Genomic DNA, 57,671 nt, shown 5'->3' on the forward strand with positions numbered 1-57,671 from the left:
GCATGGTTCGAGCAATCAGATGTCACCGACAGAATATGAAAAGCAGTATTATCAACGGCTCGGAAGTGTCTAGATTATCCGTGGCGATTCACATCATCATTTGGACCTTGGAGTCACTATGTCCAATTCATTCAACGATCAACACCTCTGGAAGAGTACAATTAGTCAAAGTATACTTTTACTTCCTTTTAACAGCATAAAGTAAGAAAAATGAGCAAAATCACTTATACATGCAGCAAGTGCAAGGCCCCTGGAGAAGTCGATTCAAATGATTACGAAACCGAAGAAGAAAAATTTGAAGAAGGAATGGGTACGAAAACCGAATATTGGACAGAAATCGAAACTCAATGTGATAATGGTGAATGTGGCAATTCGATTACGATAATGCTCAATGAAACTGAATATCCTGAAGATAATTTTGAAGGAATAACAGTGAACTCATCATCTGGGGCAGATAATATTTTCATTCACTGACTAACGTTTTTCAATTAAAGCCGCAAATGCGGCTTTTAGTGATGTGTTATTGAATTCCCTTTCTGTTAAATACAAAACCTGTTTTTTTCATTGTTGGTATCACTAAATCAGCAGCTTCGGTGCCAAATGGGTTATTGCTTGAACAACCAAGCATCGAAGTACCAATAGAATCGCAGAAAAGCTGTCAAAGCTGCCCGATTACGTCATTTCCGCGTCAGACAGGGCATGCGACATTCTTAATTGGCTTACCTCTCTCCCCTACAGCTTTACGGGTGAACTACTGATGCGAAACCAACAATGCGAAGTATCTCACTAGTTACTCTGTGCGAAAAGTAGAAGTCAGTTCTTGAAAAATGGCTACGAGAGCCGCGGTTAAGATCAATGAACGTAGCGTGCTTTCACCACCAGTGATTCATCAACTAGCCATTTTTCAATCAGCCACGGGCTCTACAAATTCTGTAAAAGACCTCGAGCCTCACATGCATCAAGGAAAGGTTTTCTAAGAAAATTGCAATCGGCGTATGGTCGACTCCGAGTCTGCCGGGCCAAAGTTGCCAGAAAATCATAAGGATTTCGCCCATCCTCTCTCCATTCGTCGAGTACTTGTGTCAGCCAATACTTGCCAGCACTTTCATCGCAAAATTTAGCTTTGTAACGTTCCTCAATGCCATAAACATCCTTCCATGTATCAATTTCTTCGGTAACAGCAGCAGGTCCGAATTGCAGGGTGATATCAGCAGGTGTCAGGTTGGCTATATCTGAAGATTGCAATGTTACTTGTAGCTCAATTGAATGAGCCTCAAGTTTGTAAGGATAGAAAGCAGCACGACGATGAACGGCTCTTACAGGGTCTTTTGGTGTGTAAGCGGGGTCATTAGTTGTCTTATAGCTGCTATTGCAATAATGACAGGCTGGCACAAGATTACGAAAGTTTATTGAATTAAAAGGATATAGTGCCTTAGGCAAGTAGTGGTCGTAAGCTTCGCGTTTAGTATGGTATTCACCAAGTAAGTCGCTGATACCACAAAACGGGCATTTTCCAGTTTTATTTATTTGCACAAAGTTCTTGTAGTGATCGTTAATGTCACCAATCTTGGCGCGTAGAGCAGCAAGATCCAGCAATGACTGCGTATATAATCCTTTGAAAAACGTACCAAGTTGTTCTGACAGTTTTTTATGGTTCACCGCGATATCAGCGTAACGAGCTAGGCGTGTATTCGGCACATTGGCACATATTTTCTCTAGATTATTATTGCCTTGGTACCACCGCTTAAACTGAGCTATTTGATCTCGCGAGAGCTGGGCGAAACTTTGATAAATAGCTTGAACTTGACTTGAAAAACGATCTCCTGCCTGAGTGTCGCCATAGGCAAAAGATGTCATTATCTCTTTGAGAGGCTGATTAGCATCAAAAAGAGTCAAGTCATATGGACCTAATTTCCTCGCTCTACACCACACTTGATAGAAAATGAAATTGATAAACCGCTGCATTCTCTCCATTTGATGTGGTACATAAGTGTAAGTAAACAACATTAGCTATGCCCCTCCTCACTGTCTTGTGCATTCTGTCCAAGAATCGCATTGATCAACAACAGTTTTTCCACCGAGTCGCCTAATTGCTGGTGAATTTCGGTAATCAGAGCTTCCCTATCTTCCCCACCTATCTCAAAGCGTCGTCGTAAATCTTCTAGAAGGGACTGTGCATAACCACCAATAGTTTCATGCTTCCCAAAGGTGTTCATAGTGATTTTGTTGATAGAGGCGCCAAGCGTGTTGTAGTCTGGATGGCTAATGCTGACAACTCCACTTGTTTCGTCTTTGCTGAATACTAAAACTTTGTCCGGTTTACTATCTGAAATCAGAAACGGAGTATGAGTGGTGATCAACATTTCTTGCCCCACATCCCTTTTATCTGGTAAGCACTGACGCAGACGGGTGATAAAACTGGCTCGCCAATTTGGGTTAAGGTGGGTTTCAGGCTCATCGAGCAGAAGCAGGCAGTTAGTGTCACGGAATAGCATACACAAACCAAGGCTATGCAATAACTGGTGTTCGCCATCCGATAGCTCTTTGAGAAGCATCGGCTTCTCGACCCCTATTTTCCTGAAATAGAAGTGTTTAAAGCGCATGATTCGCTCATCAGATGCTAGCGTCGGTACTGTTTCACTAACATAGTGACTGGTTGAAGTGTATAAATCCGACTTAAGCGTATCACTTACAACATAAAGGTTAAGAGCTAACAACACCTGAAATGCCTGGAATAGAGCCAATGGTGAACCGTCGAAGTTTTCACGGAAGGCTTGCTTAGTTGCCTCATTAACCCGGTAATCTAAGATTAGCGTATCAGTGCCATCATCGACGTAACTCAAGGTAGCGCATCGCTGTAAGGCATTAATCATTAATGAGGATCTTTCGTCGCCTTCCAATAAATGGAGAATATTTAGACGATAATGGAGTCCCCCCTGTTCATCGATATGGAACTGTAGAGCGGGATTACTATTGACTATGTCTTCAGGTAATTGGTATTGATTTTCATCTTCACTAGCAAAAGCAGCAAGTTGTTCTGGTCGCAATTCAACACTACGACGAACGATAATGCGGAATTCCTGCAGCCCTTCAATTCCAACATCCTCGCGGAAAGGTCGCAAATTATCCTCATCGATAAACAGCAGGTTGCACAGCAAGATAGCCTGGCTGAATCCGTTATCAAGATATGCAAGTCTGGTTTCTGGGTGACCGGGATATGGAAGTTGCTGGGTAAGTGCGTTGTAGTACTCGTCAAATTGTACAAAACGCATCTTAAAAAAAGGAAGACTAAGGATTTCGTTCTCGCCTGAAGAGTAACCAAGCACGTACTGGGGTAACAGCATGTCTATATGGCTACTAGTGAATGCTTCATTTATATCCGTACCAAAGTCACTTTGGTTTTCCCAAAGAAAGCGCACCGATTCACCAGCATTTTTCCGTACAAGCACTTTTGCCCATTCGGAACTGCTAGAGCTACGGTATTCAGGAAGGACTCGAATCAAATAATCTAGCTCAAAGGAAATGGGTGAAAGATCCAGAGTCTCATCTTGCAATGCTTCAGGAAGAAAACTCCGGCGCACACGCAGAATTTCCAGCTGAAAGAAGATTGCAGCCAGAACTTCAAGCAAGTTGGATTTGCCGCTGCCATTCGGTCCGGCGCAAACGAAGGGGGCAAAGTGGTCAGCTTTTGCGAGTTCATCCTGCAAGTTCCATTCGGTGCGAAAATGGTGCTCAAAACCGCAGGGCAAGCTGCGGAAGCCTGCAGGGTCGGTGATCTTCAGGCGTAGAAGTTTCATGCTGGACTTTGCTCAATAGCGGCTTGGAGCTTGATGCAATTACCAGCATCATCAAACACCTGTGTCAATGTGCCAGCAGCCAGGGCCTCGAACATCCATGTCTTGATATATTCGTAGTCACTAGCACCCATCACTAAGTCGTTGTCCGGGTGGAGCTCTGCCAGTCGGTTTTGTGCCAGTTCCATAAATTGTTGTAACGAAAATGGTGTTTCAGCAAGTTGTGCACGATAGGCTTCCAGCCATTCTGTAATGAATGTCTTGCGAGCCTCAGCATTTTCCAGGGCAGCCAGCGAATCGTCGGTTTCAGGCAGTTGAATGGCTGGTAAAGTTTGCAAAACTAGTTCAGGCACAGCGGATTTATCTCCTTGGGAAACGGAGGCGGCATATTGAGCAGGTGAGTCAGGCATGCAAACCCGAGAGAGGTCTAGGTTGCCTTTAAAAGCCTGTTGGCTTAGGACACCATAAAGGCTTTCCAAGTCGGCAAGACTTTGCTGGTAGTGGGATTTGAGGACTTCGATCTTTTCGGCGATTGCTGCGAATTCATTTTGAGTTTCAACAGGCGGTTTGATCATCGTGATCTTCTCAAAATCACTCTTTGTTAGAATCTTCTTCATCCCCTTAGCTGCGTGACTCTGTATGTAGGCCTGAGACAACTTAAACAATGCATACAAATACAGCGGGTTCACATCCTTCCCGGGTTGGATAGCATTGATCTGCTGATTGAATGACACTTTCCTATTTGTTAGTGCTGCACGCCCGATTGACTCTATGCTGCCCGCTATACAAGCAACAAGCAAGGCTCCGCTCGTTACCGTTCTTGCTTTTCTCGCACCAACTTCAGAAAGATACTCGGTGGCCGACGTGACGAAAACAGCATCTCTCGTGATGTTGTCCGTTTTGATCCACTCAATGAAATCGCCATCGTAATTGGCAGGATCATTTCTGGGTGGCGTATTGCCCGTAGAAATTTTCCCAAATGTTTTCAGTTCAGGTTTATCCCAACCCATCTCATTCCGTACTGGATCGCCGAAAATTTCCAGAAATACGCTTTTGAGCAGATTGTCGAGTTGGCGCAGGTGCTGTCTGCGCAGGACGATCAGTTCTTCCACTTTGCCGAGCAGATGGGCAATGCGTATTTGGTCATCAAGCGGAGGAATAGGAACCTCTATTTTCTTTAGTGTGTCCTGTGTAATCGCCTTGAAGGTTGATCCCGTTCCGAGAGCATCAATTTTCTTCTCGTTAGCCTTGAGCCAATAATAGAGAAATTTTCCATCAAGTTCAGATAAAGGACGGATTGCCGCAAGACCGCGGCCGATTATTGATTTCTGATTGCAGATATTGACTGCGCCAACGGGCGCACGAACCGAAATGAGGATATCGCCGGATTCGGCCTCTTTTCGCTTCTCACTTGTACACCACATACGAACTGTAGGGTGCATGTCTTGAAAATCAGCCTTACCTTGAAAAAATGGCAATCCCTCACCAGTAGAGTTGTAGGTGGATGACTCCGGTGATTGACCTGCAACTATTTTTGCTATTGAGGCCAGTGGCTTAAATATCATCCCACCATCCCCTTTAACGTTAGCAACTCGCGCACAATACCGTTTTGCACTTTGGCCAGTTCCGCCTCATCCACATCACCTACTTCCGCCTGAATTAGCCGACCTAAAATCACACTTGGCGCATCGTAGTTCACCTCTTCAAATATCTCTTCCTTGTAGCGCGAAATAGAGAGATCGAAGTTGTTTTTCTCACCCACAATCTCGCTGCGCGGTACCATGAAGTACCTGCCGGTTCGGTCTGTGTCGGTCCCCACATTGCGAGTGTGGAACTTAGTGATAATGTCTTGCAGGTCGCCATAATCTTCCTGCTTAGTTCGCTTATCGTCCAACGAATAACCATCAGCGGCCATTTCGTAAAACCAGACGTTTTCGGTAGCTGGTTTCGTAATCTTGTCTTTTGTTCCCCAGACCTTGGTGAACAGTAAAATGGCGGTGCTGACTCCAGCGTAGGGTTTGAACACGCCGCTAGGCAGGGTAATAACGGCTTTGAGATCGCAACGCTCCACTAAGGTTTGACGCAAATCCCTGAAGGCTTTGCCGGAGCCGAACAACACTCCCTGCGGCACGATCACACAGGCAGTACCGCCTTTTTTTAGCAAGCGATAGATGTTTTCGACAAATAGCAACTCAGTCTTAGTAGTGCCCAGTTGTAAGGCTTCGTTGATGTCTCCTTTGTCGATGCTGCCGGTAAAAGGCGGGTTGGCTAACACGATGTCGTAGGCGGATTCTTCGTTGTAGCTTTTGCTCAGAGTGTCCTGATAGTCGATATTGGGCTCATCGATACCGTGCATCATCAGGTTCATCAATCCCAAGCGCACCATAGTTGCGTCAATATCGTAGCCGTACAGACTTTGTTGCAGGACGAATTGGCGCTTTTCATCAAATGTTGCAGCAACTGAGGTGCGGATAAAACCATCTTCATCGGGTACAAGGTTCCTGGTACCGGCGTTGATAGCCAGTTGGGTAACGATGTACTGATAGGCCCCCAGCAGAAATCCGCCAGTACCGCAGGCCGGGTCAGCAATACGGTGGCCCAGTTGTGGCTGCACCAGCTCGGCCATCAGCTTGATGATGTGACGAGGGGTGCGAAACTGACCGTTCTTACCTGCGGTAGCGATTTCCGAAAGCAGCATTTCATAAACATCGCCCTGGATGTCCTGGAAGGCCTGCCCATGTTCTTGCGAGTCCTTTTCCATCACCGCAAAGATGTCGTCGATGGTTTTCACTGCCTCTACCAACAGCGCCGGTTTAGGTATGATGAACACGGCGTTTTTCATGTGGTGAGTGAAATTGGACTCCGCACCGTTCAGATCTTTCAGGAAGGGAAATACCTTGCCCTGTACGTGCTGCAGCATCTCCTCTGCCTGCATACGCTTGAATTCGCTCCAACGCAGCGTACGCTTGTCAATGGGACGCTGTTCCGCCACAGGCCAGTTGCGCTCCTCAGGCGGAATCCAGGTACCTTCAAACCTGGAGGTGTATTCTTCATTTGTCCATTCAGCATCGGCCTGGCGCTTTTGATCCAACTCATCAAGCCGTTTCATAAACAGCAGGTAGGTAATTTGCTCTATGGCAGTAAGCGGATTGCTGATGCCACCGCTCCAGAATTTGTTCCAAAGCAGGTCGATTTTAGATTTTAGTTCGGGGTTGTTCTGTAACATGGTATGGCCTGTTTTTAGGCAACCAACCGTTCGGTCAGTTGCAGAATCTCGTTAATTTCAGATGGGCTGAACACGCCACGAATACCTTGAGGGTGGATTACCGTGAAGGGGGCGTTAATCAAGTCTTTCTTCTCCATCCTTTCGTGCTCGACAATGAAATTCCTCAACAGATTAAGGAATTCCATTTGCCGACTGCTGAGCGTCGTGTGGGAGCGGATGAACTGGTCAAAGGCTGCACTGACCTCATCAGGAAAGCTTTTAAGCACTTCGATGCCGAGGATATGGCGGATGAACTGAACGAAACGTGCCTTACGGTTCTTATAAACTTGACGCAGCAGGTCTTCGGTAATGTGCGGATGCTCTTCATGCAGCAGCTCGGCCAGTTCATTGGCTTCCTGGCTACTCACCGCGTCACCGTTCTTGATTTTCTGTAGCACCGAATTGTGCTCGGTCAGCTCGGCAATCAAGTTTTCGACCATTTCACGGTAACGGGTAATGCTGACGGCTTCGTGCTGCGGCCCGAATTCCACCCATTCTTTCTTATAGATCTCATCGACCAAATCAAGTTGAGTTTGCTCCTCGCCTCTGGATTTTTCACGGAACTTCATCAAAGGGCCGAGCTTGGTGACTATAACATCGAATGCATCCTCATCGGCTTTGACCCAATAGTGGTTAGTTTGTGCCGTGCGGATCAGCGCTTCTTCTTGTTGCACAAAGCTGACGGACAGCGGTAATTCACTGATCTGCTCGACGATGCCTTCTTTGAGTATTTCGGCTTGTTCCTTGTTTTCATCGAGCACAGCCAGAGAATATTCAAGTAGGTCGCGCTCAAAGCGTATGGCCTTGAAATCGACCTCAGAAACAGTACGAAACAGAGGTTTGATTTCAGCACGTAAGAATTCCAGTCGGTCGTGGCTGAGATTAATCCAGAAGTTGTCATCCTCCAGCCGCACCAGAGCTACGACAGCCTCCTTGATTACGACCGACTCTTTGGGCAACGCTGCAATCTGCACGCGAAGCTTGGCAATTTCACGACTGGCAATATCGGCATGACCACGGTCATAAGCCTTCTCGATCTTGTCAAGCCGCAGGCCGACCAAACGCACAGGCAATGGCAATTGCGGTTTGAGTTCTTTGCCTTTTGGGTTGAGCTTGAAGTATTCGAAGTTGTCCCAGCAGTCGAGGATCAGGAACATCTCCTTTTCAAGGCACCAAGGCTTGGGTTTGCTGGTTTCCAGCAGGCGCGTGCCGCGCCCGACCATCTGCCAAAACTTGGTGTAAGAATAGACTGGCTTAGCGAACACAAGGTTGACGATTTCACGCACATCAATACCAGTGTCGAGCATATCCACGCTGATGGCAATGCGCGGCATGTCATTGTTAGTGAACTGGTCGAGAAGGCCCCCCTTCCCATAGACTCGTGGGTCTTCCGATACCAGCACCTTAGCCAGTTCTCCGTGATATTGCGGATAGAGTTTATCGAAGATTTCTTCCATACGCCGGGCATGGGCCTTGGTGGCGCAAAAAAAGATAGTCTTACCGGGCAGTACTCCGTTGGCATCTTTTATTGCCTCTTCCATGAACTCGCGGACGATCAGAGTATTGGTACCCTTGTTGATCACCTGCTTTTCAAGCTGGGTCCCCTCAAAGTTGATGTCTTCGACATCCTTGCCTTGCAGGATTAGCTTTTTCTGGTCTTCCAACGAAATAGTGCGTTTGCTGATGCCTTCCATTTGGAATTTGGTCTGAATCTTCATAACCTGAAAATTACAGAGATAAGGCGGCACGTTGTTTACAGCCTCTTCATAGGTATAAGCGAACGTGGGAATACCGTCTTCGCAGTGAAATAGTTGGAAGGTATTGTGGTCGATAATATCAGTTGGAGTGGCAGTAAGCCCTAATGTGATGGCTTTGAAATAATTGAGTACTTCGCCAAAGGTGTTATAGATCGAGCGATGACTCTCATCAACGACGATAAAATCGAAGAAGTGCGGAGACAGGTGCTGCACATCATCCCGGATGATATTGAGCATTGTCGGGTAGGTCGCGACGTATATGCGGCGGTCCGTAGCAATCAGCTTTTCACCCACATTTGGCCAGCGCGGTTCATTCGGCAAGTGCTCTTTGAAAGCTGCCAATGCTTGCTCACGCAAAGCGATGCGATCCACGAGAAATAGTACCCTTTCAGCATGTCCGCCACGCATTAAAGCATCAACCATGGCAATGCAAGTGCGCGTTTTTCCTGTGCCAGTGGCCATAACCAGAAGAAAGTCACGCCTTTTTTGTTCAATACCTTCAAGCACCGAACGAATAGCACGAATCTGGTAGTCACGACCAGCAATTGAGGTGTTAATGAATTCCTGCGTCAACGGCTTCCGATTGCGACGGATGTATGCAAAGCGTTCCAAATCGTCTCGCGTGGGGAAACCTAAGACCTGACGTGGCGGTGCGTTTTCTAGATCCCAGAAATAAAGTTCGTGCCCATTGGTGTAAAAGCAGAAGGGTAGCTCACCACCCAATTGCTTCTGGATGTTGTAGCAATACTGCTTCGCTTGCTCACGGCCCAGAGCTGCATCTTTACTAGTGCGCTTAGCTTCGACTACAGCAAGTGGTTTGCCATCTTTCCCTAAGAGCACATAGTCACTGTACTGGTGCCCACCATACTCCTGATGAGGTTCAGCTACACCTTCTGATTGATTAGTGAGGATATCGAATTCTTGCACAACCTTGGTTGGATCTTGTACATCCCACCCAGCAATGCACAATTGGCTATCGATAAAAGCAATCCGAGTTTCTTTCTCAGAACTTTGCATATCTCTCACATCTCCATGACAAGCTCATCCAAGCAGCATTGGGGTCGAACACTTTTTAAACACTAATTTTCGGCTGACTAAGCAACTTAAAATAAACTTTTAATTCAATCAATTACGACATAGCAACGAGATGTTCAAAATTCAACCTGCAAGATGATATACCGCTTTAATTGAGTAGTGCCCATCTTAACATTATGCCGTGCTGAAGAACGACATCTGATACAGAAAAGCTTAACAAACTCAAGATAGAATCTAGTACTTACAATTTTTTCATCAGAGCTGCTGCGACTTGCATCCTTCGGTTGGACTAACAACACAGCGGCCAGAATTGGGGTAGGCTGGTCCTCTCTGAGAAAGGAGCGAAAATCACAGTCGTTGTCACAACAGATAAAGGTGCAACTTAAATTGTGGTGCGTTACTAAATGGTGAGCAAGTCAATTCTGTTTGTCAGTGCGACGACTCAACTTGATATCACCACGCACAGTCCAGAACTCGTCTTCTTTTTCTCATTAAATGGAGTAAAAACTTTTAGGCACCTGTATAGGCACCAAAGAAAAGTTGAACTAGACATTACCAAATTTAATTCAAAGAATTACACAACCAATTCAGACTCCGCCAGCCCACCAAATAATGATCCGGTTATTACCAGATAAGTCCGGAGAAGTCCTGAAAGCCCGCATCCCTTCTAGGTTTGCGGGCTTTTTTGTGTCTATAGAAGTCCGAGAAGATCCGCCTGAAACCGGCGTCTATTGGTATACGAATTGGTATACGCTAAGATATATACCAATAAACGTATACCAATTAGGGAAGATCCTTGCGTGACGGTGACGGACTCTTTCTCCTGGTCAAAACCAACGGCAAGAAAATTTGGCGTTTCCTCTATCAGGTTCCTAACACATCAAAACGCACCATTGATCTGCCTTGGCGCTTATTCTGCACGTTCACTGGCTGATGCCCGAGAAGTGCACAAAAGGTTTCGGTTATTACCAGATACGCAAAGAAAGCCGCACCCCGCAAGGGTTTGCGGCTTTTTTATTGCAACATCTCCGTTGAGTCATCGCAGTCTATCCTTTTGTTTTTCATCTATAACACGACATTTATCTCATCCATTTATGCGGATAGTCGTTTTCCATAGCGGCCGGGTATCTTATTGCGGCCATCTTCGACTAGTGCCCGTTTTGCGCAGATGTTTGGCGCTTGACCCTGACTTATTGAATCGTCATATTCGAAATATGAAAGCATCACTTTTACCCTCGCCTTTAGCTGCGGGGGTTTGTTTTTTTGGCACCATCAGGAGATTACTTGTGAAGAAAAACATACTGCTGTCCCTTCTGGCGCTGGCGGCTACCAGCGGTTTTGCACAGGCTGAAACAACATTGCGTTTCGGCGTAGATCCGTCGTTTCCCCCTTTTGAATCCAAATCACCGGACGGTAAGCTGATCGGTTTTGATATCGATCTGGGCAACGCTATCTGTCAGCAGGCTAAGGTTAAATGTGAGTGGGTTGAAACCGCGTATGACGGAATAATTCCTGCCCTAAATGCTAAAAAATTTGATGCCGTACTTTCCGCCATGTCTATGACGCCAAAACGCAAAACACAGGTCACTTTCTCCGACATGCTTTATCACGTTCCCAGTGTGCTGATTGCGAAAAAAGGTAGTGGCCTGCAACCGACGGCGGAATCGCTGCAAGGCAAAATCGTCGGTGTCGCTCAGGGAACTACGCAGGAAGCGTATGCGCAAGGCGAATGGCAGAAGAAAGGCGTGAACGTCGTATCCTATCAGAATCAGGATTTCGTGAATCAGGACCTGGCCTCTGGCCGTATCGACGTGACGTTGACTAACGCGGCGGCAGCCGAAACCGGCTTTCTGAAAACGCCTGAAGGCAAAGATTATGCCTTTGCTGGCGAACCGTTAAACGACACCCGTTATCTGGGCGAAGGAACGGCTATCGGGCTGCGTAAAGATGATCAGGCGCACCTGACACTTATCAATAATGCGCTGGCAGAAATCCATAAAAACGGGACTTACCAGACGTTGGAAAAGAAATACTTCACGTTTGAGGTCTATACCAAAAAGCCGTAATTCCTTTCATCAGGCCGCATGTGGCTAACCATGCGGCTCAATAATTGCGGGATGGATTCCAATACCACCTGCCAGAAACTGCAATGCAGAAGATTGTTTTCGTGAACCTCCGCAATCCCCAAACCTTCCCGTTTCACTGATCCGGCTATCAGCCTAAAGTCAGCCTCAGCGATAAACGTTATCCGAAAAGGTTACACCAACATGAGATCCGCCGACGTCTGCCTAAGTGCCAGCAAAGCTTCATCACGGATATCCGTGTCCGTAATGATTGTGTCGATTTTTTCCATCGGCAACACCAGGTTATATCCGCGACGGCCAAACTTAGTCGAATCAGTGACAACGACAACCCGCTGAGCAGCGGCAGCCATAATGCCGCTGATGCTGTAGCCCTCATTAAATGTGGTGATGCCTGTTGCGGCATCCAGACCGTCCGCGCCCACAAACATCAGATTGGCGACAATTCCCTGCAAGGCATATTCCGTAATGTTTCCATGCAAAGAGCGTGTTTTATGCCGCAACGTTCCACCACAGACCACCAGCGTGATATCGGGGTTTTCAGATAAAACAAACGCAGCTGGCAGATTGTTCGTGATAACGGTGATGTCGCCTGATTTTACCAGCTCTTCCGCCAGCAACATGGTTGTGCTGCCACTGTCGAGAATGACGGTATCTCCGGGTTTTACCAATCCTGCCGCAGCCTGAGCTATACGTTTTTTAGGATCACTGGCCTGCAAATAACGTTCTTCAAGCACCATTTCATCTTGCGGCAATCCCGTCAGATCGGCCATCGAAGCGTCGCGTTTCGCCGCGCCGCCATGAAAACGCGTCAGAGCGCCCTTTTGTTCCAGTAGACCCAAGTCAGAACGGATTGTTACTTCAGAAACGTCGAAAGAACTCGAAAGCTCGGCGACCATGACGGTGCCGTTTTGATTCACTAAATCAATGATTTTGTTACGTCTATCATAAGTATTCATGATTAAGGATCCGAAAGACTGTATTGCGGACAGTGTAAACAAAAGGCGTCATTAAGAGGAGAAAAAAATACCGACATTGTGAAACGTGATATCACCTTGCCCGCCAGGCTTTGATTGCTTTCATATTACGGCACGCTCCGGAAGACGAAAGAAAACGAATGCAGCAATCTTACGAAATATTTCGATCGCTGTCACGAATTCTGTAAAACGCTATTGTTTGTCTTTCGAAATGATATGAGTATCTTCGAAAACAAACGGAGGCCAAAATGAAAGATATTATCGAAAAACATAAGCAAGGCGAAAGTACCGGGATTTGTTCTGTCTGCTCTGCACATCCATTGGTGATCGAGGCCGCCTTGCGGGAAGATCTCCGCACCGATCGTAAAGTGTTGATCGAAGCCACCTCTAATCAGGTGAACCAGTTTGGTGGCTATACAGGAATGCTGCCGATCGATTTTCGCGATTTCGTTCTCGCGATTGCGGAAAAAGTCGGATTCCCGGTGCAGCGACTCATTCTGGGAGGGGACCACCTGGGGCCAAACTGCTGGCAAAATGAGGATGCTGAAAGTGCAATGTCTAAGGCAGAGGTGCTGATAGCGCAATATGTTGAAGCAGGTTTCAGCAAGATCCATCTGGACGCCTCAATGTCATGCAAAGACGATCCGGTTCCGCTTGATCCTTTCGTTGTCGCTCAGCGTGCAGCGCGTTTATGTCAGGTGGCCGAACGTGTTGCAACCCCCCTGCAAAAATGCTCGTTGACCTACGTCATTGGCACCGAAGTTCCGGTCCCTGGCGGAGAAGCTTCTGCTATTCAGCACGTTCATGTGACCGAGTCGAAAGACGCGCAAGCTACGCTCGAAATGCATCATCAGGCTTTCAGGGAAATGGGGCTTGAGGCGGCAATTGAGCGGATCATCGCCGTTGTTGTGCAGCCAGGTGTAGAGTTTGATCATAGCCGTGTGATCCACTATCAGCCGAAACTCGCTGAAGGATTATCGGCTTATATAACAACGACTCCGCTGGTTTATGAAGCACATTCAACCGATTACCAAACCCGAGAATCCTATCGTCATCTGGTTAAGGATCACTTTGCCATTCTTAAAGTCGGGCCTGCGTTAACCTTTGCCCTTCGTGAAGCCGTTTTTGCTCTGGCGAATATCGAACAGGTGCTGATCGCCCCCGAATCCCGCAGCCAGATACTGACCGTGATCGACGGTGTCATGCTGGACGAACCGGTTTACTGGAAAAAATACTACAACCCGACATTCAGCCTTTCGCTGATCGACCTGCATTTCAGCCTTTCAGATCGCATTCGTTATTACTGGCCCAATGCCCGCATCAACCGGGCTATGGAAGCGCTGGTCGCCAATTTAAAATCAGTAGAAATCCCGCTGGGCCTGTTGAGCCAATATCTTCCTGCGCAATTTGAACGGGTGATGGCGAATAAACTGACCAGCGATCCTCACGAACTGATTATCGATAAAATTCAGGACGTTCTGCGCGCCTACCATTACGGCTGTTCCCTCCAGCCCGTCAGCGCGGAGGCCTGCTGCAATGCTTAACTGCGAAATCTTCGTCAAAACAAATATTGCCTTTACAGATCATCGCGAAGCGCTGGCCCACATCGGAGAAAGCATGGTCAAAGCCGGTGTGGTTGAAAGCACCTACCCGCAGGCGCTTCTGAATCGCGAGGCTGAATTCCCGACGGGCATTCAGCTTGAAGAGCATGCAGTCGCTATTCCGCACTGCGAAGCCAGCCATGCCCGGAGCCCGGCTATCTACCTGATTCGCCCGAATGCTCCCGTTGAATTCTTTCAGGCTGATGATGAAGGCACCGTTTCTGCGTCTCTGATAGTGGCGCTTATCGTCACACATCCGTCAGAACAGCTGAGCTTGTTACGTCAACTTTTCAGTCAACTACAGAAGCCGGAATTTTTAGAAAAACTGCTTACTGCGCCAGAAAATCAGCTGGCATCCCTCTTTGAGCAACAGGTTTTCTTACCGGCTGAAGAGAAAATTTCTCCCGTTTATATCTGAAGCCGTTACCAACAGAAGCATCTCCTCTACACCTTACTTAAAAACATTAAAACAAAGCATCAAGGAGCCTTACTGTGAAGCGAAAAATCATTGTCGCCTGTGGCGGAGCCGTTGCCACTTCCACTCTGGCAGCAGAGGAAATCAAAGAGTTATGCGCAGCACACAATATTGAAGTGGATCTCGTCCAGTGCCGCGTCACTGAGATCGAAACCTACATGGACGGTGCGCATCTGATTTGCACCACGGCCAGAGTTGACCGCAAGTTCGGCGCAATTCCGCTGGTACATGGGATGCCGTTCATTTCTGGCGTCGGCATGGATGCGTTGCGTGAGCAAATACTGACCCTGTTGCAGGAGTAAGCCATGTTTACCGAAATAATGCGCTACATCCTCGACCTCGGGCCGACAGTCATGTTGCCCGGCGTCATCATCATTTTCTCCCTGATATTGGGCATGAAACTGGGGGACTCATTTAAATCAGCCATTCACATTGGCATCGGCTTCGTCGGGATCGGTCTGGTCATTGGCCTTATGCTCGATTCCATCGGGCCTGCGGCAAAAGCGATGGCCGAGCATTTTGAAATCAACCTGCAAGTGGTGGATATTGGCTGGCCGGGTTCATCACCGATGACCTGGGCTTCCCAGATTGCGCTGGTCGCCATTCCGATTGCTATCGGGGTGAATATCGTGATGCTGCTGACCCGCATGACACGCGTCGTCAACGTCGATATCTGGAACATCTGGCACATGACATTCACCGGCGCCATGCTGCATCTGGCAACCGGATCATACTGGCTGGGGATCATGGGCGTCGTGGTTCACGCGGCGTTCATCTACAAACTGGGCGACTGGTTTGCGAAAGATACCCGCGATTTCTTCAACCTTGAAGGCATCGCAATCCCGCACGGCTCCTCGGCTTATCTTGGCCCGATTGCCGTGCTGGTCGATACCCTTATTGAGAAAATCCCGGGTCTGAACAAAATCCACTTCAGCGCCGACGATGTTCAGAAACGCTTTGGCCCGTTCGGAGAACCCGTCACCGTGGGTTTTGTCATGGGTCTGATTATTGGTTATCTCGCCGGATATGACATCAAAGGCGTATTGCAGCTGGCCGTCAAAACGGCTGCCGTCATGCTGCTGATGCCGCGGGTGATTAAACCGATCATGGATGGGTTAACACCTATTGCCCGCCATGCCCGTACACGACTGCAAGCCCGTTTCGGTGGACAGGAATTCCTGATTGGTCTGGATCCTGCGCTTCTGCTCGGCCATACCGCCGTCGTATCCGCCAGCCTGATCTTTATTCCATTAACGATTTTGATTGCGGTGCTGGTACCGGGAAATCAGGTTCTGCCGTTTGGGGATCTGGCAACTATCGGTTTCTTTGTGGCGATTGCGGTTGCCGTGCATCAGGGGAACCTGTTCCGCACGCTGATTTCGGGCTGCATCATCATGAGCATCACCCTCTGGATTGCGACGCAGACCATCGACTTGCACACTCAGCTCGCGGCAAATGCCGGTGCTCTCACGGCCGGTGGCCGGGTGGCATCCATGGATCAGGGCGGTTCTCCGATTACCTATCTTCTGATCCAACTTTGTACGCTGAAAAACATCACGGGGCTCAGCATCATCGGCATCATTTACGCCGTGGGTGTATTCCTCACATGGCGACGCGCCCGTAATTTTACCCGGGCTGAAAAACTGGCAGCGGCTGCACTGACCAGCGCTTAACCCTCATCCAGGCGGAGGGTTACCTCCGCCTTAAGGAAACAATGATGCAATCTGTAGTTGTACATCAGGGCGGAACAATTACCGTCGAGGAAAAAGCAAATCCTGTATTAAGCGCGCCCGATGATGTGTTAGTTCGCGTTGCGTATTCCGGCCTGTGCGGCTCTGATATTCCGCGTATTTTCGCCAACTCTTCGCATTATTATCCGATCACGCTCGGCCATGAATTCAGTGGTTACGTGGTCAGTACAGGTGGCGAAGTTCATGATTTACAGGAAGGTGATGCTGTGGCGTGCGTTCCTCTTCTCCCCTGCTTCCAGTGTGAAGAATGCAAGAAAGAAGCCTACTCACAATGTAAGCACTACCAGTTTATCGGCTCCCGCCGCGATGGCGGCCATGCGGAATATGTGGTCGCGCCGAGAAAAAATCTCTTCCGGCTGCCGGAAAACGCTTCTCTGTTGCAGGGCGCATTTCTGGAACCGATCACCGTAGGTTTACACGCACTGAAACTGGCCGGTGGTTGTGAAGGCAAAGAAGTCGTCGTGATTGGTGCGGGGACGATCGGTCAGTTGATCATTCAGGCCGCAAGCGCCCTGGGTGCGCGTTCCGTGACCGCCATAGACATCAACCCTCAGCGGCTGGCGCTTGCTCTGGAAACCGGTGCAAGCCATAGCTTCAACAGCGCCATGCTGAACGCTGACGAAATCCGCCAGCAAAGTCAGGAGCGTCGTTTTAATCAGCTGATTATCGAAACCGCTGGTACGCCGCAAACCGTCGCGCTGGCTCTCGACATTGCGGGCCCGAAAGCGCAGGTCGCGCTGGTCGGTACGCTGCATAAAGATCTGACCCTGAATGTGGCAACCTTCAGCCATATCTTGCGTAAAGAGCTGACGTTACTCGGCAGCTGGATGAATTATTCCGCGCCCTGGCCCGGCAGTGAATGGCAGCTGGCAACGCAGCTTTTCGCGGAACAGAAAATAAATCTGACACCACTCATTGGCTGTCTTGGTGACCCGGAGGAATTTGCCAAGGAAGTTACCGCCCTGAAAGGAAAACCTATGGCGGGCAAAATCCTGCTGGATTTAACAAGGAGCTAAATTCATGTATCTGATCTCAAACAGAGAAATGCTGCTGGCGGCGCAGCGCGAAGGTTATGCGGTTCCGGCATTCAATATCCACAATATGGAAACGGTACAGGTTGTGGCCGAAACGGCGGCCGCGATGAGCTCTCCGGTGATACTCGCCGGAACGCCCGGCACATTCAGTTATGCGGGAACCCGGTACCTGATTTCGATATGTCAGGAAGCGGCACGGAAAAACCGTATTCCGCTGGCACTGCATCTTGATCATCATGAGGAACTGGAAGACATCGGGACGAAAGTCCGCTCGGGGATCCGATCCGTCATGATCGACGCCTCACATTTTCCGCTGGCAGAAAACATTGAAAAGGTGCGCGATGCGGTGCGTTTATGCCATGCCTTTGACGCGAGCGTAGAGGCCGAACTCGGGCGGCTTGGCGGGCAGGAGGACGATCTGGTCGTTGAGGAAGGCGACAGCTTCTTTACTGATCCGGTTGTCGCCAGGCACTTTGTGGAATCCACCCGTATCGATTCGCTGGCGGTCGCCATTGGTTCAGCACACGGCTTATATCTGGGCACGCCCAAACTGGATTTCCGCCGTCTGGAGCAAATTCGTCAACGGGTCGATATTCCCCTGGTGTTACATGGCGCGTCCGGGATCCCGGATGACATGATCCATGAGGCGATTGCGCTGGGGATCTGCAAAGTCAATGTGGCGACAGAGTTGAAAATTGCCTTTGCCGATGCAGTGAAAGACTATTTTACAGCGCATCCTGACGCGAACGATCCGCGCAAATATATCGTTCCCGGAAAGCTGGCTATGCAAAAAGTAGTGGAGGAAAAGATAAAAGTCTGTGGCAGCGCTGGCCGTTTATAACGGGGAATAGGTTTATAACCAGCATGAGGTTTACCGCCTTAATGGATTTTAAGCGGAGGTTTTTTCTCCGCTTTTCAACTCTTTGGCATCTCACCGGTTGCAGCCCAATCACCATTCTGATTTTATGGAAAGCTCTCTGATAGTGAAATGGAAAAGATGATGACAACCCTCAACCACTTTGGCCAGCCCGTGGGCGACGCCCTTCCCGACTGGCAGCCTCGTGAACGTCCGTCACGCGTTCAGCTTAACGGCACCTGGTGTCGCCTTGAGCCACTGAGTTGCGAACTCCACAGTCAGGATCTGTTTAACGCCTGGCACAGCATTGATAACGGCAGTGACTGGACCTATCTTTCTGTTGACCGTCCGGCAACGCAGGCTGAATGCGATCTGTTTATTTCGCAGCAGGTCAAAAGTGAAGATCCGTTGTTTTTCGCCGTTGTGGATAACGCTACAGGCCGCGCCGTTGGCAGCGTATCGCTGATGCGTATCGACCCGGTGAACGGTGTTGCGGAAATTGGTTGGGTAAACTGGTCACCGCTGATGAAACGCACGCGTTTCGGCACGGAAGCGATTTATCTGCTGCAACGTTATCTGTTCGATACGCTGAAATACCGCCGCTGCGAATGGAAATGCCACAGCCTGAATGAACCGTCTAAACAGGCAGCATTACGCTTTGGTTTTCAGTACGAAGGTACATTCCGTCAGGCTATCGTCCTGCGAAGCCACAACCGTGATACCTGCTGGTATTCAGTCATCGACAGCGAATGGCCAGAATCTAAAACGGCATTTGACCGCTGGCTGAGCGCCGATAACTTCTCTGCTGAAGGTCAGCAGAAGCAGCGTCTGGAAGAACTGCGTAAATAAAAACATAGCCCGCGGAATTCACTGACGCGGGCACTTTCTTTGCTTAGCGAATTTACACGGCAGACAGCAACGTAATGTCTGGCCACGCATAAATGATATTTCGCGAACGCCAGATCGGCCCGGAGTCGGTATACCGCCCCGCTTCGCGGCCACCCAGCGCACTGTAAAAACGGATTGCCGGTTCGTTGCCTTCCACTACGCCCAGCCCGACGCTGCGATATCCCGCGGTAATAAGATGCTGAGCCGCTTTACTGATTAACCGTTTACCGAGGCCCTGACGTTTAAAATCGCCGGAAACATACAGGAATTTGATTTCGGCCATCTCGCCAAAATCAGGGTTAGATGACGCCGAGGCAAGGCAAAAACCGGCCAGTTTTCCGTTTACTTCTGCCAGAAAAATACCCTGCCCCACAGCGGGATGATCAAACTTATCCTGCCAGAAAGCTTTACGACGTTGCACATCCAGCGCAGCGAATGCCTCCGCCGGGGCCAGTTTGCAGTAGGTTTCACGCCAGATAGCGACGTGCAATCTGGCGAGTTCATCAATATCTTCTGGCGCAGCTTCGCGCAAAGAAAAAGCAGGCACGGCGTCCCTCGTCATCAAAAAATCCGGTGGCAGAAAAGTCAGCTGAGTATAGTCAGGCTTTTTCTTCCCGAGCTAACAATGAACGCTTTCTTTCCACGCCCCAGCGGTAGCCGGAAATATTCCCGTCTGTTTTCACGACGCGATGGCAGGGAATGGCAACGGCCAGCAGGTTCGCCGCACAGGCACCGGCAACGGCGCGAACGGATTTTGGCGAGCCAATTTTGCGGGCGATATCAGCGTAGCTGGCAGTCGTTCCGGCTGGAATATCGCGCAATGCCTGCCAGACGCGCTGCTGAAAAGCCGTACCGCGAATATCCAGTGGCAAATCCAACCCGATTTGCGGCTGTTCGACAAAGCCGACGATCACGGCAATACGCTGCTCAAAATCAGGATCGCCTCCCACTAGTTCAGCCTGCGGAAAACTGTTTTGCAATTCAGCGATCAACTTTTCCGGATCATCGCCCAGCAAAATGGCGCAAATTCCACGCTGGCTTTCAGCCACTAGAATCTCGCCCAGCGAAGAATGCCCGATGGCAAACCACACGCGAACATCACGGCCACCGGTACGGAATGACTGCGGCGTCATGCCCAGCACTGTGTCCGACGTTTCATAAAACCGGCCATCGGATGAATACCCGGCGGAGTGAACCGCTTCGGTCACTGTCGCCGCATCGGCCAGCTTTTCACGAACGCGGCGCGTGCGCTGCGCCTGCTGATATTCTTTTGGCGTCACACCGGTTTGGGCTTTGAAAATACGATGAAAATGGTAAGCGCTGATGCCGACTTCTGCCGACAGCTGGTTCAGCGTGAGCATTTCGGTTGACTGTTCAAGCAGCCGGCATGCCTGTGCCACGCGCTGAGCGTGAAACTGCGCCAGTGAAATAAGCCCCTGACGGCAGCGTTTGCACGGGCGGAAACCGGCCTGTTCGGCAGCTTCGGCATTGTCGTAGAATTCAATATTTTGCGGATTTGGCTGGCGTGATGGACAGGAAGGCGCGCAGTAAATACCGGTGGTTTTTACCGCATACACAAACTGGCCGTCGGCCTTCGCATCGCAACTGACAACCGCCTGCCAGCGCGGATCCTGCGCCTGATGACTTTCCGCACTTCCCGATAACGCTTCGTGACGAACTTGCGCTTTAGCTGACATGGTCTGCCTCACATTTCCCGACTGGATGATTCACAGCTTATGCTCTGAAATCACCGTGCGCCCTCCGGCGCTTGCTTTCTCATTCAACCCGCCGTTTTCAGCCTCCAAAGGGCGCTGAAGGCGTATCAAGGATCAACTGATAAAAGGCCAGATCCAGCCAGCGGTCAAATTTCCAGGCAGCCTGTTTAATCGTTCCGGTGTGGGTAAATCCGTTCTTCTCATGCAACGCAATGCTGCCACCGTTTGCCGCGTCGATCGCACCAATCAGTGTATGGACATCGCGCTCGCGTGCCGCGTCAATGAGTGCATTGAGCAACACTTTTCCCAGCCCTTTTCCACGATGACTTTTGTGAATATAAATAGAGTGTTCGACAGAATATTTATACGCTGGCCACGCGCGAAACGTGCCGTAACTGGCGAATCCCAGCAACGTCCCTTCTTCATCCTCGAGGCCGATAACCGGGAAATTATTGATCAGTTTAGTGGCAAACCATGGGGTCATACTGTCGATATGGCGCGGTTTATAATCATATAAAGCCGTTGAAGTGATAATGGCATCATTAAAAATATCCAAAATCGGCACCGCGTGCTGATGTTCATTACAGGCAATCAGTTTCATCAGATGTTCCCCTTCGCTTCCGTTATGGTTTAATTTCCACTATAGTGGATTAAATTCCACAAAAGTAAACAACGGAACGCCTGATATGTCAATCGACCAGTTGATCGCTACACGTCTGCAATCATTACGAAAAACTCAGGGGCTGAGCCTCGAACAGTTGGCAAACAATTCCGGGGTCAGTAAAGCGATGATTTCGAAAATTGAACGGCGGGACAGCAGCCCGAGCGCCAGCCTTCTGGGGCGTCTGGCGGCCAGCCTCGGCGTGTCGCTGGCACAGTTGCTCTCAGAAGAAAACCCGCAGCCCGCCCCGCTGCGCCCGCAGGCGAATCAGGAAGTCTGGCAGGATCCGGATATTGGTTATCTGCGCCGTCAGGTGACCGCGCATGAAAAAAATGGTGCGCCCGAACTGGTGGAAATTACCCTTCCAGCCGGAGCGCGCGTCAGCTATCCCGGCTGGCATCAGCAGGCTTACAAGCAGCGCCTGTGGATGGTAGAAGGCACGCTGGATATCCGTTACGGGGATGAAAACTACGCGATGGCCCCCGGTGATGCCCTGACGTTTGGCGTCGATTTGCCTATCATATTCACTAATCCGGGTTCGCAGCCTTGTCGCTATCTGCTCGTTATGAGCGACAAATAGCGTCTGCGTTTTCAATCAGCGCCAGTGCGCGATCCCGCTGGCGCCAGAAGCGCGTGGTCATCATCAGCCACATCTCGGGCGACGTATTTTCGCGGGCTGACGCCAGCTCCTGAAAGCCGGGAAACGCGCCGCCGCGATAACTCAGATCATAGTGAAAATCATCAACCGAGCTGTAACGCAGGCGATGTAAATCCGCGATGACACGCTTTAACTGCGCCTGCCAGACGAGCGGATCCGCCATCCAGCGTGTCGTCAGTTTCTCCAGTTCAGGTTGCAATTCCCTGAGTTTTTCAGCCACCGGCGCGAGGTCGAATTCCGGTGAAATAACCGCGATCAGCTCCGTGAGGGAGTGCTGCAAACTGTCAAGATACGCCAGCGGATCCAGCGGCAGCACGGGCTGCGTCAGTAAAACTTCCAGCCAGTGCGCGTGAATTTGCGTATCGCGCCAGAGAATATTCAGGTCCACCTTATCGTAAGTATCCGCTTCCGTGTGCCACCACCAGCCGCCACCGCTGCCCGGTGACTGCGTCGTTTTTTCCTGAGGCACTTCGCGGAAGGCAAAATGCAGCGGTAAACCGCAGCCCCAGAATGACTGGTCGCCGCCTTTTCCCAGCGCGGTAATGCGCAGCGCCGGTTCGCCGGTCACGGCTTCAACGGCGGCGTTTAAGAACGCATGCGATTCAGAACCGCTGGCATTCAGCACCACATTGACGGCGTCCAGACACCCCGGCGAATCCACGTTGATATGCGCCACACAATGTTGTTTCAGCTGCTGGCGGTAACGGTCGGCGTACCACGTCGAGCCGCCATAACGGGCATTGGAATGCCCGGGCCACCAGATAATCCGCAGCCCGCGCAACAACGTCTCGCGCTGCTGATAAAAATGGATCGCCATCGCCAGACACAACGCATTGCCGGTCGCGTTATCTGTCACGCCCTCATGCCAGGAATCGTAGTGGGAAGACAGCAATACAAACTCCGGGCTGCTGCCGGGAATATCCACCACCGGCATGCTGCATTCGGCGACGTGATAATTCAGCTGTGTGGCCATTTTCACGGTCATCCGCGGGTTATTCTGAAGCTCTGCCAGCAGCCGCTGGCCGCCCTGCTGATTGACTGAAATCACCGGCAGGCGCGGATAACGCAAAAAATCATCCGGCTCCGGCGTGCCCCAAACCGGCCCGACAGTTTCTTCATGCAGTGCGGATTCCGCAGAACCCCAGATATGGATCAGCCCGAGCGCACCGGCGGCACACAGCCGTTGCACGTAATCTTCAAAGCCCTGACCGGCGATCACGATTTTGCCTTTTACGTTCTGCGCCCACGCTTTCCACTGTAGATCGCTACGCGGCGCGCAGGCTTCTGCGTCATAAAAAGCCAGCCCTTCCACGCCCTGCGGGCAATGCGCAGAAAATGAACGGGTTTTCGCTTCACAGCGCCAGCCGGGTTTGTCGGACAATTCCAGGTTGCCGGCCAGCGGATCGCTGAGATACAACGGGCAATGCATCAGGCGCGCATCCAGCCCCTGTTCCTGCAATAACGACACCATCCGATGCGCCGCCAGTTCAGCATCATCACAACCGGAAAGCCTGTGCAGCGAGGAAAACTCGTGCAACAGGCCGTCCATCAGCGGCAGTAAATGTTCACGAACCGGCGGACGCAGAGGCATTATTGGGCTTTCCCTTGCTGATGAACGGACATGTCCAGCTGGCCGAAATATTTCACCTTGATCTTCTCCCAGGTGCCGTCAGCCTTAATTTTTGCCAGCCCGTCGTTGAGCAACGCTTTGATTTTGGCGTCGTCTTTGCGCACGCCGTAGGAGGAGCCGACGCTAAATATTTTGTCGTCACGCACTTCCGGGCCGGTCAGTTCGAAGTTTTTACCTTCCGGCTTATTGAGGAAACCGAAGGTCACGGCGACCGCCGGGCTGAGCGCGCCGTCTAAACGCCCGGCGACCAAATCCTGATAGATCGTATCCTGATCGGCATAAGCCACCACATCGACGCCTTTCGGCTGCCAGAAGGTATTGGCGTACATTTCCTGAATCGATCCCTGCTGAACCGCAATGCGTTTACCCTGCAACGATTCCGGCGTCGGCATCAGCGGGCTGCCTTTTGCCACCACCAGCCTGGTCGGAATGTGATACACGAAATCACTGAAGTCGATCACTTTACGACGTTTTTCTGTCGCACCCTGTGGCGAAATAAAATCGACTTTTTTGGCAAGCAGGGAAGGAATTTCGGCGTCAAAACTGCTGACCACGAACTCGCATTTCACTTTCATCACGTCGCAGATGGCGTTGGTGATATCAATTTCAAAACCGGTCGGCGTCCCGCTGGCGTCACGGTACTGGAATGGCGGATAGCTCATGTCGGCGGCGACGCGCAGGGTTTCACCGTCAGCGTGAGCCATCGCGCTGCCAAAGGTCAGTGCCAGAACGGCAGCCGCCAGTGTTTTTTTCATCATTATTCTGTCCTCTCTTCCCAAAGTTATTGTTTTGACTGCCAGTTTGAAAATTCTTCTCTGACTGCGCGGAGCTTTGTGTCGTCCTGACATAAATCGAGAGCCGTCATCGCCAGCGCTTTGGCGGCCTGTAACATGCCCTGCAACCCGGCTTCTGAACCGGCGGCAACCGCGAATTCCGGCGTGTGAGGAAGGACATCGCCGATACGGATATACGGGTGGATTGCCGCCGTTATCTGGCTGACGTTGCCGATATCGGAGGAACCGATGCCGCCTTTCAGCGGAGGCGGGACGACCTCAACGCCGATTGCTTCCAGATTTTGCTGGAAGAATCCGGCCAGCGTGAGGTTGTTGTTGCGTTCGGCATAGGTCAGCCCTTCTTCGATTTCCAGCCGCGCGCCGGTCATCAGCGCTGCGCCGCGTGCCGCATCGAAGACTTTTTGCTTCACGGCGGCCAGCCCTTTCACGGTGTCGGCGCGCATCAGGAATTTTGCTTCGCTGTAGGCCGGAACGATATTGGTGGCGCTGCCGCCGTCGGTGATGATGCCGTGAACGCGCACATCGTCGGTGAAAAGCTGACGTAACGCGTTGATCCCGTTGAAAGTGTGGATGACCGCATCCAGCGCGCTGATACCGTTTTGCGGCGCGGACGCCGCATGCGCCGCTTTACCATGAAATTTAAAGACGGCATCGACACACGCCAGCCCGCCGCGCACCACCATGGTTTTATCGCGTGGATGGAACATCATCACCGCATCGGCATCGTCAAAAATGCCTTTGTCGCTGAGGATAATTTTGCCGCCGCCTTCCTCTTCCGCCGGTGTGCCGATCACTTCCAGCCTGCCCGTCAGAAACTGCGAAACCTGTTTCAGCGCCAGCGCTGCCGTCACGGAAGCCGTGCCGATCAGGTTATGTCCGCAGGCATGGCCCAGATTGACCAGCGCGTCATATTCGGCCAGTAACGCAATCACCGGCCCCGGTTTACCACTGTCATAAGTGGCGCGGAATGCCGTCGGCAAGCCGCCCAGTTCTTCTTCAATCTCAAAACCTGCCGCACGCAGGGGCGCAATTAGCGCCGCCGCAGAATTCACTTCTTCAAAACTGAGCTCCGGATTGGCATGAATGTTCATCGCCAGTTCCGTCGCCTGAGCCGCCAGTAAATCGACGGCAGCGATAATCTGGGCCTTTTGTTCTTCTGTAGTGCAAACCGACATGTTTTATTCCCTGCGATGGTGCAAAGCCAAAAATTATTTTCTGACAGCGTGAATTGGCCGTTGCGTTGTTTTGCCTCTATGCCTTCCAGAAATAGGGCTTTTAGGGATTTTGGTCAAATTGAGCCTTTTTATCTGTTGCCCTTTTTACGCAAAAATTATTTTATGGTATTCGACTTTGCGGGCAGTACTCCGGGGAAATCCATGAACGAAAAAGACTGGCTGATTTTGCGCGCCGTATATCAGCATAAAAATATTACCCGCGCGGCGGAGCAGCTTTACACCTCGCAGCCCGCCCTGAGTTATCGCCTGCGTCAGATCGAACGCAAACTGGCTATCCGTTTATTTGAAGAAGGGCAAAAGGGGCTGGTTTTCAGCGCGCAGGGGGAATATCTCGCGCAGCACGCGGTGACCGTACTCAGCGATTTACAACAACTGAAACTCAATCTGCACAGCCTGGATCAGGCGCAACAAGGGGAAATCTCGCTCGGCGTTTCCAGCAATTACGCGGCATATCGTCTGCCGCCTTTGCTGAGCCAGTTTCGCCAGACGCATCCGGGGATCCGCGTCAGCCTGATGAGCGGATTCAGCGAGGACATCATCCAGAAACTGCTGCGCGGCGAGATTGATATGGCGCTGGTGAAAGATGATTTTAACTGGAAGGAAGGTAAGCACCTGATTGAAGAAGATGACTATGTGCTGGTGAACAGTCAGGATTTTGATTTTGCGCTGCTTCCGCACATGCCGCAGATAAAAATCCATCACGGCGCGCACGTCACGCAGCTGATTGAACGCTGGTGGAATGCCAATTTCTCGCACGCGCCGAACGTCACGATGGAAGTCGATAAGCTCGAGGTGTGTATGGCAATGGTGGAGCACGGGCTGGGCTACGCGATTGTCGCCACATATTTACCGCTGCCGGAGCATTTTTACCGGCGGCCCGTCAGCGTCGATGGCACGACGGTGAAGAACCGCACCTGGCTGCTGCACCGCCATAACCTCAATGCCACGCCGTATAGGCAGGCGTTTATTCATCTGTTACAGACGACGCAACAAGGGCTGACGCCGCGCTGATCAGAGATCTAACGTGCCGTCGATCAGCGTGCAGGTATCGCCGCCAATCCACGGTTCGCCGTCCACGAAAGTGACTGTCACACGGCCATCTCGCTGAAGTTTTGTGCCCTGACGGACGCGGTAACTTTCGGCCATATGCGCACCGTCCGGGAATCCCCCGGCTTTCAAAACCCGCGCCAGACAGGCATTCGCGCTGCCCGTGACCGGATCTTCTTTCAGCACGCCGTCTTCGTCGATCAGCGCCCGCACTTCATAATCTGCCGGGCCGTTTTTATCGTGCAAACCGTAAACCGCAATGCCGTTCACGCCGAGACGCGTTTGCAGCTCGCTGATGGCCGCTGCGTCAGCCGTGATATTCAGGCAATCCTGCGCGCTTTCCATGCGCACCACCAGCCAGATAATGCCCATGTCAGCCGCCACCGGCGTGACGTCAGCCTGAATTTTGCCACCGCGCAGCGCGGTCTCCAGCAACGCATTGTGTTCAGCCCCCAGCGGTTTCATTACCGCCGGCGGTGCAGAAAACGCCTGCCCGCCTTCGGACAACTGATTAACCTGAACCAACCCGACGCCGCATTCCTGTATCAGATGCCCCGGATTTTTAGGCTTCAGGCCGCTTTGCAACAGCGCGTACGCCGTGCCCAGCGTCGGATGTCCGGCAAACGGCAACTCTTTGTCGGTGGTAAAAATACGGACGCGGTAATCGGCATCCGGCGATTCCGGTTTAAGCACAAAAGCGGTTTCCGCAAGATTGGTCCAGCGCGCCATGGCGAACATTTCGGCGTCGGTCAGCCCTTCGGCATCGAGGATTACGGCCAGTGCATTGCCTTTCAGCGGTTCAGCGGTAAACACATCAACTTGTTTAAAACGGCGCAGGCGGGTCATAACGGATCCTTTTGTTCATCTTTTGGAAACGGGCGAAGTGTCTGAGTCTATGAAGTTTTGTTTCTATTTTCGAGAAAAATGTCAGCTTGCGGTGGCTGGCCTATGCTTAAAGCACTTCACTGTCTTTTCTAAAACACATAAGGAACAGAAAGATGCCCGCGAAGGATTTGATTGGTATTGGCATCGGCCCGTTTAATCTGAGTCTGGCCGCCATGGCGAGGGATACCGCGAAACTTAACACGGCTTTTTTTGATGCCAACCCGGAATTCAGCTGGCATCCCGGCATGTTATTGCCAACGGCCACCATGCAGACCTACGTTTTGCAGGATCTGGTGACGACGGTAGCACCGCGCAGCGAATTCTCCTTTATCAACTATCTGGTTGAGCAGAAGAAGATTTACCGTTTTCTGGCGACAGAACAACTGATCATCAGCCGCGATGAATTCTCAGATTATCTGCGCTGGGCGTGTGACCGCATTCCCGGTCTGCATTTTTCCGAGCCGATTGAGCGTATTGATTTCGATGATAAAAAGCAGGAATTTGTGGTGCAGAGCGATAAAGGCGAGCACCGCGCGCGCAACATTTGCCTCGGCACCGGCCATGCGCCGTGGATCCCCAAACCGGCACGCGCGGCGCTGGGGGAAAACTGTTTCCACGCGGCTGAAATTGAATTGCGCGAACCAGATTTCACCGGCAAACGCGTCATTGTGGTCGGCGGTGGCCAGAGCGGCGCAGACATTATTCTCAATGCCCTGGGCGGGCACTGGGGTGAATTCGCGGAACTGAGCTGGTTGTCACGACGCCCGAATTTTCAGCCGCTGGATGAGTCGATTTTCACTAATGAATATTTCACGCCCGAGTATGTGAATTACTTCTACACGCTCCCCGAAGACGTGCGTGAGCAGGAGATCAGAACGCAGAAACTGCCTTCCGATGGCATCAGTTATCACACGCTGGAAGACATTTATAAGCAGCTTTATCACCGGTTTGACGTGTTGCATCAGCCGCGCAACGTGCGTTTACTGCCGCACCGCGCGCTGGATCATATCGTTCGCAACGCTTCCGGGGATTTCAGTTTGCAGGCGAAACACGGGCTGGAGAAATCCGAGGAACATTTCAGCGGCGATATCGTCATTCTCGCCACGGGTTATCGCCCCGGTTTGCCGGATTATCTCGCGCCAATGCTCAACAGAATTCCGTACGATCGCGAACAACATTTGCCGTTGCTGCCCAACTTCAACCTGCGCTGGGACGGTCCGGAACAGAACCGGATTTACGCGGTGAATGCCGGTATCCACAGCCATGGCAGCGCCGAAGGCCAGTTGACGCTGACTGCGTGGCGCTCGGCCAAAATCCTGAACCATCTGCTGGGCGAACCGCATTACGATCTGCGCCCGGTGCCGTCGCTGGTGCAGTGGTGGTCAGGCGAATAGCAGGCACAAAAAAGCGGAGCACAAGACTCCGCTTTCATTTTTGTTTGACTCGCCGTTTTATCTACACGTAGAAGTAGATCGCCATAAAGTGGCAGGCGCTGCCGCCCAGCACAAAACCGTGCCAGATGGCGTGACCGAAACGGAAGCGTTTTGATGCATAGAAAATGACGCCCAGCGTGTACACCACGCCGCCCACAGCCAGTAACGCCACACCGCCAGGAGACAATTTGGTCGCCAGCTGATAAATCACAATCAGCGACAGCCAGCCCATGGTCAGGTAGGTGATCAGCGAAAGCACTTCAAAACGGTGCGCAAACGCCAGTTTGAAAATTACGCCAAACAGCGCCAGGCCCCAGATGACCGCCATCAGCCCTTTCGCCAGGGGAGAATTCAGCCCGATCAACAGGAACGGCGTGTAAGTTCCGGCAATCAGCAGATAAATCGCGCAGTGATCGAGTTTTTTCAGCCAGTATTTGGCTTTCTGATGCGGAATGGCGTGATACAACGTGGAGGCCAGATACAGCAAAATCATGCTGCCGCCGTACAAACTATAACTGGTGATCGCCATTGCGCTGGCGTTTACGCTGATCGCCTGCCCCAGTAACAAGACCAGGCCGACAATCCCAAACACCAGCCCGACGCCGTGACTCAGGCTGTTGGCAATTTCTTCAGCCCACGGATATCCCTGTGGTGATGACTTACCCATACGATGAGAACCCTCGAGGCAAAACAATAAAATAACGTTAATCCGGCACTGTTTATAAATTACGTCGACAGGCAGATTAACTGAGAATGATTCCAGTGTACACCTGTAAGCCTAAATTGAGTATTTCCTGATGTAACAGTCTCTTAGCGGGATCATCATTTCAGTCTACCTATTTCTGGAATCCCTTCAATTCATTCACTTTGTTTATAATTCCTCCGTGTGACATTCTGAAGACAGCGCCATTTTCCGCACCCAAAAACATGATTTTTTGTCATCAACCGATTAAGGTGTACCGGAAATCTCTGATAATGCTCTCCATAATGCCGTCAATTTGACTAAGGTTTGACTATGTCCGTAGCAACTTCCCCGCTGAATTTTGGCGCAATGACCGAAGTTTTTCAGTTCCTGATGGAAATCGACAAGCTGAAAAGCGTGCAACGCCGCACAAAAGTGCTGGGCACCGAACGTCAGGAAAACTCTGCGGAACACAGCTGGCATTTCGCCGTGGCAGCCATGTCACTGGCACCTTTCGCACCGGAAGGCGTGGATATCAATAAAGTCATCCGCATCGCGCTAATCCACGACATCGTCGAAATCGACGCCGGTGACGTCATCGTTTATGACCTCGCCGCCCGCGCCGCCGTTCACGATCAGGAAGTGATCGCCGCCAAACGCCTGTTCGGATTACTGCCTGCGCCGCTGAGCACACAATTTCTGGATCTGTGGAACGAGTACGAAGCCGGAGAAACCCCGGAAGCGCGGTTTGCGCTGGTGATTGACCGCGTCATGCCGATGGTCATGAACCTGAACAATCAGGGTCAGAGCTGGGTGGAAAATAACATTCGTCTGGAACAGGTTCTGGCGCGTAATTCCTTTATCGCCGATATCCACCCGGAACTGTGGCTACATATCCGCGGCCATCTTGATAACGCCCATCAGCAGGGCTGGCTGAAGTAATATAGTCCTCCCCTTCACAGGGGAGGACGTTTAAAAAATTTACTTCGGTACCGTCAGCGCCGTTGATTCCACATAAGGTTTCATGATGGTGTCTGCATCTTTCTGTGCCTGCGCCGCCGCCGCTTCCGGTGTCACTTTTTCGTCGTTTACCAACGCTGCCAGCTGGTTTTCCATTGCCTGTCGAACCGCCACGGTTTCATAGGTCGCATACCACGGATAAGCGTATTTCAGCTGCTCCAGTGCAATCGACGCACGCGGGTCTTTTGCCAGATAATCTTTCATTTCAGGCGTGTCATAAGACGCCATACGCGGTGAAAAATAACCGGTAAATCGGCTCCAGGCACCGTTCACTTTCGGACTGACCAGATATTGCATGAACTGGTATGCCGCTTTTTTCTGATCGTCGGAAATCCCTTTAAAGCTCACCAGACTCGCTCCGCCGATGGTCACTGCGTTACGCACTTTGGAAGGCATCATCGCCACCCCCAGCTCGAAATCTTTGGTGTTTTCACGCATAAAGCCCAGCGCGCCGGTGCTCAGCATCGCCATACCCAGTTTGCCAGAGAAGAACGCTGCGCTGATTTGTTTGGAATTCAGCACGCCTGAAGGCATCACTTTGTCGCGATAAACCAGGTTCTGCCAGAAGTGCAATGCGCCCAGCGTGGACGGTTTGTCGTAATACACTTCGCCCGGGTAATCGGCGTTGTAATACTGCCCGCCGTTGGCACGCACCAGCGCGGATAAAATCCAGCCGCCGTAGTCATCGTTAGTCGATGGCAACATGATGCCCCACTGGCCTTTCGCCGAATCTGTCAGCTTTTTCGAATCTGCCAGCAATTCATCCCAGTCTTTCGGTGGCGCGGTAATACCCGCCCGGGCGAACATCGTTTTGTTGTAATACAAAATTGGCGTCGAGTTATGGAACGGAATGGCATACGTCACGCCGTTCACCTGCGCATTCTGGCGCATGGCGGGCCAGAAGTTTTGCGTCAGGAATGGCGTGGCTTTCTGATCGCCGAATTTGAACAGTTCGTCCATCGGCAGAATTTCATTTTTGATCGCCAGATCTGCCGTGAAGTTCGCCGACATAATCACCAGCGCCGGTGGCTGGCCGGATTTGGCCGCTGCTTCCGCTTTCACTTTGGTGGTGTCATAGCTGCCGGTAAAAATGCCGCGCACTTCGACATCATTTTGTGACTGATTGAACTCTTTGATAACGCGGGTCATTTCCATGGTCAGCTTGCCGTCAACCGGCGCAGGGAACATGAAATCGATATTTTCTTTGGCGAAGGCGCTGCCTGTGGCAATTAAGCCAATGGCGAGCGTCAGTGCGTGAACTTTACGCATGATGGTGATTCTCCCGGTGCAGGTTCTGCTGGTTTTGGCCTGAAAAAAGGTGAAGGTCGTGCAAAGAGAAATACAAGGTGATGCGGTCGCCGGGTTGTGGGATCTCCCCGACGTTTTCCCGCAGCTGGTTTTTACGAACGTAACGAATTTTCCCCAGCGCAGTGTCGGCGTGGCAGAGATACTCCGCGCCGAGCAGTTCGCGATAGGTCAGTGTGGCCTGCAATTGCAGGCTTTCGCCATCCACCGGGCGGTCGCTGAGGTGTTCGGGTCTGATGCCCAGATACACTTCAGTAAGCGCCTGCGCGTGACCAGTTTGCGGCAAATGCACCGGCTGATTTTCGACTGTCAGCACGCCTGCGGCGCACGGCAGCAGAAAAAGATTCATCGACGGTGTGCCGATAAATCCGGCGACAAATAAGTTAGCCGGATGCGCGTACAGCGCTTCCGGCGCGCCAATTTGTTGCAGATGGCCCTTATCCAGCACGGCGATCCTGTCCGCCATGGTCATGGCTTCCATCTGGTCGTGCGTAACGTAAACGGTGCTGGTTTTTAGCTGCTGATGCAGCTGCATAATCCCATCGCGGACTTCGGTACGCAGGCGCGCATCGAGGTTCGACAGCGGTTCATCCATCAGGAAAAGCTTCGGATCGCGCACTATCGCGCGGGCCATCGCCACGCGCTGACGCTGTCCGCCGGACAATTTGCCCGGTTTACGTTTGAGCAACGGCTCCAGCTGCAATAATCCGGCCACGCGATCGACACGCGCCTTGTGCTGATCTTTCGGCTCGTTGCGCATCCGCATACCGAACGTGATGTTCTGCTCAACGGTCATGTGCGGGAACAGCGCGTAGTTCTGAAATATCATCGAAAAATTTCGTTCGCGGGGCGGCAAACCGGAGATGTCATTACCGTCGAGCATAATGCGCCCGTCGCTGACCTCTTCCAGACCGGCCAGCAAACGCAGCAGGGTACTTTTGCCACAACCCGACGGCCCGACCAGCACCAGAAATTCGCCGTCGGCAATCTCCAGCGACAGATGATTCACCGCCGTGCTGCCTTCAAACTGTTTGGTAATATTTTCCAGACGAATACCCGACATCATTGCTCATCCACCGGACAACTGATTTGTGCATCGTAAAGATACGGCCCCGGATATTGCGACAGCGGATGCAGATAACTGACCAGCCCGGTGTTATCCACCAGACGGTGCATGACGCAGGCCGCCGGTTCGAGGTTATAGAACGGCGCGGGATTATGATGGTAATACGGCACCTGATGCACAGTACCGGGAATGGTGGTGATGATCGCCTGTTTGTACTGGGTGAAAATCAGGCGGTGCGTATGGCCGCAGAACACGCGAACCAGCGACGGGAAGCGGTCAATCAGAGCCAGCAGCTGGTCGCCGTTTTCGCAGGAAATCGCGTCCATTTGCGCCGAACCGACCTTCACCGGCGGATGGTGCATAAACACTGCCGTCGGTTTCCCGCCGCCCTGCTCCAGCTGACCTTCCAGCCACGCCAGCGTTTCCAGCGTCAGGAACCCTTTTGATTCACCGGCCAGGCTGGAATCCACAAACAGCAGACGCATCGGGAAATCATCGATGGCATAACGCATATTTTGCGGATCGGTGCCTAGCTGCGGACACAGCGGATGCAGCGCTTCCAGGAACTGTGCCTTGTCATCGTGATTGCCCGGAATAATAAACAGCGGATAGCGCAGATTGCCCAGCGTGCGGCGCGCAACTTCATATTCCTGCGGCAGGCCACAGTTGACGATATCGCCGGTGATCACCACCGCATCCGGTTGTTCTTCCAGCGCATTCAGCTGGCTGACCACTTCGGCATTACAGCCGTTCACATCGATAAAGTCATACAATTTGCGACCATGGCTGCGAAAGTGCATGTCAGAAATCTGAGCTAAAAACATGGATGACTCCTTTATTTAATGCCCGAGAAGCCAAAGCTTTTCAGGAACTGTTTCTGAAAAATAATGAATGCCAGCATCAGTGGCAGGCACACCATCAGCGTTCCGGCAGTAATCAATCCCCACTGGCCGCCCGATTCCGCGCCCATCGCAAAGGACACCAGCCCGACGGTCAGCACCTGTTTATCCGGATCGTTCAGCACCATCAGCGGCCATAAATATTCATTCCAGTGATAGGTAATGCTGACGGTCGCAAAGGCGAGAATGGCGGGCCATGACATGGGGATCAGCACGCGGAACACCACCTGCCACCAGCGGCAGCCTTCCATCAGAGCAGCTTCTTCGATTTCACGGGGAATACTGAGAAACGCCTGACGCATCAGGAACACGCCAAACGCTGAGGCAAAGTACGGCATCATTACGCCGGTCAGGGTGTTGAGCAGCCCGAACTGTTTGAGGATCATCATGTTCGGCACCATCATAATGACCGGCATGATCATCAGCTGGATGAGCAGTAAGTAGAACAGCGTCTGTTTGCCGCGAAATTCGTGATACGCGAAGACGTAACCGGCGGTGGTGATGGTCACCAGCTGAACCAGAAACGTGCCGAAGGAGAAGAAGATCGTATTGGCGTAAAGCCTCAGCCAGTCGGCGCTGTCCCATGCCTCACGGAAGTTTTGCAGTGTCAGCGGAAAGCGCGGCAGTAACGAGGCCATATCCGGCGAAAAGCTGCTTTCGCTGAACGCCGACGACAGCATCCACAGGAACGGTGCCATCCATAAAAACGCCGCGCACAGCAGTAAAACCGGCAATGTCGAACGACGCGCACCGCGCAATAACATCGACGGCGAACGCGCACCCGCCTGCGATTTTTTACCGGTCATCACCGGCGCTTCAGATGTTTCAACGCTCATAGTGAGCTCCTTTTTCCAGCACACGCAGATTCAGCATCGAAAAACCAAACAACAGCACCAGCGTGAGGAAAGTCGCCGCCGAGGCCTTGCCTAAATCGTGGGTGTCATTGGCGAGACTCTGGATGTAATACAGCAGCACGGTAGTGGCATTATTCGGCCCGCCCTGCGTCATCACCGCGACGTGGTCGATCTGGGTAATGGAATAAATCAGCGCAATAGTGACCACAAAACTGATGGTCGGGCGCAGCAGCGGCAGCGTGACATAGAAGAAAACCTGCGGGCGCGACGCCCCTTCCATCAGCGCCGCTTCGCGTGCCGAAGCAGGAATCGACTGCAATCCGGCGAGGAAAAACAGCATGTAATACCCGGCAAATTTCCATACACCGATAACGCTCAGGGCAATCAGCGCGCTGTTGCTCATGCCGAGATAGTTGTTATTCATCGGCCCGAACATTTTCGCCAGGGTGTAATCCAGCAGCCCCATGCCGGGCATAAAAATGAACAGCCACAGGGTTGCTGCGCTGACCAGCGGGATAATCATCGGAAAGAAAAACGCGGTACGCAGCCAGCGGTTGAGCGAAGTGTTTTCCCACAGCGCAACGGCCAGCAGCAGCGCCAGCACGATACCGGGCACGACGGTCATCAGGATGTAAGCCAGATTATTGAGCAGCGCACGCCAGAAAACGGGATCCTGCACCAGACGCAGATAGTTTTGCAGACCGACAAACGGCGGTGCGTCCGACGACAGACGGCTGTCAAACAGGCTGTCCATCGCTGACTGAAATAAAGGGTAATAGGTGAACAGAAACAGGAAAATCAGCGTCGGCAGCAAAATAAGATAAGGAAACAACGTGCGGCGCATTACAGGATACCGGTCAGCGAAATAAGGTGCCTATCCTGTCCTGCCTATGTGTCAGTTACATGGCGGAAGTGTGATGGTTATTTGAATGAAAAATGAGCGAATGTTACTGAACAAATAGGATGAAAAGACCGCCGTATTGCCGTCCTTAAAATCGTTACCCCTGAACTCATGACCTCGCCAGCGCGTTCCCGGCTTTTTCCGACAACTCAAACAAAGCAGGCAAAACATGCGCCGTAGCTTTGATGTACGCGCTCACCTGCGCCACACCTTCCGGCGGCAAAAGTTCCCCGCTTTCCAGACCTTCGCTCAGACAGAGCAAACCATGGCAAAGGCCTTCGGCAGATTCAGAGGCGACCGCGCCAAGATCATAAAGCTGGGGTTCGGTGAAGTTGCTGAGATCCATATCGGAAATCAAAGTGCGAAAAGCGGTGATGGAGTTTTCAGGGTATTGGGTTTCGGTTGTTGTCATGATGATCATTCCATTACCAGATTTAAGTTTCATCACGCCTTCAGGTTCCAAATTAAAGGAGTGTCTCAGACAGGTTTGGAACTCCGGATCTAGCGACCGGCCAATCATAAAGATTGCCCTGCCTGAGCCACGAATTGAAGTGTGCACGTAGCCGCTGAAAAAAAACAAATTTTTTCAGTTCCAGATATTCGGAGTTCCAAGTCCGGCTACGGATTTTGCCGCAGCGAGGTGACTATATTCCGATGATTTTGCCAATGAAACAGACTGTATGGATTTACAGGAAGTTACTTTGATAATTGGAAGGCGTCTCTCAGGAATGACTCCTGCCCGCCCCCTGTCAGGAAGAATTGAACCTATCTGCCTTGCTAATTTAATGCCCATTTTTAAGTGCTACTATCGCGAACCTCGTATGCGAACAGGGAACATAGGTAATGGATACAACAGAAGAGCTAAACGGGACGTATTTTTATCATGGGCATGAAAATGTATCGGCTCAGGAGTTATTCTGGTTAATATTTTTGGAAGAATTTTCAAAACATGAAGGTTTGGCGATTGAAACCGCTGCCACCATTCTTTCAGGCTGGCCGCTTATTCCTAAAAAGAAAGGATTAGGCAAGTCATCATGGGGTACCAGTGTTGCGTCTAAAATGTCCCGCAGGATATTTAAGGATATGCATTTTATTGAGCCCGTTGAAACACCCGTAGGAATATGGAAAACCCGATGGACAATCAGGGTCGGCACAGCCGTAGGGCGATATGTTCCGTACGTAGGATATGTTCAGGCAATGATAGTTTTTTCAATTGTCGCAAAAGAAACCCGGAATAAATATAATCTGATTGCACGGCCTGACGACCGCATTCCATGGACCTATTTCTGATGTTCGATGAAAACGAAATCCTAAACTACATAACTGAGAAATATAGCTTCAGGAAACAGCCCGTCGGTAAAGAATGGACATTTCAGGAACACTTTAATTTTGTTCAGGAAGAGTTAGAAGAAATGTTAGTTGACCTGTTCACTCGATACGGCATCGGACACAACAACTTCAATCTCGATGATTACTTCGAACCAGAGTGGCCTGTTTGGTTATTGTGGAAAAAATTCCAGCGCAAAGAATATAAACCGCTCACGGTGGGAATGATTATTGAATCAGCAAAAGCGGGGAAATGGTTATATCAGTAAGGGGCATAATGGCCCCTTTTTTATTTATGCCGTCTGGCGGTCGTTCCATGCATCAGAGAAAATAATATTCCCGTCTTTATGTTTCCACGTAATTTTTTCATACCGCAGTTCAACAGATTCCATGTGATTATCATTTGGATTATCAGAAGCCCCCATCGTTGGGGATATCGAAACAATACGAACCTTTTCTAACATCATATTGAAGTATTCAACTTCTTGTCCGGCATCGTTAATCTTGTACCAGCGAATTTCCGCGGACTCGAGATTTTGGCCCGTTGCAACCGCCTTATAGAGATACGGGCTCGATGAATCAAAATCTTTCACGACAAGCATAGATGAATGCATCCGTGTACCCGTTACTTTTCCGGTGGCACTGTCCGTTGGGATCATCACGTTATGATGAAACCCTTTAACTTCAATACTGTATTCTCTGTCTTTAACGTCCACCGCGCCCTTGATCAGGGCGCCGCCATCATCTTTTAGCCACAGGTAAGCTGGAATAGCCATTTTCCTATCTCCTTATAAAAGTTATGGCTAACTTACTCCAGCCTTGTTTAATCACAAGCAAAAAACCTCATTAAAATCCATTTAATTGCATCTATTACAATGACTTATAATTATTACTTATACGTCGCGCACGCTCTTTTTTGCTGAAGAAAACCCAGTCAAACCACCACAACCCCCATCCTTTCCCGTGCCTCTTCATAGGTCGGCATCGATGCCGCAGCCCCTGCTCTTTCCACACAAACGGATGCGTAGGCGGAGGCAAATTGCGCGGCTTCGGAAAGCGTGGAACCGGCGGCGAGCTGCGAGGCTAATGCGCCGTTAAAGGCATCGCCTGCGCCGGTGGTATCGACCGGTGTGGCCGGGCAGGCGGCGATGATTTGCGTTTCGCCATTCACGGAAAGCAGTGCGCCCTGCGTGCCGAGCGTGACGATCAGTGCCTGAATGCCTTTAGCGTGCAGCGCGTGGGCGGCGCACTTAGCGGATGGAATATCGTGAACCTCAATGCCGGTCAGTAATGTGCATTCAGTGGCGTTGGGCGTGAGCAAATCGACCTGCGCCAGCAGGTGGTCGGAAACCGGCTGGAACGGTGCGGGGTTGAGGATAATGTACGTCCCGTTTTCCCTGGCGATGTTGATCAGTTTTTCGATAGCCGGAAGATTATTTTCCAGCTGCGTCAGCAGGATATCCGCAGCGGCTACCGCCGGACGGCATTGTTCGACCTCTTCGTCGGTGACCGTCAGGTTCGCGCCCGGATCGACCGCTATCATGTTTTCCGCGTCCGCACCGGCGACGTAAATCAGCGCATTACCGGTCGGGCATTCGCTGGTGGAAAACAGCGTGACGGCATCGAAACCGGCGTTGTCGAGGTGGCGGCGGGCAAACATGCCGAAATCATCACGCCCGACTTTCCCGATGTAATGCACCCGCGCACCGGCGCGCAGTGCGGCAACTGCCTGATTCGCACCCTTTCCACCCGCACCCATCATGCTGTTACGCGCAATCAGGGATTCTCCCGGCTTGGGGAAACGCGCCATGCCAGCGACAATGTCGAGGTTGAAAGAACCAAATACGCATACCTTGCCTTTTTTCATGCCTCTCTCCTGAAAGAAAACGGTCGTGACTGCGACTGAAAAACGCGTTGTGCGGCCAGACAGGCGCCGCGGCAACCGGTCTCATCGGTGACGGCGCTGAAGTGGATCTTCAGTCCGTTCGCCGGATACGGGCTACGCAGATGGCTGCGCAACTGCTGTTCGAGCTGCGCCAGCGGGAAATTCTCCATCGCCAGCACACCGCCGCCCAGCACTAAGTATTCGGGATCCAGAATGTTCATTTCACTGGCGACGGTGCGTGCCAGTCGTGCCACAAATTCGGTTAAATCCACATGCCCGGCGTGATACACAAACAGGTCAGCAAACGGCGTGTGCGGCGCATGCTGCCGCGCCCAGCCGGTGAGCCAGTTGCCGGACGTCAGCGTCTCGACGCAGCCGGTTTTTCCGCAAGGGCACAGCAGCGGATTGCCTGCCAGCGGAATATGCCCGAGCTCGCCCGCACCGCCGTGCGCACCGTGATAAAAATCGCCGTTAATCCACAAACTGTTGCCCAGACCGGTGCCCAGATACAGGCCGACGGCGACGTCAGGCAGCGTGTCGTGCTGAAGTAAATCCCACCACATCAGATGGTTAACGTCTTTATCCATCGTCACCGGCAGATGCAGTCGCTGCGCAAGCTGCTCCGCGACCGGCTGATTATCCAGCGCGGAAATAAACGGCAGCGATAACACGGTTTGCCGGTCACGGGACAAGATCCCCGGCAAACCGAGCATCACCTGTGCCACCTGATGATGCGGATCCTGCGCATCCAGATACCCGCGGATCAGTGCTTCCAGCCCGCTCAGCGGATCACTTTGCCCTGCCCAACTTTGCGTCGGGGTTTTGTGGTAGCCGCGAAAATTTTGCTGGCTGTCCATCAGCATTAAACGGGTATTGGTGCCCCCGACATCCACTCCAAGAAAGTGCGGCATACGGCTCTCCTGCCCTCAGGCTGCGTGACGCGCCTGACGCATCTGATCGAGCATTTTGTCCCAGGCAATATCCAGATCGCTGTCGAGCGTGAACAGGCCGGAACTGCCGACGATCAACACTTCCGCGCCCGCAGACATCAGATCCTGATACGTCCGCAAGTTGCAGGATCCGTCGATTTCGATCAGATAGCGGTAGCCTTTTTGCTGTTTGAGATCGCGCAGCTGAGCAATTTTCCCCAGCATTTCCGGGATGAACGGCTGCCCGGCATAGCCCGGATCGACGGTCATGACGGTAATTTTATCCAGCAGATGAATGTAGTGCTGGATGTATTCCACCGGCGTTGCGGGATTGAGCACCACGCCGACCTTTTTGCCCAGAGAACGGATCTGGTTAATGATGCGGAACGCGTCGCGGTTGATGGTTTCGGCGTGCGGGCAAATAAAATCAGCACCGGCTCTGGCTATCGGTTCGATAAAGTCGGACGGATTTTCCACCATCATATGCACGTCCAGAACCAGCGGCGTATGCGGGCGGATCTGTTCGATGAAGAACGGCGACAGCGTGATGTTTTTGACGTAATGGCCGTCCATGATGTCGATGTGCAGCATGTCAGCGCGGCGGTTCAGCACCTCCAGTTGCTGTTTGATGTCGATCAGGCTCATGCACATCAGCGACGGAGAAATTTTGTATTCCATGATGTTTTCCTAAGGTCAGAGGCTATGAAAATAAGCTTTAAAAATAAGGATTAAGGTTGTGCAGCCCGCGCTTTGGCGGCGCTCATACGTCCTGCGCGTTTTTGCAGGAAACGGGCACGGAAGAATTTCAGCGCCAGCACCACAATCAGTACCGCGCCCCACATCGCCAGACTGAAATGCGGGCTGACGTTCAACAGATTCAGGCCGGTTGAAATCACCTGGAGGACAATCAGCGAGAGCACCACGCCCGCCACTTTGCCGAATCCGCCGTTGGGATCCGTGCCGCCTAAAATGATCGCCAGTACGGTCAGCAGCAGGTAAGAATCGCCGTAGCCCATGCGCGCCGAGTTGAAACGCGCCATCATAATCAGCCCGGCAATCACGCATAACATGCTGGAAATTACGTAGATGGCGATCAGCACGCGGTGGGTATTCACGCCGCTGAAATGGGTGGCGTTGATGTTGCTGCCGCTCATGTAGATATATTTGCCCAGGCGCGTGCGTTCGAGGAATACCGCGATGAACACCGCCGTCAGCAGGAAGATAATCAGCGGAACCGGCACGCCGAGCAGCGTTTCCGCGCCGATAAAGCGCACGATGTCGGGCATACCGCTGATGGCCGCGCCGCGTGAGAGATAGATGCCAACGCCGTTCACCATCGTCATGGTGGCGAGCGTGACCAGAATCGGATGCGCCCCGACGTAGGCCACCAGCGCACCGGTCAGCATGCCGATGACCAGCGCCAGAATCATTGCGCCGACCAGTGCCACCGTCAGCCAGACCGCCTGCATCGCCATGCTGGCATCGGGCGGCAGCCAGGTGAGAAACACCCACGCCATCAGTAAACTGGTCAGGTTAGCGGTGGCGATAATGCACAGGTTCAGGCCGCCGCTGAGGATCGGGATAAACATCGCCAGCGTCAGTAAACCCAGTTCCGGCAACTGGAAGGCGACACTCATAAAGGTGGCGTCACTGAAGAAACGCCCCGGCATCGCCAGGCTGAAACCGATAATGACCACCAGCAACAACAGCGATAATCCCAGGGTAGTGTTGTCTATTTTCAGGGAAGCCATTTTCAGCCGGGGCCGGGCTTTAAGATTCACATTTCTGCTTTTCGCGAACATAGCGGTTTTCCTCACGCGAAGCCGACTTCGGTTTCTTTGCGTTTCTTGTAATGGGTGACGGTGATGGCCGCGACAATCACCACGCCGATGACGATATTCATGAAGTAGCTTGAGACACCGATCAGGTTGAGGCCGTTTTTCAGCACGCCAATCAGGAACACGCCCATCAGTGTGCCGACCACGCTGCCTTTGCCGCCGTTAAGGCTGGCGCCGCCGAGCACCGCCGCCGCCAGCACATCCAGCTCGCCGCCGACCAGCGCATTCGGCACCACTTCACCGACGCGATACACCTGTACCAGGCCGCCAATCGCCGCCATTGCACCGAGATAACCGTAAGCAAAAAGATGCAATAACCCGACACGGATCCCGATACGACGCGCGGATTCCTGATCACCGCCGACCGCAAACAGCTGGCGTCCCAGATGGGTTTTGTTGAGCAGGATCCAGCTCAGTCCGGCGACTGCCAGCATCACTACCACCGGCAAACCCACCTGATAGTGCTGCTCGCCGACGCTGAAGGGCAGCACACGGATCGGCGTGGTCAGCCAGTCCGGCAGGTCGTACAGACTGGTGCCGTTGGTCAGCCACATCAGCATCCCAAACAGCAGCGACTGCATACTGATGGTGACGATGATCGACACAATGCGCAGGCAGTAGATCAGGATGGCGTTGATCATCCCGAGGACGGTGCCGATCGCGATCGCCAGTAAAATGCTGCCGGCCGGACTGCTCAGGCCGTAATGAATGGCCAGCGTGGCGATGAGGTACTGCACGACGGAAGCGACCGCCGCGAACGAAATATCAATGCCTCCGGTGACCAGCACCACAAACAGGCCGAGGGCGAAGATGCCGCTGACGGCGTAGCTTTCGGTCAGATCCAGCAGGTTCTGAAGCGTCAGAAACTGATTGGTGAGCAGGGAAAACGTGACGATAACCACCAGCAAAACCCAGGCTAAATAACCTTCGTTGCTGGACGGGCGTAACCGGCTGAGCTTAAGCATTGACCGCCTCCGCAAGCTGTTGCTGAGTAATCGCGCCCGGAAGATATTCGCCCTTCACTGTGCCTTCGGAGAAATGCAGCACGCGGTCGCAGTTGAAATACACTTCCGGCACTTCGTCGGAAATCAGCAGGATAGAAATGCCCTCTTCCGCCAGCTGATGCACCAGCTGGTAAATACTGGCTTTCGCGCCGACGTCCACGCCGACCGTTGGCGAATCGAGGATCAGGATTTTGGGCTGCGTCAGTACCCATTTTGCCAGCACGATCTTTTGCTGATTCCCGCCGGACAGCGTGGAAATCGCCTGATCAGGATTAGCGACTTTGACGCCGAGTTTTTCGATCCACTGCTGGATGATTTTGTTTTTGCGGTATTCGTCGATCAGATGAAAACGGCTGCGCAGCTGATCCATGATCGCCAGCACGGTGTTGTCGCCGACCGATTGTTGCTGGATCAGTCCCAGCGTCAGCCTGTCTTCCGAGACATAGCCGATGCCGGATTTGATCGCGTCTTCGTGGCTGCGAAAACGTACCGGTTTGCTGTCGAGGTAAATTTTGCCGCTGTCCGGCCTGGTCATACCAAACAGGCTGAGCGCCAGTTCAGTGCGCCCGGAACCAAGGAGGCCGCACAGGCCGAGCACTTCACCTGCATGAAGTTTAAAACTGACGTCGTGGTACTGACCCTCTCGGCTGAGTTTGTCGGTTTCCAGCATGATGCGCTGGTCATTCATGTTGGCGGCTTTCAGGCGGTAATCGAGTTTCAGGCCGGTCATCAGTTCGGTCAGGCGTTCGCTGCTGACTTCAGAGGCCGGAAAGGTGCCGACTTTTTTACCGTCACGAATGACCGTGACGCTGTCTGAAATCTCCAGCACTTCATCGAGACGATGGCTGACGAACACCACGCTGATGCCTTTGTTTTTCAGGTAATGCACGGTGCGCAGCAGCTGATTCACTTCGGTTCGGGTCAGCGAGGCGGTCGGTTCATCCATAATCACTAACCGCGCATCAGCCACCAGCGCGCGGCAAATTGCCACCTGCTGGCGCTGGGCAATCGGCAGCGCTGACACTTTGCTGTCGAGGTCTAAGGTGTAATTGAGTTCAGTCAGAATGCGCTGCGCGGTGTCGCGCAGACGTGACGGACGATACCAGCCCATCAGCCCTTGCAGGTTGTGGTCGAAGGCGATGTTTTCAAACACGCTCAGGTTCGGAAACAGCGAAAGATCCTGATAGATCACCTGAACGCCAAACTGCCGCGCCTGATCCGGGCTGAGTTTGCTGAACGTCGAAAGCCCCTGCGTGGCAGAACCCAGCGTGATCCGGCAACCGTTATCCGGCTGATAAACCCCCGAGATCACTTTGATCAACGTACTTTTACCGCAGCCGTTGGTGCCCGCCAGGCAGTGAACTTCCCCCGGCATCAGCCGCAGGGAAATATCGTTAAGCGCGCGCTGTCCGCCAAAGGTCACCGACAGATTCTGTACATCAATCAGCGGCGTGTTGTCTGTTTGAATGATCCCGGAGATTGCCATGATTACAGCCCCATCTTGACCAGTTTCGGCAGGTTGGCTTTATCCAGACTTTCGGTTTCGTTGCCCAGAATGGTGTGCGTTGCCTCGTCGACTTTCACTTTGCCCATGCCTTCAATGGTCATGCCGTCAGTGATTTTTTCGCCTTTTTCCAGCTTCTCGGCGATGCGCACAAAGACTTCACCGGCCACCATCGGGTTCCAGATAAAGCCACCTTTGATGGCACCGGCTTTCACCAGGCTTGCGCCCTGGCCCGGACTGAATGGCCCGAAGACGCAGACATCATCGGTTTTGCCGCGGTTAAGCACCGCACGGCCTGCGCCGATCGGGCCTTGTGAACCGATCGCCAGAATGCCTTTCAGGTTGGCGTCTTTAGACATCAGGTCATTGGTAGTTCGGATGCTGTCATCAAGCGATTCGCCGACACCGAATTTGTCGCCGACCAGGTGCATGTTCGGATAATGTTCTTTTTGATAATTGATGGCCGCATCGGCCCATTTCTGATGCAAAGGCACGGTCAGGCTGCCGACATACACCGCGTAATCGCCTTTTTCTTTCATACATTGTGCGAGGGCGATCATGTGGTTAATGCCGTGCTGCGTGGCATCGACCATTTCGAAATCCCAGTCGGCATATTTCTGATCCGGCGATTCATGCACAATGACTTTGATCCCGGCGTCGTGTGCGCGTTTCAGCACCGGCTCCAGCACGCGGGCATCGTTGGGCACCACGCCGATCACATCTACTTTTTGCGCAATCAGATCTTCAATCGCACGCACCTGCAACGCCGGATCCGCGCTGGTTGGCCCGACCTGCCACGCATCTATCCCGCGTTTGGCCGCTTCACTTTTGATCCCGGCTTCCATCGCGTTGAACCAGGCGTTACCGCCGACTTTCACCACCACGCCCATGCGAATTTTATCGGCGGCGTGTGCCGACAGGGACAACATGGCTGTCGCGAACAGGCAGGCAAGAACGGATTTCTTGATCATGTTTACTCTCCTGGGAGGTCAGTTATGTGCCGCAGCTAACGGACCGTTGCGGCTGTTTTTAGTTTTTTTCTGTAGGGGTGACGGAGAAACTTCAATCACGTTAACGTTGCTCCAGGCCAGTTCCTGGCGGAATTCTTCATCCTCCAGATGGTCTGTTATCAGTGTGTCGATTTCCCGGTAGTGGCAGATCCGCGCAAAAGAGCGGCGGCCGAATTTGCTGGAGTCAGCCAGCAAAATTTTGTGCTCGGAGGAAAGCAGCATTTGCTGTTTCAGCCGCGCATGATGCTCGTTACTCTCACGGATGCCGCCTTCGTGGCTGATGCCGTGACAGGAGAAAAACAGTTTGTTGATGACGAACTCTTTCAGCATTTGTTCGGCCAGCACGCCGACAAAATCTTCATATTTCGCCGAATATTCACCGCCTAAACCGATGGTGCGCACATTGGCTTTCACCGACAGCGTCTGGATGATCTGCACTGAGTTGGTCAGCACCACCAGCTGAATGTCGGGCAACTGACGCGCCAGATACCAGCTTGTCGAACTGCTGTCGAGCAGCAGACAGTCACCCGGATTAATCAGCTGCAATGCGCGTTTGGCGATGCGCGTTTTGCTGTCAGGCGACTGATTACTGCGGTCACGAAACGATTCGCCCTGTTCAATCTGCGACGGTACATAGGTTTTTTCGCCCGCCGAATGTTCCGTAAAGACCGCGCCGCCGTGGCTGCGTAATAGCACGCCGCGCTTTTCCAGCAGCGCCAGATCCCGCCGCGCCGTTTCCAGCGAAATACGGCATAACTGCGCCACTTCCTGCACCAGAATGCGTCCGCGCTGGGTGAGAATTTCGGTAATAAAACGATGTCGCTCTACTGGCAGCATGTGGTGATTCCTCTTTCCCGATGTCAAACAGGATACGCAGCCCGGTGGTTGTGGAATGCGCAGTGCCTCAAACGCGGCTGTGTGCATTTTTTGCCACCGCCGTCATGTGATATTTGTCACGAAAAGCTGAGAAAAGATGAAATGTTAAAGTTTGGATCTGTGGCGGGAACGGCATTAAATCGTCATTTGCGTTGCAACAAGACAGCAACAGTTTTGCAAACGGTCACAATTCCTCGTGGTTTCTCATGACCGGTTATGACCGTTTGTGTGGAGTTGACCGTTTGGACATAAAAAAAGCGCCTTAAGGCGCTTCTGCATCCGAGGAAAGTATTATCTCCCACCCGCCAGATCGAGAAAGCTGCCGGTGACGTAGGAGGAGGAATCGGAGAGCAGCCAGTAAATCGCCTGTGCCACTTCTTCCGGCTGACCGCCGCGCTGCATCGGCAGATTGGCCTTCACGCGATCGACGCGTCCCGGCTCACCGCCGCTGGCGTGCATTTCGGTATAAATCAGACCGGGCCGCACGCAGTTAACGCGAATACCGTACGCCGCCACTTCCAGCGCCAGACCGGTGGTCAGGGTATCCACCGCCCCTTTTGACGCGGCGTAATCAACATATTCGCCCGGCGCACCCAGACGGGCAGCCGCGGAAGAGACATTCACAATCGTCCCGCCCTTTCCGCCGTGCCGGTGCGACATGATTTTCACCGCCTCGCGGCAGCACAGGAAATAGCCCGTCACGTTGGTGGACAGCACTTTATTGATGCGTTCAGCGGAGAGATTTTCAATGGTGGTCTGCTGGAACAAAATCCCGGCATTATTCACCAGCGCGGTGATTGTCCCGAGTTCTTCGCCCAGGCGTTTAAACATCGCGACCACCTGCGTTTCGTCGGCAATATCAGCCTGAAGCGCAATGGCTTTGCCACCGGCCTGTTGAATTTCATCGACGACAGATTGTGCAGCGGTTTCGTTATTCAGATAGTTGACGCCGACGGCGTAACCCTGCTGCGCGAGGAGGATCGCGGTTGCACGGCCGATACCGCGGCTACCGCCGGTGACGAGAGCGATTTTCATTGAATACTCCAGTGGGGAAAAGTGAGGAAAGAGTAGGAGAAACTGAAGCAATGATGATTTGAATTTTATCCTCCCCCTTCGCAGGGGAGGGAGCAATCCGGTTTTTAGTTCCTCCCCCTGTGAAGGGGGAGGCCGGGAAGGGGTTTTAAGGCCTAATACCTTGTCAATGCTAACTTCAACTTATTAATTTTGCTTTAATACCCCACCCCAACCCTCCCCTTCGCAGGGGAGGGAGCAGACCGCAGTCTTACTCGTAATCTGACATCGGTACACATGAACAGAATAAATTCCTGTCCCCGTACACGTCATCCAGACGTTTCACGGTCGGCCAGTATTTGTTGTCGTACCCGGCCGGGAATACCGCCACTTCGCGGGTGTACGGATGGCTCCAGTCGCTGACCAGCTCATTCTGCACGTGCGGTGCATTCACCAGCGGGTTGTCTTCCAGCGGCCATTCGCCTTTCGCTACGCGGTCGATTTCACTGCGGATTGCCAGCAGCGCCTCGATAAAGCGATCCAGTTCCACTTTGCTTTCTGATTCGGTGGGCTCAACCATCAGCGTGCCGGCAACCGGGAAGGACATGGTCGGGGCGTGGAATCCGTAGTCGATCAGGCGTTTGGCAATATCCATTTCGCTGATACCGGTGGTTTCTTTCAGCGGACGAATATCCAGAATACATTCATGCGCCACGCGACCGTCGCGGCCAGTGTAGAGCACCGGATACGCATCCTTCAGACGGGTAGCGATGTAGTTGGCGTTGAGGATAGCGACCTGGCTGGCTTGTTTCAGGCCTTCCGCGCCCATCATACGGATGTACATCCAGCTGATTGGCAGGATTGACGCGCTGCCAAACGGCGCCGCAGAAACCGCACCGTTTTGCGTCAGCACGCCGTCAATCTGTACCACGCTGTGACCCGGAACAAACGGTGCCAGATGCGCTTTCACACCAATCGGCCCCATGCCCGGACCGCCGCCGCCGTGCGGGATACAGAAGGTTTTGTGCAGGTTAAGGTGCGAGACGTCAGCACCGATGTAACCCGGCGTGGTGATGCCGACCTGTGCGTTCATGTTCGCGCCGTCGAGGTAAACCTGACCGCCGTACTGATGCACAATCTGGCAAACTTCACGGATAGTTTCTTCGTAAACGCCGTGCGTTGACGGGTACGTCACCATGATACAAGACAGTTCGTCACCCGCTTTCGCCGCTTTCTCACGCAGGTCGCTCAGGTCAATGTTGCCTTGCTTATCACAAGCCACCACCACGACGGTCATACTCGCCATCTGTGCAGATGCCGGGTTGGTGCCGTGTGCTGAACTTGGGATCAGGCAGATGTGACGACCACTTTCGTTACGGCTTTCGTGGTAACGACGGATGGCCAGCAGACCCGCATATTCACCCTGCGCGCCGGAGTTTGGCTGCATACAGACAGCGTCGTAACCGGTGAGCTGAACCAGCCATTGTGACAGCTGACCGATCATTTGCTGATAACCGCCCGCCTGTTCTGTCGGGCAGAACGGATGCAGTTCGGCGAATTCCGGCCAGGTTATCGGGATCATTTCTGCCGCAGCATTCAGTTTCATGGTGCAGGAACCCAGCGGGATCATCGCCTGATTCAGCGCCAGATCCTTTTTCTCCAGACGGTGCATATAACGCATCATCTCGGTTTCACTGTGGTACTGGTTGAATACCGGATGGGTGAGGATCGGATCCACACGCAGCATGGCCGCAGGAATCGAGTTGCTGTCGGTCGATGCGGCATTGTCCAGCTTGTCGATATCCAGACCGTTATCGTCACCCAGCAGGGCAGCGAAAAGCACCTGAACGTCTTCGCGGGAGGTCGCTTCGTCGAGCGTGATACCGACCGCGCCGTGAATGTCTGTACGCAGATTGAGACCGAAGCTCAGCGCACGTTCAAGCACAGCAGCCTTGTCTTTCACTTCAACAGTCAGCGTATCGAACCAGGTGTTATGACGCAGTGTCAGACCGCCCTGTTTCAGACCAGCGGCCAGGATGTCGGTCAGACGGTGAATGCGTGACGCAATGCGTTTCAGGCCTTCAGGGCCGTGGAATACCGCATAAAGGCTGGCAATATTGGCCAGTAAAACCTGCGAGGTACAAATGTTGGAGTTGGCTTTTTCGCGGCGGATATGTTGCTCGCGAGTTTGCATCGCCATGCGCAGGGCTGTTTTGCCAGCAGCATCGCGGGAAACGCCGATGATACGGCCCGGCATGGAGCGTTTGAATTCGTCTACGCAGGCAAAGAATGCCGCGTGCGGACCGCCGTAACCCATCGGCACGCCAAAGCGTTGCGCCGAACCAAAGACGACGTCTGCGCCCTGCCTGCCCGGTGCGGCCAGCAGCACCAGCGCCATAATATCAGCGGCAACGCTGGTGATAATTTTGCGGGATTTCAGTTCGCCCAGCAGCGCAGTGTAATCGTGCACTTCGCCGGTAGTGCCGACCTGCTGTAAAAGCACGCCAAACACGCCTTCCAGTTCGAGCACTTTTTCAGCTTTATCAACGATGATGTCAAAGCCGAACGTTTCCGCACGGGTGCGAACTACGTCCAGCGTTTGCGGATGCACGTCGTCCGCCACGAAGAAGCGGTTAGCATCTTTCAGTTTGCTGGCGCGTTTTGCCAGCGCCATCGCTTCTGCCGCAGCGGTTGCTTCATCGAGCAAAGAAGCAGAAGCCAGATCCAGACCGGTCAGATCTAATGTCAGTTGTTGGAAATTCAGCAACGCTTCAAGACGGCCCTGCGACACTTCCGGCTGATACGGGGTATACGCTGTATACCAGCCCGGATTTTCCAGCATATTGCGCAGGATAACCGGCGGTGTCAGCACCGCGCTGTAACCCATACCGATGTAGGATTTATAGCGCTGGTTCTGGTTGGCAATGGCTTTCAGCTCAGCCAGCGCCTGATGTTCCGTCACGGCATCACCGACGGCCGGTGGCCCCGGCAGCTGAATATCGACCGGAACGATCTGCTGGATCAGCGCGTTTAACGAGTCTGCACCGACCGTTTCCAGCATCTGTTGCTGCTGCTGAGAAGACGGACCAATGTGACGGCCGATAAAGGCTTCGTTGTTTTCGAGTTGGCTGAGAGTCTGAGTCATTTGCTACGCATTCCTGAAATCTGCTGGAGGTGTCTTGGGATACTGACAAAAGCTACGGGTCTTGAATTCACCCCGCAAACGGGTTGCGGGGCGGGCATTGCAGTCCTGATTATTCGTCTACAGAAGCAGCATAGGCTTCTGCATCAAGCAGATTAGCCAGTTCGCTTTCGTCTGACGCTTTAATCTGGAACAGGAAACCTGCGCCGTACGGCTCGCTGTTGACCAGTTCCGGAGAACCTTCCAGTTCGCCATTAACCGCAACGATTTCGCCGCTGACTGGAGAATAAATATCGGAAGCCGCTTTAACCGATTCCGCCACGGCGCAGTCTTCACCTGCGGCGACTTCACGGCCCACTTCTGGCAAATCAACGAAAACCATGTCGCCCAGTAATTCCTGCGCGTGTTCAGTGATGCCTACGGTGTAAATGCCGTTGCCTTCTGAACGTACCCATTCGTGGGAAGAGGCATATTTCAAATCTGCTGGAACATTGCTCATTATATTTTCTCCAAAAAAGTGCTTAATTCAGCGTTAACTGGATAATTTTATCTCGAATTTTTACTGCGCCAGCGGTTTGCCGTTGCGGACAAAACCTGGTTTGGTGACTTTCACCGGCATTTCGCGGTTACGGATTTGCACAATGGCGTGCTCGCCAATGCCCGCCGGAACGCGTGCCAGAGCAATACTGTAGCCGAGCGTCGGAGAAAATGAGCCGCTGGTAATCACGCCTTCCAGCGTGTTGCGCGCGCTGTCGGTGAATCGCACCGGCAGTTCGTTACGCAATACGCCTTTCTCTGTCATCACTAAACCGACCAGCTGTTCGGTGCCCTGCTCGCGCTGTCTTTCAAGTGCGTCACGGCCAATAAAGTTGCGGTCTTCAGGTGCCCAGGCGATGGTCCAGCCCATGTTGGCTGCCAGCGGTGAAACGCCTTCGTCCATTTCCTGACCGTAAAGATTCATACCCGCTTCCAGACGCAGCGTGTCGCGCGCGCCCAGACCGGCAGGTTTCACGCCTGCTGCCAGCAGTTTCTGCCAGAAATCAGCAACCTGTTCTTGCGGGAGTGCGATTTCATATCCTGCTTCGCCGGTATAACCGGTGGTGGCGATAAACAGGTCACCCGCCTGAACGCCGAAGAACGGCTTCATCCCCGCGACCGCTTGTTTTTGTTCAGAGGTAAAAAGGGTTTCTGCTTTCTCTTTTGCATGAGGGCCCTGCACGGCTACCAGCGCTAAGTCATCACGCACGGTCAGTTCGATGCCATACGGTTCTGCATGCTGCGAAATCCATGCCAGATCTTTCTCGCGCGTCGCGGAGTTCACCACAAGACGGAAATAGTTTTCGTTGAGGAAGTAAACGATCAGGTCGTCGATCACGCCGCCGGACGCATTGAGCATGCCGGTATAAAGCGCTTTACCGGGAACGGTGAGTTTGGCGACATCATTCGCCAGCAGGTAACGGAGGAATTCACGGGTACGGGCACCGTGGAGATCAACTATGGTCATGTGCGAGACGTCAAACATACCGGCATCCTGACGCACAATGTGGTGTTCATCCAGCTGAGAGCCGTAATGCAATGGCATCATCCAGCCGTGGAAATCGACCATACGCGCGCCACACGCAACATGTTGTTCATAAAGCTGAGTCTGCTTAACCATCTTATTCCTCATTTAATTAAGTGCATAAACAGCACACCGCGCAAACGATACCCTTTGCTCGAACTTACCACTGAATAAGCTCACTAACCATAAGTTAAAATATGCAGAGCGGGATAAATGTCAGTGATTTCACAAGGGCATTGTGCAGAGTTTTTGACTGGTAAACTGGGGTTTGTGGCGCAAAATCTACAAATAAACATCAAAAGTATCGATGTTATATAACGACAAGGCCAGATTTCTCACCATTTGCAGAATGAGAAATCCGGCCCCGGATTAGAAAATGTAATGGAAAAACTGAGCTGAAATTAGATTATTTCAATCGAAGTAAATCGTCCTGTAACCACTCCGGTAAATCATTCAGCCCCATCGCCTGACGCACCAGTTTTGGTTTCACGCCCGGCAGAGAATCCGCCAGCGTAAGACCAATATCGCGCAGCAGTTTTTTGGCAGGATTGTCACCGGCAAACAATTCGCGGAAGCCCTGCATACCCGCCAGCATCAGCGCGGCGCTGTGTTTGCGGCGGCGCTCGTAACGACGCAGGTACATATGCTGGCCGAAATCTTTGCCTTCTTTTTGCAGGCGTCTGATTTCCGATGCCAGTTCTGCGGCATCCATGAAACCTAAATTGACGCCCTGCCCGGCCAGCGGGTGCACGGTGTGCGCGGCATCACCGGCCAGCGCCAGACGTTGTCCGGCAAAGCTGCGGGCATAACGGCCTGTCAGCGGGAAGGTCAGGCGCTCGCTTTCAACGGTACAAATACCCAGGCGCAGGTCAAAGGTGCTGGCGAGGATTTTATTGAACTCCTCAGGCTCCAGCGCGCTCAGACGCTGAGCTTCATCCGGCGAAACTGACCAGACGATAGAAGACAAATGCGCATCAGCCAGCGGCAGAAACGCCAGAATGCCTTCGCCGTGGAATACCTGACGTGCAACAGACTGGTGCGGCTCTTCGGTGCGGATGGTCGCCACCAGTGCATGATGGCGATAATCCCAGAATGTCAGCGGAATGTCGGCGTGCTGACGCAGCCAGGACTGGGCACCGTCCGCTCCGACCACTAACCGCGCGCTGAGCTGGCGATCGTCATTAAGGGTGATAAACGCCTCATTCTCGCCCCACGCCACGTTTTTCAGTGTGGCCGGCGCAAGCAAAGTGATGTCGGAAGATTTTTCCGCACGCTGCCACAGGGCGCGGTGGATCACCTGATTCTCAATAATGTGCCCGAGATGACTGAACCCATATTCTTCGCCACGAAATGCAATTTTACCGAAGCTGTCGCGATCCCAGACTTCCATTCCCTGATACGCATTGGCGCGCTGAGCGATGATGTTGTCCCAGACGCCGATATATTTGAGCAGGCGCTCGCTGGCGGCGTTGATGGCAGAAACGCGCAGGCCCGGCTGTTCCGGCAATGGCGAATCGAGATCCGGCAGCTGGTTTTCCAGCACCACAACGCGCAGACCGCTGCCCTGTAAACCACATGCCAGCGCCAGACCGACCATTCCGCCCCCGGCGATAACCACATCAAAAGATTGCATAATTTTTCCTGTAAAGCCCGGAACGGAATTAACGGTCAACCCAGCCGAGCGTCCGTCGGGTAAACGCATCGCGCAACGGCGTGATGCCTTCCATCGCCAGTAAACCCAGATTGCGGCCAACCATTAACGGCAGATAACGGTTGGCAAAGAGGTGGATCAGGCCGTCGGTCACGCCGACGGTCGCCAGCTGATCGGGCTGACGGCGGTTCTGATAATCGCAAAGTACGCGATAACTGCCGACGTCGTTGCCCTGCTTTGCGGCGCTTGCCAGCGTTTCCGCCAGCGTCATCACATCGCGCAGGCCGAGGTTAAAACCCTGACCGGCAATCGGATGCAGCGTTTGCGCCGCGTTACCCACCAGCGCCAGACGATGGCTGATATGGCTGTTGGCTTTTTGTAATTGCAGCGGATAACTGAAGCGTTTACCGGCCTGTTTCATGGTACCCAGCCGCCAGCCAAATGCCTTTTGCAGTTCGCTGAGGAACTTCGCCTCGCTCCAGTGATCAATTTCTTCACGGGCTTCGCGCGGGTGGCACCAGACCAGCGAACTGCGCCCGTCGGACATCGGCAATAAAGCCAGCGGTCCGTTTTGGGTGAAGCGTTCGAACGCGCGGCCGTTATGCGGTTCGCTGGTGGCGATGTTGGCGATGACGGCAATCTGCCCATAATCCTCGCGCTGCCAGCTGATATTGCAGGCTTTCGCCAGCGAAGAGTGGGAACCGTCGGCAGCGACCAGCAACTGCGCGGTCAGAGTTTCACCGCTGTCGAGCGTGACACTCGCGCTGTCGGTTTGTCTTTGAACATCAACCACTTTTGCCGGGCAATGCACCGTCACGCCGGGAGCTTTGGTGAGCATGGCAAACAAACGATTACCGACTTCATGCAGCTCAACAACGTGACCAAGCGCTTCGACACCATAATGCCCCGCAGTGAGATTCACAAAAGCCGCATGGCCGCGATCGCTGACGTGAATGTCACGGATAGGCGTCGCGATTTTTGCCAGTGCCGGCCAGATCCCGACGCGCGCCAGTTGCTGGCAGGTTCCCTGCGCGAGCGCAATCGAACGGGCATCAAAACCCGGATGCTCGTGTTCTTGCGGCGCGGTCGCCTCCACCAGATGCACCGGCAGACGCCCCTGCGTTAGCGAGGAAATCGCCAGCGCCAGCGTGGCACCGGTCATTCCGCCACCAACAATCACTATGCTCATAGAGAAACAATGCTCATATTATTTACGTGCCGCCGCCATTAAGGCTTCGATATCATCGGCTTCTTTCACCACGTCGCCGGTCAGAATTTCGATGCCTGTCGCGGTGATCAGAATGTCGTCTTCGATGCGGATACCGATACCGCGATACGCTTCCGGTACGTCGGCGTCCGGCGCAATATACAAACCCGGTTCAACGGTCAGTACCATGCCCGGTTCCAGCGTACGGCTGCGATCAACCGAGCCATAATGACCGACGTCATGAACGTCGAGCCCCAGCCAGTGAGATAAACCGTGCATGAAGAACTGGCGATGCGCCTGCTCAGCGTAAAGAGTTTCCACATCACCTTTCATTACGCCCAGTTTGACCAGTCCTTCGATCATGACGCGGACAGCCGCTTCGGTCGCCGCCTGAATACTGCTGCCCGGTCCGAAGACTTCCAGTGCTTTGTATTCTGACGCCAGCACGATGTCGTAGATCTCACGCTGTGCTTTGCTGAATTTCCCGTTCACCGGGAAGGTGCGGGTGATATCACCGGCATAGCCCTGATATTCACAACCGGCGTCAATCAGCACTAAATCGCCGTCACGCAGCTCACATTCGTTTTCGGTGTAGTGCAGGATGCAGCCGTTTTCGCCACCGCCAACAATCGTGTTGTAGGAAGGATAACGCGCGCCGTGGCGGTTGAATTCGTGATGAATTTCTCCCTCGAGCTGATATTCAAACATTCCCGGACGACATTTTTCCATTGCGCGGGTGTGTGCCAGCGCAGTGATTTGCCCGGCACGGCGCATAACCGCGATTTCTTCGGCGGACTTGAACAGACGCATATCGTGAACCCACGGACGCCAGTCAGTGACGGTCGCGGGTGCGGCGAAGTTCTGACGAAAACCTTTACGCAGTTTTTCCATCGCACGGTTAACGATTTCATCGGCATAGGCATATTCGCCCTGCGCGTGATAGACCACGTCAAGGCCGTTGAGCAGTAAATGAAGCTGGTCGTTGATGTCGCCGAAAGGCAAGGCTTTGGTCACGCCCAGCTTAGCCGGTGCTGCTTCCTGCCCCAGACGGCGCCCGAACCAGATTTCAGCGGTGAGATCACGCACGCGGTTAAACAGCACGCTGTGGTTATGATTTTCATCACTTTTAACCAGAATCAGCACAGCTTCCGGTTCGTTGAAACCGGTGAAATACCAGAAGTCACTGTTCTGACGATACGGGTATTCACTGTCGGCGCTGCGCGGGGCTTCGGGGGCCGCAAAAATTATCGCAGCACTTCCCGGTACCATTTTCGCTAACAGCGCCTGGCGGCGGTTCTCGATCTCTTGCTGAGTCATCACTTTCTCCTGAAATCGTTTTAGTTCGTTGTTATTAACTGGGTTCTCAAATTATCAGTGCAACGTGCGGGTATTTTCCGGTGCAGACGGCAGGCTGTGGCCAAATTCGCCAAAGCATAAAATGGCTGCCACGCGGACGTACTCCACCACTTCCTCTAAAGATTGCGCCAGTTGCTCCTGATCTTCATCTTCGTCGTAGCCAAGTTGCGCGATGCTGCGCAAATCATCGATGGCTTCGCCGACTTCGCCTTTCACTTTCGCAAGTTTAGGCTGCATCATGCCAAGGCCGAGCAGGAAATGGTTGACCCAACCGGCGAGGGCGTCGGCACGTTCGAAGACACTTTTGTCGTCATCGGGCATCATCATTTTAAATTCGAAGCTGTCATCTTCCAGCGTATCGGACGTAACTTTACGAAGTTGTTGCAGCAAATCCGCCAGCGTATGCGGGAAGGCCAGGCCTTCATTGGTCAGGTCATGCACCATCGTCAGCCAGCTGCCGTCGCGGTTGCCGCCACACAGTAAGCCACTGATCAGACCGTGCATTTCTGCTGCGGTCAAAGCAACCGATTGTTGTTTCAGGTTTTGATCCAACGAATCGTAAGTAGGGTAAGTATTCTCAATAGACATGCGCATTCGCCATCGTTGGCAGGTTAAGTTCGTGTTATGCTACCACCAAGGTCTGTCGTAGTACCAGATTAGCAGCCCGCAATCAGGCTCAGTTTGGCCTGAATGGCACGCCCTGAACAATCGGGCAGCAGTCAGCCGGTCATGGGGTTGTAACCTGGTATTGAGATAGTTATAGTGGCGCCCGCTTCCAACATCCTGCGCCAGGTCGTAGTGGTCACGTTGGGGCGGACGAATAAATCAGCAGGAAGGTGGCATGTCTGCACAACCGGTAGATATTCAAATTTTTGGTCGCTCGTTACGGGTGAATTGTCCGCCAGAACAACAGGAAGCACTGAATCTGGCAGCTGAAGATCTTAATCAGCGGTTGCAAGATCTTAAAGTTCGCACTAGAGTCACCAATACAGAGCAACTGGTTTTCATCGCGGCATTGAACGTATGTCACGAACTTGCTCAGGAAAGGTTGAAAACGCGCGATTACGCATCC

Annotated in this window: 53 protein-coding genes and 1 pseudogene (1 of these 54 running past the window's edge); 17 read left to right on the forward strand and 37 right to left on the reverse strand. The window is 52.6% G+C overall.

Annotated features, from left to right (window positions below; translation table 11 throughout):
• The first annotated feature begins 210 nt into the window (after window positions 1–210).
• Complete coding sequence (locus tag M2403_RS11370) at window positions 211–474, forward strand: hypothetical protein (RefSeq protein WP_259229188.1); 264 nt, start codon at window positions 211–213, stop codon at window positions 472–474.
• A gap of 447 nt (window positions 475–921) precedes the next feature.
• On the opposite strand, the gene M2403_RS11375 is transcribed toward M2403_RS11370, so the two are convergent.
• From M2403_RS11375 to M2403_RS11395, 5 genes are read right to left on the reverse strand one after another with little or no spacing between them, the layout of a single operon-like run.
• Window positions 922–2,007, reverse strand: coding sequence for an HNH endonuclease (locus M2403_RS11375; RefSeq protein WP_259229189.1), 1,086 nt, complete (start codon window positions 2,005–2,007; stop codon window positions 922–924).
• Complete coding sequence (locus tag M2403_RS11380) at window positions 2,007–3,797, reverse strand: restriction system-associated AAA family ATPase (RefSeq protein ID WP_259229190.1); 1,791 nt, start codon at window positions 3,795–3,797, stop codon at window positions 2,007–2,009. Before M2403_RS11380 ends, M2403_RS11375 begins: the two co-directional genes overlap by 1 nt.
• Window positions 3,794–5,359 (reverse strand): restriction endonuclease subunit S, encoded by a 1,566-nt coding sequence (locus tag M2403_RS11385; RefSeq protein WP_259229191.1) that lies wholly within the window; start codon window positions 5,357–5,359, stop codon window positions 3,794–3,796. The genes M2403_RS11380 and M2403_RS11385 overlap by 4 nt, the downstream gene beginning before the upstream one ends.
• Complete coding sequence (locus M2403_RS11390; RefSeq protein ID WP_259229192.1) at window positions 5,356–7,020, reverse strand: type I restriction-modification system subunit M; 1,665 nt, start codon at window positions 7,018–7,020, stop codon at window positions 5,356–5,358. The genes M2403_RS11385 and M2403_RS11390 overlap by 4 nt, the downstream gene beginning before the upstream one ends.
• Before the next feature lie 14 nt (window positions 7,021–7,034).
• Entirely contained in the window at window positions 7,035–9,833 is a 2,799-nt protein-coding gene (locus M2403_RS11395; RefSeq protein WP_259229193.1) for a DEAD/DEAH box helicase family protein, read from the reverse strand.
• Window positions 9,834–10,644: 811 nt separating this feature from the next.
• Here M2403_RS11395 and M2403_RS11400 point away from each other — a divergent pair.
• Both M2403_RS11400 and M2403_RS11405 read left to right on the forward strand, forming a co-directional pair.
• A pseudogene (locus M2403_RS11400) lies at window positions 10,645–10,798 on the forward strand (integrase arm-type DNA-binding domain-containing protein); the annotation flags it as partial.
• 339 nt (window positions 10,799–11,137) lie between these two features.
• Window positions 11,138–11,917 carry an ABC transporter substrate-binding protein gene (locus M2403_RS11405; RefSeq protein WP_259229194.1) on the forward strand — a complete coding sequence of 260 codons (780 nt, stop codon included), beginning with the start codon at window positions 11,138–11,140 and terminating at the stop codon, window positions 11,915–11,917.
• Window positions 11,918–12,108: 191 nt separating this feature from the next.
• Here M2403_RS11405 and M2403_RS11410 read toward each other — a convergent pair whose 3' ends face one another.
• Window positions 12,109–12,891: a DeoR/GlpR family DNA-binding transcription regulator gene (locus M2403_RS11410; RefSeq protein ID WP_165059229.1), complete on the reverse strand. Its 783-nt coding sequence runs from the start codon at window positions 12,889–12,891 to the stop codon at window positions 12,109–12,111.
• 266 nt (window positions 12,892–13,157) lie between these two features.
• Here M2403_RS11410 and gatZ point away from each other — a divergent pair, with 266 nt between their 5' ends.
• The 7 genes from gatZ to M2403_RS11445 all read left to right on the forward strand — a co-directional run bounded on the left by gatZ (window position 13,158) and on the right by M2403_RS11445 (window position 19,475).
• Window positions 13,158–14,453 (forward strand): tagatose-bisphosphate aldolase subunit GatZ, encoded by a 1,296-nt coding sequence (gatZ, locus tag M2403_RS11415; protein ID WP_259229195.1) that lies wholly within the window; start codon window positions 13,158–13,160, stop codon window positions 14,451–14,453.
• A complete protein-coding gene (gene gatA, locus M2403_RS11420) occupies window positions 14,446–14,928 on the forward strand; it encodes a PTS galactitol transporter subunit IIA (RefSeq protein ID WP_259229196.1) in 483 nt (160 codons plus the stop codon). The genes gatZ and gatA overlap by 8 nt, the downstream gene beginning before the upstream one ends.
• Before the next feature lie 74 nt (window positions 14,929–15,002).
• Complete coding sequence (gene gatB, locus M2403_RS11425; RefSeq protein ID WP_195813907.1) at window positions 15,003–15,287, forward strand: PTS galactitol transporter subunit IIB; 285 nt, start codon at window positions 15,003–15,005, stop codon at window positions 15,285–15,287.
• Between the two features lie 3 nt (window positions 15,288–15,290).
• The gene (locus M2403_RS11430; RefSeq protein ID WP_259229197.1) at window positions 15,291–16,658 is read left to right on the forward strand and encodes a PTS galactitol transporter subunit IIC; all 1,368 of its coding nucleotides are present in this window, start codon (window positions 15,291–15,293) and stop codon (window positions 16,656–16,658) included.
• Window positions 16,659–16,702: 44 nt separating this feature from the next.
• Window positions 16,703–17,752, forward strand: coding sequence for a galactitol-1-phosphate 5-dehydrogenase (gatD, locus tag M2403_RS11435; protein ID WP_152328025.1), 1,050 nt, complete (start codon window positions 16,703–16,705; stop codon window positions 17,750–17,752).
• A 4-nt stretch (window positions 17,753–17,756) separates the two neighbouring features.
• A complete protein-coding gene (locus M2403_RS11440; RefSeq protein ID WP_165059221.1) occupies window positions 17,757–18,611 on the forward strand; it encodes a tagatose bisphosphate family class II aldolase in 855 nt (284 codons plus the stop codon).
• 159 nt (window positions 18,612–18,770) lie between these two features.
• Window positions 18,771–19,475, forward strand: a complete 705-nt coding sequence (locus M2403_RS11445; protein WP_165059220.1) for a GNAT family N-acetyltransferase — start codon at window positions 18,771–18,773, stop codon at window positions 19,473–19,475.
• Between the two features lie 52 nt (window positions 19,476–19,527).
• Here the strand turns inward: M2403_RS11445 and M2403_RS11450 are convergent, their stop codons facing one another.
• From M2403_RS11450 to M2403_RS11460, 3 genes are all read right to left on the reverse strand, one after another.
• Entirely contained in the window at window positions 19,528–20,076 is a 549-nt protein-coding gene (locus tag M2403_RS11450; RefSeq protein WP_206738864.1) for a GNAT family N-acetyltransferase, read from the reverse strand.
• A gap of 37 nt (window positions 20,077–20,113) precedes the next feature.
• Window positions 20,114–21,211 carry a bifunctional DNA-binding transcriptional regulator/O6-methylguanine-DNA methyltransferase Ada gene (ada, locus tag M2403_RS11455; RefSeq protein ID WP_259229199.1) on the reverse strand — a complete coding sequence of 366 codons (1,098 nt, stop codon included), beginning with the start codon at window positions 21,209–21,211 and terminating at the stop codon, window positions 20,114–20,116.
• 97 nt (window positions 21,212–21,308) lie between these two features.
• Entirely contained in the window at window positions 21,309–21,830 is a 522-nt protein-coding gene (locus M2403_RS11460; RefSeq protein ID WP_259229200.1) for a GNAT family N-acetyltransferase, read from the reverse strand.
• An 85-nt stretch (window positions 21,831–21,915) separates the two neighbouring features.
• Here M2403_RS11460 and M2403_RS11465 point away from each other — a divergent pair, with 85 nt between their 5' ends.
• Window positions 21,916–22,470 carry a helix-turn-helix domain-containing protein gene (locus M2403_RS11465; protein ID WP_259229201.1) on the forward strand — a complete coding sequence of 185 codons (555 nt, stop codon included), beginning with the start codon at window positions 21,916–21,918 and terminating at the stop codon, window positions 22,468–22,470.
• Here the strand turns inward: M2403_RS11465 and M2403_RS11470 are convergent.
• From M2403_RS11470 to M2403_RS11480, 3 genes are read right to left on the reverse strand one after another with little or no spacing between them, the layout of a single operon-like run.
• On the reverse strand, window positions 22,454–24,139 hold the full coding sequence (locus M2403_RS11470; protein WP_259229203.1) for a M28 family peptidase: 1,686 nt from the start codon (window positions 24,137–24,139) through the stop codon (window positions 22,454–22,456). The two genes, M2403_RS11465 and M2403_RS11470, sit on opposite strands and share 17 nt — an antisense overlap.
• Window positions 24,139–24,936 carry a transporter substrate-binding domain-containing protein gene (locus M2403_RS11475; RefSeq protein ID WP_259229204.1) on the reverse strand — a complete coding sequence of 266 codons (798 nt, stop codon included), beginning with the start codon at window positions 24,934–24,936 and terminating at the stop codon, window positions 24,139–24,141. The genes M2403_RS11470 and M2403_RS11475 overlap by 1 nt, the downstream gene beginning before the upstream one ends.
• A gap of 23 nt (window positions 24,937–24,959) precedes the next feature.
• On the reverse strand, window positions 24,960–26,147 hold the full coding sequence (locus M2403_RS11480; RefSeq protein WP_208951406.1) for a M20 family metallopeptidase: 1,188 nt from the start codon (window positions 26,145–26,147) through the stop codon (window positions 24,960–24,962).
• A 201-nt stretch (window positions 26,148–26,348) separates the two neighbouring features.
• Here M2403_RS11480 and M2403_RS11485 point away from each other — a divergent pair, with 201 nt between their 5' ends.
• Window positions 26,349–27,218 carry a LysR family transcriptional regulator gene (locus M2403_RS11485; RefSeq protein ID WP_259229207.1) on the forward strand — a complete coding sequence of 290 codons (870 nt, stop codon included), beginning with the start codon at window positions 26,349–26,351 and terminating at the stop codon, window positions 27,216–27,218.
• On the opposite strand, the gene M2403_RS11490 is transcribed toward M2403_RS11485, so the two are convergent.
• Entirely contained in the window at window positions 27,219–28,100 is an 882-nt protein-coding gene (locus tag M2403_RS11490; protein ID WP_152327788.1) for a PhzF family phenazine biosynthesis protein, read from the reverse strand.
• Window positions 28,101–28,252: 152 nt separating this feature from the next.
• Here M2403_RS11490 and M2403_RS11495 point away from each other — a divergent pair, with 152 nt between their 5' ends.
• Window positions 28,253–29,533 (forward strand): lysine N(6)-hydroxylase/L-ornithine N(5)-oxygenase family protein, encoded by a 1,281-nt coding sequence (locus M2403_RS11495; protein WP_165059207.1) that lies wholly within the window; start codon window positions 28,253–28,255, stop codon window positions 29,531–29,533.
• A gap of 61 nt (window positions 29,534–29,594) precedes the next feature.
• Here the strand turns inward: M2403_RS11495 and M2403_RS11500 are convergent, their stop codons facing one another.
• Window positions 29,595–30,239, reverse strand: a complete 645-nt coding sequence (locus M2403_RS11500) for a hemolysin III family protein (RefSeq protein ID WP_259229208.1) — start codon at window positions 30,237–30,239, stop codon at window positions 29,595–29,597.
• Window positions 30,240–30,587: 348 nt separating this feature from the next.
• On the opposite strand from M2403_RS11500, the gene M2403_RS11505 reads away from it, so the two are divergent.
• Window positions 30,588–31,196, forward strand: coding sequence for an HD family hydrolase (locus M2403_RS11505; protein WP_208951404.1), 609 nt, complete (start codon window positions 30,588–30,590; stop codon window positions 31,194–31,196).
• 39 nt (window positions 31,197–31,235) lie between these two features.
• Here the strand turns inward: M2403_RS11505 and M2403_RS11510 are convergent, their stop codons facing one another.
• From M2403_RS11510 to M2403_RS11535, 6 genes are all read right to left on the reverse strand, one after another.
• Complete coding sequence (locus M2403_RS11510; RefSeq protein ID WP_259229209.1) at window positions 31,236–32,543, reverse strand: ABC transporter substrate-binding protein; 1,308 nt, start codon at window positions 32,541–32,543, stop codon at window positions 31,236–31,238.
• On the reverse strand, window positions 32,536–33,642 hold the full coding sequence (locus M2403_RS11515; protein ID WP_259229621.1) for an ABC transporter ATP-binding protein: 1,107 nt from the start codon (window positions 33,640–33,642) through the stop codon (window positions 32,536–32,538). The genes M2403_RS11510 and M2403_RS11515 overlap by 8 nt, the downstream gene beginning before the upstream one ends.
• Window positions 33,642–34,469: a phosphodiesterase gene (locus M2403_RS11520; protein WP_217154006.1), complete on the reverse strand. Its 828-nt coding sequence runs from the start codon at window positions 34,467–34,469 to the stop codon at window positions 33,642–33,644. Before M2403_RS11520 ends, M2403_RS11515 begins: the two co-directional genes overlap by 1 nt.
• Before the next feature lie 11 nt (window positions 34,470–34,480).
• On the reverse strand, window positions 34,481–35,380 hold the full coding sequence (locus tag M2403_RS11525) for a carbohydrate ABC transporter permease (protein ID WP_259229210.1): 900 nt from the start codon (window positions 35,378–35,380) through the stop codon (window positions 34,481–34,483).
• Window positions 35,370–36,242: a carbohydrate ABC transporter permease gene (locus tag M2403_RS11530; RefSeq protein WP_152327781.1), complete on the reverse strand. Its 873-nt coding sequence runs from the start codon at window positions 36,240–36,242 to the stop codon at window positions 35,370–35,372. The genes M2403_RS11525 and M2403_RS11530 overlap by 11 nt, the downstream gene beginning before the upstream one ends.
• 166 nt (window positions 36,243–36,408) lie before the next feature.
• Window positions 36,409–36,711: a hypothetical protein gene (locus tag M2403_RS11535; protein ID WP_217154009.1), complete on the reverse strand. Its 303-nt coding sequence runs from the start codon at window positions 36,709–36,711 to the stop codon at window positions 36,409–36,411.
• A gap of 431 nt (window positions 36,712–37,142) precedes the next feature.
• Between M2403_RS11535 and M2403_RS11540 the strand changes: the two genes are divergently transcribed.
• A complete protein-coding gene (locus M2403_RS11540; RefSeq protein WP_208951400.1) occupies window positions 37,143–37,589 on the forward strand; it encodes an STM2901 family protein in 447 nt (148 codons plus the stop codon).
• Window positions 37,589–37,894, forward strand: a complete 306-nt coding sequence (locus M2403_RS11545) for a DUF1493 family protein (RefSeq protein WP_374101287.1) — start codon at window positions 37,589–37,591, stop codon at window positions 37,892–37,894. Before M2403_RS11540 ends, M2403_RS11545 begins: the two co-directional genes overlap by 1 nt.
• A gap of 24 nt (window positions 37,895–37,918) precedes the next feature.
• Here M2403_RS11545 and M2403_RS11550 read toward each other — a convergent pair whose 3' ends face one another.
• The 17 genes from M2403_RS11550 to M2403_RS11630 form a co-directional block, all read right to left on the reverse strand.
• On the reverse strand, window positions 37,919–38,401 hold the full coding sequence (locus M2403_RS11550; RefSeq protein WP_259229213.1) for an Hcp family type VI secretion system effector: 483 nt from the start codon (window positions 38,399–38,401) through the stop codon (window positions 37,919–37,921).
• Window positions 38,402–38,559: 158 nt separating this feature from the next.
• Window positions 38,560–39,492 carry a ribokinase gene (gene rbsK, locus M2403_RS11555; protein WP_152327778.1) on the reverse strand — a complete coding sequence of 311 codons (933 nt, stop codon included), beginning with the start codon at window positions 39,490–39,492 and terminating at the stop codon, window positions 38,560–38,562.
• Entirely contained in the window at window positions 39,489–40,421 is a 933-nt protein-coding gene (alsK, locus tag M2403_RS11560; protein WP_259229222.1) for an allose kinase, read from the reverse strand. The genes rbsK and alsK overlap by 4 nt, the downstream gene beginning before the upstream one ends.
• A gap of 15 nt (window positions 40,422–40,436) precedes the next feature.
• Window positions 40,437–41,117: a D-allulose 6-phosphate 3-epimerase gene (gene alsE, locus M2403_RS11565; RefSeq protein ID WP_259229224.1), complete on the reverse strand. Its 681-nt coding sequence runs from the start codon at window positions 41,115–41,117 to the stop codon at window positions 40,437–40,439.
• Window positions 41,118–41,167: 50 nt separating this feature from the next.
• A complete protein-coding gene (locus M2403_RS11570) occupies window positions 41,168–42,241 on the reverse strand; it encodes an ABC transporter permease (protein ID WP_259229226.1) in 1,074 nt (357 codons plus the stop codon).
• An 11-nt stretch (window positions 42,242–42,252) separates the two neighbouring features.
• Entirely contained in the window at window positions 42,253–43,242 is a 990-nt protein-coding gene (locus M2403_RS11575; protein WP_217154012.1) for an ABC transporter permease, read from the reverse strand.
• Window positions 43,235–44,767, reverse strand: coding sequence for a sugar ABC transporter ATP-binding protein (locus M2403_RS11580; RefSeq protein WP_259229230.1), 1,533 nt, complete (start codon window positions 44,765–44,767; stop codon window positions 43,235–43,237). Before M2403_RS11580 ends, M2403_RS11575 begins: the two co-directional genes overlap by 8 nt.
• Window positions 44,768–44,769: 2 nt before the next feature.
• Window positions 44,770–45,756: a substrate-binding domain-containing protein gene (locus tag M2403_RS11585; RefSeq protein WP_405047821.1), complete on the reverse strand. Its 987-nt coding sequence runs from the start codon at window positions 45,754–45,756 to the stop codon at window positions 44,770–44,772.
• Between the two features lie 18 nt (window positions 45,757–45,774).
• Window positions 45,775–46,632, reverse strand: coding sequence for a DeoR/GlpR family DNA-binding transcription regulator (locus M2403_RS11590; protein ID WP_152327772.1), 858 nt, complete (start codon window positions 46,630–46,632; stop codon window positions 45,775–45,777).
• Window positions 46,633–46,962: 330 nt separating this feature from the next.
• Window positions 46,963–47,706 carry an SDR family oxidoreductase gene (locus M2403_RS11595; RefSeq protein ID WP_208951394.1) on the reverse strand — a complete coding sequence of 248 codons (744 nt, stop codon included), beginning with the start codon at window positions 47,704–47,706 and terminating at the stop codon, window positions 46,963–46,965.
• A gap of 247 nt (window positions 47,707–47,953) precedes the next feature.
• Window positions 47,954–50,827, reverse strand: coding sequence for an aminomethyl-transferring glycine dehydrogenase (gcvP, locus tag M2403_RS11600; RefSeq protein ID WP_259229231.1), 2,874 nt, complete (start codon window positions 50,825–50,827; stop codon window positions 47,954–47,956).
• A gap of 109 nt (window positions 50,828–50,936) precedes the next feature.
• On the reverse strand, window positions 50,937–51,323 hold the full coding sequence (gene gcvH / locus M2403_RS11605; protein ID WP_259229232.1) for a glycine cleavage system protein GcvH: 387 nt from the start codon (window positions 51,321–51,323) through the stop codon (window positions 50,937–50,939).
• A gap of 60 nt (window positions 51,324–51,383) precedes the next feature.
• A complete protein-coding gene (gene gcvT / locus M2403_RS11610) occupies window positions 51,384–52,481 on the reverse strand; it encodes a glycine cleavage system aminomethyltransferase GcvT (RefSeq protein WP_259229234.1) in 1,098 nt (365 codons plus the stop codon).
• 310 nt (window positions 52,482–52,791) lie between these two features.
• Window positions 52,792–54,018 carry an FAD-dependent 2-octaprenylphenol hydroxylase gene (gene ubiI, locus M2403_RS11615; protein ID WP_259229235.1) on the reverse strand — a complete coding sequence of 409 codons (1,227 nt, stop codon included), beginning with the start codon at window positions 54,016–54,018 and terminating at the stop codon, window positions 52,792–52,794.
• Window positions 54,019–54,046: 28 nt separating this feature from the next.
• Window positions 54,047–55,225: a 2-octaprenyl-6-methoxyphenyl hydroxylase gene (gene ubiH, locus M2403_RS11620; protein ID WP_165059174.1), complete on the reverse strand. Its 1,179-nt coding sequence runs from the start codon at window positions 55,223–55,225 to the stop codon at window positions 54,047–54,049.
• 18 nt (window positions 55,226–55,243) lie between these two features.
• A complete protein-coding gene (pepP, locus tag M2403_RS11625) occupies window positions 55,244–56,560 on the reverse strand; it encodes a Xaa-Pro aminopeptidase (RefSeq protein WP_152327765.1) in 1,317 nt (438 codons plus the stop codon).
• Window positions 56,561–56,614: 54 nt separating this feature from the next.
• Window positions 56,615–57,187, reverse strand: coding sequence for a YecA family protein (locus tag M2403_RS11630; protein ID WP_101075350.1), 573 nt, complete (start codon window positions 57,185–57,187; stop codon window positions 56,615–56,617).
• 253 nt (window positions 57,188–57,440) lie between these two features.
• Between M2403_RS11630 and zapA the strand changes: the two genes are divergently transcribed.
• Window positions 57,441–57,671: the 5' portion of a cell division protein ZapA gene (gene zapA, locus M2403_RS11635; RefSeq protein WP_013576788.1), read on the forward strand. It continues 99 nt past the right edge of the window; 231 of the gene's 330 nt are visible here — the first part of the coding sequence; the start codon lies at window positions 57,441–57,443; its stop codon lies off the right edge, out of view.

Origin of the sequence: Rahnella sp. BIGb0603 (assembly GCF_024808755.1) — a bacterium.
GTDB classification, from domain to species: Bacteria; Pseudomonadota; Gammaproteobacteria; order Enterobacterales; family Enterobacteriaceae; genus Rahnella; species Rahnella contaminans.

Excerpts from the sequence above, each read along its gene's own strand:
- M2403_RS11580 (WP_259229230.1), bottom strand. The coding sequence starts at position 44,767 with ATGGCAATCTCCGGGATCATTCAAACAGACAACACGCCGCTGATTGAT.
- M2403_RS11440 (WP_165059221.1), top strand. The coding sequence starts at position 17,757 with ATGTATCTGATCTCAAACAGAGAAATGCTGCTGGCGGCGCAGCGCGAA.
- gcvH (WP_259229232.1), bottom strand. The coding sequence starts at position 51,323 with ATGAGCAATGTTCCAGCAGATTTGAAATATGCCTCTTCCCACGAATGG.
- M2403_RS11540 (WP_208951400.1), top strand. The coding sequence starts at position 37,143 with ATGGATACAACAGAAGAGCTAAACGGGACGTATTTTTATCATGGGCAT.
- M2403_RS11375 (WP_259229189.1), bottom strand. The coding sequence starts at position 2,007 with ATGTTGTTTACTTACACTTATGTACCACATCAAATGGAGAGAATGCAG.
- M2403_RS11500 (WP_259229208.1), bottom strand. The coding sequence starts at position 30,239 with ATGGGTAAGTCATCACCACAGGGATATCCGTGGGCTGAAGAAATTGCC.
- M2403_RS11490 (WP_152327788.1), bottom strand. The coding sequence starts at position 28,100 with ATGACCCGCCTGCGCCGTTTTAAACAAGTTGATGTGTTTACCGCTGAA.
- M2403_RS11590 (WP_152327772.1), bottom strand. The coding sequence starts at position 46,632 with ATGCTGCCAGTAGAGCGACATCGTTTTATTACCGAAATTCTCACCCAG.
- ada (WP_259229199.1), bottom strand. The coding sequence starts at position 21,211 with ATGTCAGCTAAAGCGCAAGTTCGTCACGAAGCGTTATCGGGAAGTGCG.
- M2403_RS11520 (WP_217154006.1), bottom strand. The coding sequence starts at position 34,469 with ATGTTTTTAGCTCAGATTTCTGACATGCACTTTCGCAGCCATGGTCGC.
- M2403_RS11445 (WP_165059220.1), top strand. The coding sequence starts at position 18,771 with ATGACAACCCTCAACCACTTTGGCCAGCCCGTGGGCGACGCCCTTCCC.
- M2403_RS11525 (WP_259229210.1), bottom strand. The coding sequence starts at position 35,380 with ATGAGCGTTGAAACATCTGAAGCGCCGGTGATGACCGGTAAAAAATCG.
- M2403_RS11545 (WP_374101287.1), top strand. The coding sequence starts at position 37,589 with ATGTTCGATGAAAACGAAATCCTAAACTACATAACTGAGAAATATAGC.
- M2403_RS11410 (WP_165059229.1), bottom strand. The coding sequence starts at position 12,891 with ATGAATACTTATGATAGACGTAACAAAATCATTGATTTAGTGAATCAA.
- M2403_RS11515 (WP_259229621.1), bottom strand. The coding sequence starts at position 33,642 with ATGTCGGGTATTCGTCTGGAAAATATTACCAAACAGTTTGAAGGCAGC.
- M2403_RS11475 (WP_259229204.1), bottom strand. The coding sequence starts at position 24,936 with ATGATGAAAAAAACACTGGCGGCTGCCGTTCTGGCACTGACCTTTGGC.
- M2403_RS11450 (WP_206738864.1), bottom strand. The coding sequence starts at position 20,076 with ATGACGAGGGACGCCGTGCCTGCTTTTTCTTTGCGCGAAGCTGCGCCA.
- M2403_RS11465 (WP_259229201.1), top strand. The coding sequence starts at position 21,916 with ATGTCAATCGACCAGTTGATCGCTACACGTCTGCAATCATTACGAAAA.
- M2403_RS11595 (WP_208951394.1), bottom strand. The coding sequence starts at position 47,706 with ATGAAAATCGCTCTCGTCACCGGCGGTAGCCGCGGTATCGGCCGTGCA.
- ubiI (WP_259229235.1), bottom strand. The coding sequence starts at position 54,018 with ATGCAATCTTTTGATGTGGTTATCGCCGGGGGCGGAATGGTCGGTCTG.
- M2403_RS11535 (WP_217154009.1), bottom strand. The coding sequence starts at position 36,711 with ATGACAACAACCGAAACCCAATACCCTGAAAACTCCATCACCGCTTTT.
- M2403_RS11390 (WP_259229192.1), bottom strand. The coding sequence starts at position 7,020 with ATGTTACAGAACAACCCCGAACTAAAATCTAAAATCGACCTGCTTTGG.
- ubiH (WP_165059174.1), bottom strand. The coding sequence starts at position 55,225 with ATGAGCATAGTGATTGTTGGTGGCGGAATGACCGGTGCCACGCTGGCG.
- M2403_RS11430 (WP_259229197.1), top strand. The coding sequence starts at position 15,291 with ATGTTTACCGAAATAATGCGCTACATCCTCGACCTCGGGCCGACAGTC.
- gatD (WP_152328025.1), top strand. The coding sequence starts at position 16,703 with ATGCAATCTGTAGTTGTACATCAGGGCGGAACAATTACCGTCGAGGAA.
- M2403_RS11380 (WP_259229190.1), bottom strand. The coding sequence starts at position 3,797 with ATGAAACTTCTACGCCTGAAGATCACCGACCCTGCAGGCTTCCGCAGC.
- pepP (WP_152327765.1), bottom strand. The coding sequence starts at position 56,560 with ATGACTCAGCAAGAGATCGAGAACCGCCGCCAGGCGCTGTTAGCGAAA.
- M2403_RS11570 (WP_259229226.1), bottom strand. The coding sequence starts at position 42,241 with ATGTTCGCGAAAAGCAGAAATGTGAATCTTAAAGCCCGGCCCCGGCTG.
- M2403_RS11530 (WP_152327781.1), bottom strand. The coding sequence starts at position 36,242 with ATGCGCCGCACGTTGTTTCCTTATCTTATTTTGCTGCCGACGCTGATT.
- gatZ (WP_259229195.1), top strand. The coding sequence starts at position 13,158 with ATGAAAGATATTATCGAAAAACATAAGCAAGGCGAAAGTACCGGGATT.
- M2403_RS11480 (WP_208951406.1), bottom strand. The coding sequence starts at position 26,147 with ATGTCGGTTTGCACTACAGAAGAACAAAAGGCCCAGATTATCGCTGCC.
- M2403_RS11575 (WP_217154012.1), bottom strand. The coding sequence starts at position 43,242 with ATGCTTAAGCTCAGCCGGTTACGCCCGTCCAGCAACGAAGGTTATTTA.
- alsK (WP_259229222.1), bottom strand. The coding sequence starts at position 40,421 with ATGCCGCACTTTCTTGGAGTGGATGTCGGGGGCACCAATACCCGTTTA.
- M2403_RS11485 (WP_259229207.1), top strand. The coding sequence starts at position 26,349 with ATGAACGAAAAAGACTGGCTGATTTTGCGCGCCGTATATCAGCATAAA.
- M2403_RS11460 (WP_259229200.1), bottom strand. The coding sequence starts at position 21,830 with ATGAAACTGATTGCCTGTAATGAACATCAGCACGCGGTGCCGATTTTG.
- M2403_RS11470 (WP_259229203.1), bottom strand. The coding sequence starts at position 24,139 with ATGCCTCTGCGTCCGCCGGTTCGTGAACATTTACTGCCGCTGATGGAC.
- gatA (WP_259229196.1), top strand. The coding sequence starts at position 14,446 with ATGCTTAACTGCGAAATCTTCGTCAAAACAAATATTGCCTTTACAGAT.
- gcvT (WP_259229234.1), bottom strand. The coding sequence starts at position 52,481 with ATGGTTAAGCAGACTCAGCTTTATGAACAACATGTTGCGTGTGGCGCG.
- alsE (WP_259229224.1), bottom strand. The coding sequence starts at position 41,117 with ATGGAATACAAAATTTCTCCGTCGCTGATGTGCATGAGCCTGATCGAC.
- M2403_RS11510 (WP_259229209.1), bottom strand. The coding sequence starts at position 32,543 with ATGCGTAAAGTTCACGCACTGACGCTCGCCATTGGCTTAATTGCCACA.
- gcvP (WP_259229231.1), bottom strand. The coding sequence starts at position 50,827 with ATGACTCAGACTCTCAGCCAACTCGAAAACAACGAAGCCTTTATCGGC.
- M2403_RS11630 (WP_101075350.1), bottom strand. The coding sequence starts at position 57,187 with ATGTCTATTGAGAATACTTACCCTACTTACGATTCGTTGGATCAAAAC.
- rbsK (WP_152327778.1), bottom strand. The coding sequence starts at position 39,492 with ATGAAAAAAGGCAAGGTATGCGTATTTGGTTCTTTCAACCTCGACATT.
- M2403_RS11550 (WP_259229213.1), bottom strand. The coding sequence starts at position 38,401 with ATGGCTATTCCAGCTTACCTGTGGCTAAAAGATGATGGCGGCGCCCTG.
- M2403_RS11395 (WP_259229193.1), bottom strand. The coding sequence starts at position 9,833 with ATGCAAAGTTCTGAGAAAGAAACTCGGATTGCTTTTATCGATAGCCAA.
- M2403_RS11370 (WP_259229188.1), top strand. The coding sequence starts at position 211 with ATGAGCAAAATCACTTATACATGCAGCAAGTGCAAGGCCCCTGGAGAA.
- M2403_RS11495 (WP_165059207.1), top strand. The coding sequence starts at position 28,253 with ATGCCCGCGAAGGATTTGATTGGTATTGGCATCGGCCCGTTTAATCTG.
- M2403_RS11505 (WP_208951404.1), top strand. The coding sequence starts at position 30,588 with ATGTCCGTAGCAACTTCCCCGCTGAATTTTGGCGCAATGACCGAAGTT.
- M2403_RS11385 (WP_259229191.1), bottom strand. The coding sequence starts at position 5,359 with ATGATATTTAAGCCACTGGCCTCAATAGCAAAAATAGTTGCAGGTCAA.
- M2403_RS11585 (WP_405047821.1), bottom strand. The coding sequence starts at position 45,756 with ATGATCAAGAAATCCGTTCTTGCCTGCCTGTTCGCGACAGCCATGTTG.